Raw genomic sequence first — 57671 nt, forward strand, 5'->3', positions numbered from 1 at the left:
TCGAGCCGTTCTGGGAGTTTGTCGCAGGGCCGCTGAATGCGGGGAGCTTCGGGCCCAATCCGCTGGATAAAACCTTTGGCCCGCAGGTGGTGTTCGAAAAAGCACCGCCGGCGCAGAACACGTCGCCGTTTGCCGGGTTCCAGTTTTTTGGCGAAGTGCAGATCGATGGGCAGACGGCAGAATTGACGGTGATGCTGCGCGATCTGGATGGGGTTTCAGTGTTCGAGCAAAAGCTGCAACCGGTCTGATTTGGAAAGCAGCCAACACTAATTTGGAAAGCAGTCAAAACTGATTTGGAATGCAGTCAAAACTGTGGGAGGGGGCTTGCCCCCGATGGCGGTGGGTCAGTAACCCATGAATTGACTGATACACCGCCATCGGGGGCAAGCCCCCTCCCACATGGGTTCTTCAGTGTTTGCAGGATCTCAGTAGACATCCCGGCGATAGCGGCCCTGCTCGATCAAGCGCTCCACCGTCTCGCTGCCCAGCACCTCATGCAGCACCTGATCCACCCCCGCAGCCATCCCCTGCAAACTGCCACACACATAGATCGCCGCACCGTCCGCCAGCCATCGCCGCAACACGTCCGCCGATTCGCGCAGGCGATCCTGTACGTAGATCTTTTCCTCCTGGTCGCGGGAAAACGCCAGGTCCAGCAGCGCCAGGTCACCGCTGGCCAACCAGCCTTGCAGTTCGTCCTGGCACAGGTAGTCGTGGGCGATTGTGCGTTCGCCGAACAGCAGCCAATTGCGCTGCTGGCCATCGGCAATGCGCGCCTTGAGCAAGCTGCGCAAACCGGCCAGGCCAGTGCCGTTGCCCAGCAGGATCAACGGCGCAGGTGCGTCCGGCAGGTGGAAACCACTGTTGCGGCGCAAGCGCAGGGTGATGCTTGAGCCGAGGGCCGCGTGTTCGGTCAGCCAGCCCGAGCCCAGGCCGAGTGTGCCGTCTGGATGACGTTCCTGGCGCACGATCAACTCCAGCACGCCGTCGCTGGGAATCGAGGCGATCGAGTATTCGCGCATGCCCAGGGGCGCCAGCGCGTTCACCAGCGCCTGGGCATGCAAGCCCACCAGATGGGCGCGGTTGTCCGGCAGTTGGCGGGTGGCCAGGGCCTGGTCGAGGGTGTGGGCCAGGCCGTCGATCAGCACGCTTTCGCGGCTGGCCAAGCCCAGGCCCTCGAGGAACTGCGTAATGGCCCCGGTGCTGTTGCGCGGCAGGATTTCCACCAGGTCGCCGGCCGTCCAGCTTTGCCCTGACGGCGCGCTCAGCGCCAGCAGGTACACAGCCGAACCGACACTGCCAGGATTGAGCAAGGTGCGCTGGTTCAAGCTGCAGTTTTCATACTGTGCGCTCGGCCACGCCGCTGTCGGCGCATGCCCGGTGAGTTGGCCCAGCTGTTGTTGCCAGTGCAGCAGGGCGTCGGTGTCGCCGCTGTCGACTTCCACGGGGGCGAACAATGGGTTGCCGCCCTGGTGGGTCAGCCAGAAATGCAGGCGCCGGGCAAAGCCGCAGAAGTGCGTGTACTGGCGATCGCCGAGGGCCAGTACCGAGTAGTTCAAGCCCTTGAGGGACAGGTCCTGGCCGAGCACGCTGCGCTCGAAGCCTCGGGCGCTGTCGGGCGCTTCGCCGTCGCCGAAGGTGCTGACCACGAACAGCGCATTTTCTGACTGGCGCAGTTGGTCCTGGCTGACGCTGCCCAGCGGCTGCACGTTGACCGGCAAGCCGGCCGCCTGCAATTGCCCGGCGGTCTGCCAGGCCAGTTGTTCGGCAAAACCGCTCTGGCTGGCAAAGCCGATCAGCCACGCCGGCGCGTGACTGTGATTGGCGCTGAGGCTCTCGCGGGCATTGCGTACCTGACGCTTTTTACGGCGGCGGTCGAGGTACAGCAACCAGCCGGTGATGAAGAACAGCGGCATGAGCAGCGAGCTGACGGTGAGGATGATCCGCCCCACCAGGCCGAAGTAACTGCCGGTGTGCAGTGCATAAATGCTGGTCAGCAATTGAGCCTTGAGGCTTTTGCTGGCGTAGCGGTCGTGGGATTTCACCTCCCCGGTCGCAGGGTCCAGGTTGATCTGGTTCAGCGCGCGGTCGTGGGGCGAATCTTTCAGCAGGTAAAACACCGTGGCCGGCTGCCCGGCGACCGCTGGCATGCGGATGTTGTAGGCGCTCAAGCCTGGGCCGGCGCTGCTGTAGATGCTGCTCCAGATCGCCTCGTAGTTGGCCACCGGCGCCGGGCCTTGCGGCGGCGGGCCGCGTTTGCGCATCCGTTCGTTCTGCGGGGCGTCGGACAGCAGCTTGGTAAGACCCCGGTTGTACCATTCGTAGGACCAGGACAGGCCGGTCAGCGCCGCCAACAGATAGAACAACAGGCACCAGGTGCCGAACACCGAGTGCAGGTCCCAATTGAAACTGCGGCCCTTTTTGCGCCAGTCCAGGGTCAGCCACGCGCGCCAGCTCGCCACCTGGCGCGGCCAGCGCAGGTACAAGCCGGAGAGACAGAAGAACAGCAGAATCAGCGTGCAGGCCCCGGTGATTTGCCGGCCGGTGTCGCCCATCGCGAGGAAGCGGTGCAGTTGCAGGATAAACCCGAACACGTCCTGGCCGACGGCGTCGCCCATGTAGGCGCCGGTGTAGGGATCGAAGTACCGCATCTGGCCGCGCCGTTCACCCGGCGGTGGGGTGAAGAACACGCGCGCGGCGCTGCCGCTGTCGGTTTCCACCCAGAGCATCGACACGGTTTTGCCTTCGCTGGCTTCGAGCTTGCGCACCAGCTCGGCGGGCGGCAGTACCCCGGCCTCGCGTTTTTCCACGCTCAGTACGCTGGGGTTGAGCGCACGCAATAGTTCATCCTGGAACGACACCGCCGCCCCGGTAATCCCCATCAAGGCCAGCACCAGCCCGGCAGTGATGCCGAAGAACCAGTGCAACTGGAACAGGGTTTTCTTCAACACGTCGGACCGCCTCGCTCATCTGGGTATCTGTAGCACGGCGCGCATTATGCCGTGGGTTGTCGAGAAACTTTGTTGTTTAGCACGCAAAAGCCCCACGCATCCGATGCGTGGGGCTTTGGTTTCTGGTTGACCGCTTAGAAGTGGAAGCTGGTGGTCAACAGTGCGGTGCGCCCGGCCGCCTGGTTGGCGAAGTGGGTCGAGAAGGCCTTGTCGTAGTAGGTCTTGTCGGTCAGGTTCTGCACGTTCAGTTGCAGATCGACGTTCTTGGTCAGCTTGTAGCTGGCCATGGCGTCGTAGCGGGTGTAGGACGGTACATACACGGTGTTGCCGACATCGCCGTAGACCTCGTCGACATAGAACGCACCGCCGCCGATGGTCAGTTTCGAAGTGATGTCATAGGTGGTCCACAGGCTGAAGGAATTCTTCGGCGTATTGGGCATTTGGTTGCCCTCGTTGGAACCGGCGCTGACGACCCCGTTGCGCCCGTTGCGACCGGCTTTGACCAGTTCGCTGTCGAGGTAGCTGTAGCCGGCGAACACTTGCCATTGATCCGTGAGTTTGCCGCTGGCCGAGAGTTCGATGCCGTCGACTTGGGATTCACCGGCGTTCTGGTAGGTCAGGGCATCGACCAGAATGCGCGTGTTCTTCTTCTCGGTGCGGAACACGGCAGCCGTCAGCGAAAGGCGGTCGTGGAACAGATCCCACTTGGTACCCAGCTCGTAGTTGACGGTCTCTTCCGGTTGCAGGTCGCTGGTGGCGGCGCCGGCGGACAGGGGGTTGCCGTCGGAGCCTTCACCCACCAGGCCACCGGCCGGGGTTGCCGAGGTGGCGTAGGACGCATAGATGCTGGCGTTCTCCACAGGCTTCCAGACCAGGCCGCCCTGCCAGTTGAAGAATTGGCTGTCTTCCTTGATCTTGGTGCGCCCGGCAGCGGCGTTGGTGTTGGCCACGGTGTCGAAGGTGTCGTAGCGCAGGCCGACGTTCAGCAGCCATTTCGGGTCCAGTTCGATGGTGTCGAACACGTAGGCGCCGCGGCTGGTGGCTTTGGTGTTGGTGCCGTTGTAGTTGCGCGCGATGCTACCGGTCCAGGCGTCGTCTGGGTTCGGGTTGCTCAGCGAGGTGCATTGGCCGCCCAGGCTGCCTTTGGCCACGGTGCAGACCGGGTTGGCGTTGGGGCTGATGGTGTAGCTGCTGACACGGGTTTCTTCGCCGGTGAATTCGAGGCCGGTGGAGTAGGTGTTCTTGAAACCCAGCGCCTGGAAGCTGCCGAACAGGTCGGTCTGGTTGGTGGTGGTCTCGGTGGTCGACACGCGGCTGTTGGCGCGGCGCCACACGGTGCCGAACTTGTTGACGTTGAGTTTGCTGTCGTCCGGCTGCGTGAGGATATAGTCCTGGCCGGTGTTGCCATGGCGCAGGGTGTTTTTCAGCGTCATGTTGTCGTTCAGGTCATGTTCGACGGAGACCGTGCTGATATCGGCGCGGGTCTTGCGGAAGTCGCGGCTCTTGAGGCCGTAGAAGTTATTGCTGTCGCCGCCGTCGTTGGGTTTGTCGTGCACGTGGGCGGTGGCGGTCGCGGAGCCGTAGCCGTAGGGAATCCCCGAATCCGGCAGGTCGTCGCTTTCCATGTGGTAGTAGCTGACGTTGACGCGGGTCGGCGTGCCCAGGCCGAAGGTCAGCGACGGCGCCACGCCCCAGCGGTCGTAGTTCACTGCGTCGCGGCCGGCCACGTTCTGCTCGTGGCTCATCAGGTTCAGGCGGAACGCGGCGCTGTCGTCGAGGAATTGGCGGTTAACGTCGAGCACGTAGCGGCGGGTCTGGTCGGAACCGTAGGTGAAGCCGCCGTTGGTGAAGTCCCGCGCCTGGGGCGTCTTGCTCACCAGGTTGAGGCTGCCACCGGCCGAGCCACGCCCGCCGAACGAGGAGTTCGGGCCTTTGCTGACTTCGATCGATTCAATGTCGAAGATCTCACGGGTCTGGCCGCCGGTATCGCGCACGCCGTCCAGGTAGGTGTCGCCCTGGGCGTCAAACCCGCGGATGAACGGGCGGTCGCCCTGGGGGTTGCCGCCTTCGCCGGCGCCAAAGGTAATGCCGGGCACGGTGCGCAAAGCATCCTGCAGCGAGGTGGCAGCGGTGTCCTTGAGTACTTGCTGCGGCACCACGGTGACGGAGCGCGGCGTGTCCACCAGCGGCGCGGTGTATTTTTGCGAAGAGGCTTTCTCGACCTGATAGGAGGTGGCGTCCTGTTCTTCCCCGGTGATGCTGGTGGCGCCCAGGGAGATGCTGTTGCGCTGGCCTTTCTGTTCGGTGTCTTCGGCCGCTTGCGCCAGATGGGCGACGGAGCTGGCGCCGAGAGCAACGCCGATGGCCGAAGCCAGCAAGCGTGGTGAACTGGTAGGTGTTTTTAAGCAAGTGCGCGACATGACGTGTCCTTTCCCCAAGGATGTGAGGCCGCGGAATATAGATTGAACAAGACTTTGTATCAATTGCGATTCATTGCTATTCGTAGCGAATTTACATTCTTTACACTTTTCCCTTACGGTTTTTACGATCTCGTTCGTCTATGCGTTTTACAGATTGGATAAGAATCAATACCATTAACGTCTTTCCGCTCTCAGGTAGTGCCCATGTTGCTGCATATTCCCGGCCTGTTCTCTCGTGAGGAAGTGCAGCGCATCCGCCAAGCGCTGGAAGCCGCCGACTGGGCCGACGGTAAAATCACCGCCGGGTACCAGTCCGCCAAGGCCAAGCACAACCTGCAATTGCCCGAAGGCCACCCGCTGGCCAAGGAAATCGGTGCGGCGATGCTTGAGCGGTTGTGGCAAACCCCGCTGTTCATGTCGGCGGCGTTACCGCACAAAGTCTTCCCGCCGCTGCTTAACTGCTACACCGCCGGGGGCAGTTTCGATTTCCATATCGACAATGCCGTGCGCCAGCCCAAGGGCAGCCATGAGCGGGTGCGCACCGACCTGTCGTCGACCCTGTTCTTCAGCGACCCGGAGGAGTACGACGGCGGCGAACTGGAGATCCAGGACACCTTCGGCCTGCAACGGGTCAAACTGCCCGCCGGCGACATGGTGCTCTACCCCGGTTCCAGCCTGCACAAAGTCAACGCCGTGACCCGTGGCGCACGCTACGCCTCGTTTTTCTGGACCCAAAGCCTGGTGCGCGAAGACAGCCAGCGCACCTTGCTGTTCGAGATGGACGGTGCGATCCAGCAACTGAGCGCGGATGTCCCCGACCACCCGGCGTTGATCCAGCTCACCGGCACTTACCACAACCTGTTGCGTCGCTGGGTCGAGGTCTGAGCATGGGTTTTTTATTGCGCCGTGAAGAAGTGCTCAACGTCGAACAGTTGCAGCGCATGCTCGACGACTCACCGGTGCGCGCGGCCCAGGCGATCCTGATCGCGGCCAAGGAGGGCGTGGTCGAGGCCCAGGCCTTGCTCGGGCAGATCCTCTTGGAAGGGCGCGGCATCGAGCGCGATGAAGCGCTGGCACTGCGCTGGTTCCAGATCGCGGCGCAGGGCGGGCACTTGATGGCGCGCAATATGTTGGGGCGCTGCCGGGAGCATGGCTGGGGTTGCACCGCCGACGAAGCGGCGGCGGCGTGGGAATATCAGCTTGCGGCCGAAGCCGGGTTGGACTGGGCGCAGTACAACTACGCCAACCTGCTGGCCACCGGTCGCGGCGTCGCCGAGGATCAAGCACACGCGCTGAGGTGTTATCGCCAGGCGGCGGAGCAGGGCCATGCGAAGTCGATGAACCTGTTGGGACGCTATCTGGAAGAGGGGCAATTTTGCCCGAGGGATCTGGACGCTGCCGTAGCGTGGTATCGACGCTCAGCCGAAGCTGGTGATTTTCGTGGGCAGTTCAGTTATGCGGCGGTGCTGGCCGACAGCGGCCAGATCGAGGCGGCGCTGGCGTGGCTGCGCACGGCGCTGGCAGGCGGCAATTTGAAGTTTTTGCGGGTGGCACACAAGGCGTTGGCGGCGGCGAATGACCCGCGGATTCGGGCGATGGCCGATGCCTATGAGCAACGTGCTCTGACCTGTTTCTGAACTATAAAAAACCCATGACGAGTCATGGGTTTTTTGTTTTAGGGCCGTCTTATACGTAGTACGACTTCAACGGCGGAAAGCCATTGAATTCAACCGCGCTGTAGCTGGTGGTGTACGCACCGGTCGACAACCAGTACATCCGATCACCGATTGCCAGGTTCAGCGGCAGGCCGTACTTGTAGTTTTCGTACATGATGTCGGCGCTGTCGCAAGTAGGACCGGCGATCACCACTTCTTCCATCTCGCCTTTCTTCTCGGTCCAGATCGGGAACTTGATCGCTTCGTCCATGGTTTCGATCAGGCCGGAGAACTTGCCCACGTCCGTGTACACCCAACGCTCGACGGCGGTACGCGATTTACGTGCAACCAGTACCACTTCACTGACCAGGATGCCGGCGTTGGCGATCAGCGAACGGCCCGGTTCCAGGATGATTTCCGGCAGGTCGTCGCCGAAATCCTCCTTGAGGAAACGGATGATTTCTTCAGCGTAGGTTTCCAGGCTGTTGGTGCGGGTGATGTAGTTGGCCGGGAAGCCGCCGCCCATGTTGATCAGCTTGAGGTGGATGCCGTCTTCTTCCTTCAGGCGCTCGAAGATCACTTTGACCTTGGCAATCGCCGCGTCCCACACGCTGATGTCGCGCTGTTGCGAGCCGACGTGGAACGAGAGGCCATACGGCACCAGGCCCAGGTCACGCGCCAGGATCAGCAGGTCCATGGCCATGTCGGTCTGGCAGCCGAATTTACGCGACAAAGGCCAGTCAGCCGTGGTCGAGCCTTCGGTGAGGATACGCACATAGATTTTCGAGCCCGGTGCGGCTTTGGCAATGTTGCGCAGGTCGGCTTCGGAGTCGGTGGAGAACAGGCGCACCCCCTTATCATAGAAGTAGCGGATGTCCTTGGACTTCTTGATGGTGTTGCCGTAGCTGATACGGTCGGCGCTGACGCCGCGGTCCATCACTTTGTCGAGCTCGTAGATCGAGGCGATGTCGAAGCTCGAACCCTTGTCTTTCAACAGGTCGATGATCTCGACGGCCGGGTTGGCCTTGACCGCGTAATAGATGTTGGCAAATTCGAAACCGGCGCGCAGGTCATCGTAGGCCTGGCTGATCATCGCAGTGTCGATCACCACGAACGGGGTTTCTTGCTTGTCGGCGAACGCCTTCATTTTGTCAAAAGTGGCGCGCGCGAAATAGTCTTCGACGTTGATCGACATGCTGGGAACTCCTAAGGGCAAACTAAATTGATCAATGGGTGCAAATGAACGTCCTCCGTATCCCCACTTTGGTTCGCCTACTTCCCAAGGCATGTCGCCGAAAGCAAAAAGGCCATGGGAATAACCGCTTCCCTTGGCCTTGCTGTCTCGTCGTCAGTACTTGAGCCGGATGGATCGTTTCCAGCATGGACGTTCGGCGCGAACTTTAGGACTTGAGGGGCCATAGATCAACTAAAAATGTCGCGTTTTTGCACGCGTTCGTCGCGGGACCGCGTGCAGCTACTTATGTAACCGACAGGTGTGACGGATTGATGTTCCCCGCAGGCGGATAATTGAGGGTATTTCCCTGACACACCACAGGCCAAATGTGGGAGGGGGCTTGCCCCCGATGGCAGTGTGTCAGCCATGAATATATTGACTGATACACCGCCATCGGGGGCAAGCCCCCTCCCACAGTTTTACGCGTGTTGTGTCAGATCAGGCCAGCGCAGTCTCGGCAGGCGAAACGATACTGGTCTTGCCCCCACGCGACTTACCGGAGCTCAAGTACTCGGCAATCGACTCCTGCGTCACTTCACCCAAAAACACCCGCTCGGCATCCAGCACCGGCAACCACGAGCGGTTGAACTCGTACATGCGCGACAACAGGATGCGCAAGTGCTCGTCATACGCCGCCGTGGCGTTGAACTCGAGCAGGTATTGACCGCAAGTGCCGGTCTGACGGTGCAGGTCGCGACGTCGCACATAACCCAGCGCCTTGTTCTCGGCGCAGGTGACCACCACATAGCGGCGGTCGAGTTCGTCCATCAGCTCCAGGGCCTCGGCCACCGGGGTTTGCGGGCTGACCGACGGCGCGTTGTCCGCTGCATCTTCGGCTTTTACCAGCAGCAGACGCTTGAGGGTGCTGTCCTGGCCGACGAAGTTGCTGACGAACTCGTCCACCGGGTGCGCCAGCAGGGTGTCCGGGTGGTCGATCTGCAGCAGCTTGCCGGCGCGGAAGATGGCGATCTTGTCACCCAGCTTGATGGCTTCATCGATGTCATGGCTGACCATGATCACGGTCTTGTTCAGTGCGCGCTGCATCTCGAAAAATTCGTTCTGGATCATTTCGCGGTTGATCGGGTCGACCGCGCCGAACGGCTCATCCATCAGCAGCAACGGCGCATCCGCCGCCAGCGCACGGATCACGCCGATGCGCTGTTGCTGGCCACCGGACAGTTCGCGCGGATAGCGGTGCAGGTACTGCTTGGGTTCCAGCTTGATCATGCTCATCAACTCGCGGGCGCGGTCGTGGCATTTCTGCTTGTCCCAGCCCAGCAACTTGGGCACCACCACGATGTTTTCCTCGATGGTCATGTTCGGGAACAGGCCGATCTGCTGGATCACGTAGCCGATATTGCGACGCAGGGTCACTTCGTCGAGGTCGGTGGTGTCTTCGCCGTTGATCAGGATCTTGCCCGACGTAGGTTTGATCAGGCGGTTGATCATTTTCAGCGTGGTGCTCTTGCCGCAGCCCGAGGGCCCCAGGAATACGCAAATCTCGCCTTCATTGACGGTCAGGCTTACGTCGTTCACGGCGGAGACAGTTTTGCCGTTGCTTTGAAAAGTCTTGGTCAGGTGTTGAAGTTCGATCATTTGAGCAGTCCTTTTGGAGTCAGCGAGCGTTGCAGCCATTGCAGAAGCAGGTCGGCGAAGATGGCCAGGAGACTGACCAGTACGGCGCCGACGATCAGCATCGACATGTCGCTGCGGCTGATGGAAGCCAGAATAAGTACACCCAGGCCGCCGGCACCGATGGTGGCGGCGATGGTCATCACGCCGATGTTCATCACCACGGCGGTGCGCACCCCGGCGAGGATCACCGGCACGGCGATGGGCAGTTCGACCATGCGCAGGCGCTGGCCGAAGGTCATGCCGATGCCTTTGGCGGCTTCGCGAATACCCGGGTCCACGCCGGTCAGGGCCAGGTAGGTGTTACGCATGATCGGCAGCAGGGAGTAGAGGAACACGGCGGTGATCGCCGGCATTGGCCCCAGGCCCTGGCCGAATTTGGAGTAGAACGGCAGCAGTAGACCGAACAGCGCGATGGACGGCACGGTGAGCAGCACGGTGGCGCTGGCTTGCAGCGGGCCGGCCAAGCTCGGGAAACGGGTCATCAGCACGCCGAGGGGCACGCCGACGACAATCGCGAGGATCACGGCGATGCCGACCAGGGTGATGTGCTGCCAGGTCAGGTGCAGGACGAGTGCCCAATCAAGATGGGAAAAGGCGTTCAGAAATTCCATGTCTTCTCCTCTTAATTAGTTGATCGGATGTTGGCGCAGGAAATCTGCGGCCACGGCGGACGGGCTTTCATGGTCGACGTCGACCCGCGCGTTCAACTGGCGCATGGTTTCATCGTCGAACAGTGCGGCCAGCGGCTTGAGGTCTGCCGCCAGTTGTGGGTGTGCATCGAGGTACGCCTGGCGCACCACCGGCGCGGCGGTGTAGTCCGGGAAGTAATGTTTGTCGTCTTCGAGCAGCTTCAATTTGAAGGCGCTCAGGCGACCGTCGGTGGTGTAGACCAAACCGGCAAACACCTGGCCATTACGCAGCGCGGTATAGACCAGGCCGGCGTCCATCTGCCGGGTGTTTTTGCGGTTCAGGTTCATGTCGTACAGCTTGACCATGCCGTCCATACCGTCGGAACGGTTGGCGAATTCGGTGTCCAGGGCCACCAGGCGCGTGCCTTTGTTTGTTTGCGCCAGGGCTTGGGTCAGGTCGCTGATACTGTTGATCTGCGGAAATTCCTTGGCCACGTTCTCTGGCAGCGCCAACGCGTAGGTGTTGCTGAATTTAGACGGCGACAGCCAGGCAAGACCTCTTTTTGCATCGAGTTCTTTCACCCGTGCGTAGGACTGTTCGCTGCTGAGTTTCTCGTCCACATGGTTGTAATTCACCAGCGACACCCCGGTGTATTCCCAGAGCATATCCAGTTGCCCGCTTTCCTGGGCACTGCGCGCCAGATTGCTGCCCAGGCCGCCGGTTACGCGGGTGTCATAGCCCTTGGTGCGCAGGTACTGGGCAGTGATTTCGGCCAGCAAGGTCTGTTCGGTGAACACCCGGGCGCCGATGCGGATGACTGGTTTTTCTGCGGCTTGCGCAATACCTGCGAACAGCAGGACGCAGCTCAATATCAACGTCAGTTTTTTCATGTTGGTTCCTATGCCAAGCCTTAAGACGGACGCAACCCGCGTTCCAGCCAGAGGCGGCTGGCCATGGTCACCAGGCCGTCGAGCAGCAATGCCAGCAACGCGGTACATGCGGCACCGAGCAGCAGTTGCGGATGGTTGTTCAGGGCGATGCCGGGGAAGATCAGGCTGCCCAGGCTGTTGGCACCGATCAGGAACGCCAGCGGCGCGGTGCCGACGTTGATCGCCAGTGCCACGCGCACGCCGCCGATGATGATCGGCACGGCGTTCGGCAACTCGACGCGAAACAGCACCTGGCGCGGGGTCATGCCGATGCCGGTGGCGGCTTCTTTCAGCGAACCTTGGACGTTTTTCAGGCCTTCGTAGGTGTTGCGCACGATGGGCAGCAAGGAGGCGAGGAACAGCGCGAAGATCGCCGGGCCGCTGCCGATGCCGAGGACGCCGAGGGCGATGGCCAGTACGGCCAGGGGCGGGACGGTGTTGCCGATGTTGAAGATTTGCATGAAGCGTTCTGCGCGCCCGACCATGTTCGGTCGGCTGAGCAGGATACCGGCGGGGATGCCCACAATCAGGGCGGCCAGCATGGAGACTAGGACGAGAATCAGGTGAGCTTGCAGGTAAAACAACAAATCGTCGCGGTACAGTTCGATCGTGTTGATGCCGATCCAGTGGATCAGCAGGGCCAGGAGAGCGACGACAACCGCTCCTCCTATCAGCCCTTTGCCATAGCGAATAGCCACAGGCGGACTCCTTTTGTTCAGTCGGCGAACACATTTCTTCGTGGCATGCCATTTCTGGCTGTCAACGGATGTGGACGCGAAAAGCAGCTCGCCAATGCCGGTAAGACGGCATGAGGTCGAGCTATGAGCGCAGCCTCGTCAGGCTAACTTGCTGATTTTTCAGCCCCTGTTCCGAGTGCGGTAGCAGGGGAGTGGACGTCTCTACCTTTTAAAAGGTTCCATACTTGGCAGTATTTAGCCACCCCCAACCGGGTGAACGGTGGTCCGGCACCCTGGGTTTGCGCTATACTCGCCGCCCTTTTTTGACTCACCTGCCAGGCGATTTCCCATGACCCACCAGGCCGCCGAAGTCGCGAAACGCCGCACTTTCGCCATTATTTCCCACCCCGATGCCGGTAAAACCACCATCACCGAGAAGCTCCTGCTGATGGGCAAGGCAATCGCAGTGGCCGGCACGGTGAAATCCCGCAAATCCGACCGCCATGCCACCTCCGACTGGATGGAAATGGAAAAACAACGGGGTATTTCCATTACCACGTCGGTCATGCAGTTCCCATATCGCGATCACATGATCAACCTGCTCGACACCCCGGGCCACGAAGACTTCTCCGAAGACACCTACCGCACCCTGACCGCGGTGGACTCGGCCTTGATGGTCCTCGACGGCGGTAAGGGCGTCGAGCCACGTACCATTGCGCTGATGGACGTTTGCCGTCTGCGCGACACGCCGATCGTCAGCTTTATCAACAAACTCGACCGCGACATCCGCGACCCGATCGAGTTGTTGGATGAAATCGAAGCCGTCCTGAAGATCAAGGCCGCGCCGATCACTTGGCCGATCGGTTGCTACCGCGACTTCAAGGGGGTGTACCACCTGGCCGACGACTACATCATTGTCTACACCGCCGGCCACGGTCACGAACGCACCGATGTGAAAATCATCGAAAAGCTCGACTCCGACGAAGCCCGCGCCCACCTGGGCGATGAGTACGACCGTTTTGTCGACCAGTTGGAACTGGTGCAGGGCGCCTGCCACGAATTCAACCAGCAGGAATTCCTCGACGGCCAACTGACCCCGGTGTTCTTCGGTACCGCGTTGGGCAACTTCGGTGTCGACCACGTGCTCGACGCCGTGGTGGACTGGGCCCCGCGCCCGCTGGCCCGGGTCGCCAACGAGCGTACCGTGGAGCCGGTGGAAGAGAAATTCGCCGGCTTCGTGTTCAAGATCCAGGCGAACATGGACCCCAAACACCGCGACCGTATCGCCTTTATGCGCATCTGCTCCGGCAGATACGAAAAAGGCATGAAGATGCGCCACGTGCGCATCGGCAAGGACGTGCGCATCGGCGACGCCCTGACGTTCTTCTCCTCGGAGCGTGAACAGCTCGAAGAAGCCTACGCCGGCGACATCATCGGCCTGCACAACCACGGCACCATCCAGATTGGCGACACCTTCACCGAAGGCGAAACGCTGGGCTTCACCGGTATCCCGCACTTCGCCCCGGAACTGTTCCGCCGCGTGCGCCTGCGCGACCCGCTGAAATCCAAGCAACTGCGCCAAGGTTTGCAGCAACTGGCGGAAGAGGGCGCGACCCAGGTGTTCTTCCCCGAGCGCAGCAACGACATCATCCTCGGCGCCGTCGGTGTGCTGCAGTTCGATGTGGTCGCCAGCCGCTTGAAAGAGGAATACAAGGTCGAATGCTCCTACGAGCCAATCACCGTGTATTCGGCGCGTTGGATCGATTGCAGCGATAAGAAGAAGTTGGAAGAGTTCTCCAACAAAGCCGTGGAAAACCTGGCGATCGACGGCGGCGGTCACTTGACCTACCTGGCCCCGACCCGGGTCAATTTGGCGCTGATGGAAGAGCGCTGGCCGGATGTGAAATTCCGCGCGACCCGCGAGCACCATTAAGGTCTGAGCGGTGGACAAGAGGGCGAAGCTGTCATGGCTTCGCCCTTTTTCATGGGCGCGACAAAACAACCTGTGGGAGGGGCGGTGCGACGATTCGACTTGCTCCCGATAGCGGTGGATCAGCCACTCTCTGTGCTGGCTGATCCACCGCTATCGGGAGCAAGCTCCCTCCCACATTTTTTGATCTCCCCCGGTATGGGATTGGCGAGAACCCGGCATTGGGACTAGCGTCAACGCTGGCGGTACTAAACAGCCGTCGTGCGGGATTCACCTACTGACTGGAGGGGATCGACCATGAGTATTGTTCAACGCGTCGTGCTGTTGCTAAAGGTGCTGGTGCTGTTGTCATTGGGAATGTCGACGGCCTGGGCGCATAACCCCGTACAGAGCGGGGCGGCGGTGTTTGCGGTTCAGAGTGGGGAGGGCAAGGTCCTGCAGTTGGCCAAGTCCGAATCGGAGGCTGGCGATGAGGATCAGGGTGGCAGCAAGGGCGATGACGACTCCACCACCGACGAGCCGGGCGATGACAGCTCGGATGATGAAGGCGATAGCCAGACGTAGACCTGGCGAAAATAAAAACCCCCTCCTGCCAGGTTGATGCGCAACCTGACGGGAGGGGCTGTAGAACGCTGTGGCACCGCGCTCCATACGCGAGCGCGGTGCTCATTTCAGGCGACGAACTGCTCCGCATAGTGGCAAGCCACCTGGCGGTTATCCAACGGCCGCAACTGCGGCTCCTCGCTGCTGCAACGCTCGGTCGCATACGGGCAGCGCTTGTGGAAGGCGCAACCCGACGGTGGGTTCAGCGGGTTGGGCAACTCGCCGACGATCTTGATCTTCGGCTTGTTCGGGTCCGGGTGAATGGTCGGGGTCGCCGACAGCAGCGCCTGGGTGTACGGGTGCAAGGGGCGGGCGTAGATGTCGTCCTTGGGGCCGACTTCCACTGGGCGGCCGAGGTACATCACCATCACGTCGTCGGCAACGTGTTGCACCACCGCGAGGTTGTGGGAAATGAACACGTAGGCGGTGTTGAATTCCTGCTGCAAATCCATGAACAGGTTAAGCACCTGGGCCTGGATCGACACGTCCAGCGCCGAGGTCGGTTCATCCGCCACCAGCACTTTGGGTTGCAGCATCATGGCGCGGGCCAATGCGATCCGCTGGCGCTGGCCACCGGAGAACATGTGCGGGTAGCGCTGATAATGCTCAGGGCGCAGGCCCACCTGCTTCATCATCGCCTGGACCTTTTCGCGGCGCTCGGCGGCGGACAGGTTGGTGTTGATCAGCAACGGTTCGCCGAGTTGATCGCCGACTTTCTGCCGTGGGTTCAGCGAGGCATACGGGCTCTGGAATACCATCTGCACGTCTTTGCGCAATTGCTTGCGCTGCGCTTTGTTGGCGCCGGTGACTTCCTGGCCGGCGATTTTCAACGAGCCTGAAGACGGTTCTTCAATCAGCGTCAGCGCACGGGCCAGGGTGGATTTGCCGCAACCCGACTCGCCTACCACCGCGAGCGTCTTGCCGGCTTCCAGCTCAAAGGACACGCCGTTGAGGGCGCGCACGGTGGCGTGGCCCTTGAACAGGCCACGGGACACTTCGTAGTGACGGGTCAGGTCGCGGGCGGTAAGAACGACGGCCATTACGCCACCTCCTGGTTCAAGGGGTAGAAGCAGCGTGCAAGGCTGTTCGATTTAGGGTCCAGGCCCGGACGGGTCTGGCGGCAGCTGTCCTGCACGTAGGGGCAACGCGGCGACAACAGGCAACCTTGCGGGCGGTCATAACGGCCGGGCACGATGCCGGGCAGCGTGGCCAGGCGCGCGGCACCGAGGCTGTGCTCCGGGATCGCCTTGAGCAGCGCTTCGCTGTAGGGATGCGCCGGAATATCGAACAGTTGCGGCACCTGGCCGACTTCCACCGCTTGGCCGGCGTACATCACGCACACGCGCTGGGCGGTTTCTGCCACGACCGCGAGGTCGTGGGTGATCAGCACCAGGCCCATGTTCTGCTCTTTTTGCAGGGCCAGCAGCAGGTCCATGATCTGCGCCTGGATGGTCACGTCTAGCGCGGTGGTCGGTTCGTCGGCGATCAGCAACTTCGGTTCGCCGGCAATCGCCATGGCGATGGCCACACGCTGGCTCATACCGCCGGACAGTTGGTGCGGGTAGGCGTCCATCCGGCTGGCTGCGCCAGGGATCTCGACTTTTTCCAGCAGTTCGATGGCGCGCTTGCGCGCTTGCTTGCTGGACATCTTCAGGTGCAGGCGCAGCACTTCTTCGATCTGGAAACCCACGGTGTAGCTGGGGTTCAGTGCGGTCATCGGGTCCTGGAACACCATCGCCAGGTCTTTGCCGACGATTTGCCGACGCTGGCGGTTGCTCAGCTTGAGCATGTCTTTGCCGTCGAAGTTCAGGGCGTCGGCGGTGACGATGCCGGGGTGCTCGATCAGGCCCATCAGCGCCATCATGGTCACGGATTTACCCGAGCCCGACTCGCCCACGATCGCCAGCACTTCGCCTTTGTCGACGCTAATGTCGAGGCCGTCGACCACCGGCACGGCGGTCTTGTCGCCGAAGCGCACGTTGAGATTTTTGATTTCTAACAGTGACATGGGAAGCTCCTCAGGCGGCGTTCTTGAGTTTCGGGTCTAGCGCATCGCGCAGGCCGTCGCCCATCAAGTTGATTGCCAGCACGCTGAGCAAAATGGTCAGACCCGGCAGGCTCACGACCCACCAGGCGCGTTCGATGTAGTCACGGGCCGAAGCCAGCATGGTGCCCCACTCCGGCGTTGGCGGTTGCACGCCCAAGCCGAGGAAGCCGAGGGCTGCGGCATCGAGAATCGCCGAAGAGAAACTCAGGGTCGCCTGGACGATCAGCGGTGCCATGCAGTTGGGCAGCACGGTGATGAACATCAGGCGGGGCAGGCCGGCACCGGCCAGGCGGGCGGCGGTCACGTAGTCGCGGTTCAGTTCGCCCATCACCGCAGCGCGGGTCAAACGCACGTAGGACGGCAGCGACACGATGGCGATGGCGATCACGGTGTTGATCAGGCCAGGGCCGAGAATCGCGACAATGGCAACGGCCAGCAGCAGCGACGGCAGGGCCAGCATGATGTCCATCAGGCGCATGATGGTCGGGCCGAGCAGGCGCGGGAAGAACCCGGCGAACAGCCCGAGCAGGATGCCCGGAATCAGCGACATCACCACCGACGACAAGCCGATCAGCAGCGACAGGCGCGAGCCCTGGATCAGGCGCGAGAGCAAGTCACGGCCGAGTTCGTCGGTGCCGAGCAGGAACTGGATCTGCCCACCTTCCAGCCACGACGGCGGGGTCAGCAGGAAGTCACGGTATTGCTCGCTGGGGTTGTGCGGCGCCACCCAGGGGGCGAAGAGCGCGCAGAACACGATCAGCAGCATAAACAGCAGGCCGGCAACTGCGCCTTTGTTCTGGGAGAAGGCTTGCCAGAATTCTTTGTACGGGGACGGGTACAGCAGGCTTTGATCGACTGCTGACACTGGAGTGGGTGTGGTCATGGTCATGATCTCAGCGCTGGTGACGGATGCGTGGGTTGGCGAAGCCGTAGAGGATATCCACCACGAAGTTCACCACGATCACCAGGCAGGCGATCAGCAGAATGCCGTTTTGCACCACCGGGTAGTCCCGCGCGCCAATGGCTTCGATCAGCCATTTGCCGATGCCGGGCCACGAGAAGATGGTTTCGGTCAATACCGCACCGGCCAGCAAGGTGCCGACTTGCAGGCCGACCACGGTGAGGACCGGGATCAGCGCGTTACGCAGGCCGTGGACGAAGACGACGCGCGCCGGCGACAGGCCTTTGGCCTTGGCGGTGCGGATGTAGTCTTCGCGCAGTACTTCGAGCATCGACGAGCGGGTCATCCGCGCAATCACCGCCAGCGGGATGGTGCCGAGCACGATAGCCGGCAGGATCAGGTGGTGCAGGGCGTCCCAGAACGCATCCGGCTCGTTGGCCAGCAGGGTGTCGATCAGCATGAAACCGGTGCGTGGCTCGATGTCGTAGAGCAGGTCGATACGCCCGGAAACCGGGGTCCAGCCCAGGCTCACCGAGAAGAACATGATCAGGATCAGGCCCCACCAGAAGATCGGCATCGAATAGCCCGCGAGGGAGATGCCCATCACCCCGTGGTCGAACAGCGATCCTCGCTTCAAGGCCGCGATCACCCCCGCCAACAGGCCCAGGATACCGGCGAACAACAGGGCGGCCATGGACAGTTCCAGGGTCGCCGGGAAGAGTGCGGTGAACTCGGTCCACACGCTGGTGCGCGTGCGCAGGGATTCGCCAAGGTCGCCTTGGGCGAGCTTGCCGACATAATCCAGGTATTGCGCATACAGCGGCTTGTTAAGGCCAAGGCGTTCCATTGCCTGTGCGTGCATCTCGGGGTCGACGCGGCGCTCGCCCATCATGACTTCGACGGGGTCGCCGGGAATCATGCGAATCAACGCAAAAGTCAGCAACGTGATGCCGAAGAATGTGGGGATCAATAACCCCAATCGGCGGGCAATAAAACTAAACATCTTGTGGTGTACCTCAATCAGCCGGTTAGGCAGGTTCGGCACCGTCAACGTCGACGGTGTCGAGCGTTTTTCTTATTTACTTCACCTGGGTGGTGGCGAAGTTATTGTTACCTAGAGGGCTTTGGGTAAAGCCTTCTACGTTTTTGCGCATGGCGGTGAACAGTTTCGGGTAAGCCATGGGAAGCCATGGTTGATCCTTGCCGAAAACGTCCTGTGCCTGTTCATAGAGCGCAGCCCGTGCTGCCGGTTCCTCGATTGCGCGGGCCTTGTCGATCAAGGCTTGAAACTCCTCGTTACACCAGCGCGCGTAGTTTTCGCCGTTTTTGGCGGCATCGCAACTCAGGTTAGGCGTGAGGAAGTTATCCGGGTCGCCGTTATCACCTACCCAGCCTGCGGAAACCATGTCGTGTTCGCCGGCTTTGGCGCGCTTGAGCATCTCGCCCCATTCCATGACCTTGATGTTGACCTTCAGGCCAACCTGGGCCAGATCCGCCTGCATACGCTGGGCGCCCATCATTGGGTTGGGGTTGGTCGGGCCGCCGTTGGCGCGAGTGAATAGGGTGAATTCGGTGCCTTCCGGTACGCCGGCTTCCTTGAGCAGGGCGCGGGCCTTGTCCAGGTCGCGTGGCGGGTTTTTCAGTGTGTCGCTGAAGCCTAGCAGCGTTGGTGGATACGGGCCGGTGCCCACGACGGCGTTGCCTTCGCCAAACAGTGCTTTGGTATAGCCGGCCTTGTCGAACGCGATGTTGATCGCGTGACGTACCCGCGGGTCGCTCATGTACTTGTGGGTGGTGTTCAGGGCGGTGTAGCTGGTGGTCATCGCCGCCAGTTCATCGATCTTCAGGTTCGGGTCTTTCTTGATGCTTGGGATGTCATCCGGCTTTGGATACAGCGCGACCTGACACTCGTTGGCCTTGAGCTTCTGCAGGCGCACGTTGTTGTCGGTGGTGACCGCGAGGATCAGCGGGTCGGCCGGTGGCTTGCCGCGGAAGTAGTCCGGGTTGGCCTTGAAGCGCACCTGGGCGTCCTTGGCGTAGCGGGTGAAGATGAACGGGCCGGTGCCGATCGGCTTGGCGTTGAGGTCATCGGTCTTGCCGGACTTGAGCAACTGGTCGGCGTATTCGGCGGAGTGAATCGAGGAAAACGCCATGGCCAGGTCGGCCAGGAACGGTGCTTCACGGCGCGTCAGGGTAAAGACCACGGTGTGATCGTCGGTCTTCTCGACGCTCTTGAGCAGTTCCTTGAAGCCCATGCTTTCAAAGTACGGGTAGCCCACGTTGGACTTGGTGTGCCACGGGTGTTTCGGGTCCAGCTGGCGCTGGAAGCTCCAAAGCACGTCGTCGGCGTTCAGGTTGCGCGTGGGTTTGAAGTAGTCGGTGGTGTGGAACTTGATGTCGTCACGCAGGTGGAAGGTGTAGGTCAGGCCGTCGGCGCTGATTTGCGGGAGGTCTTTGGCCAGCGCCGGGACCACTTCGGTGGTGCCGGGCTTGAAGTCCACCAGGCGGTTGAACATAGTTTCGGCGGCGGCGTCGGCGGTGACGGCCGTGGTGTACAGGACCGGATCGAAACCTTCCGGACTGGCTTCGGTGCAGACCACCAGCGGTTTGGCCGAAATGCCAACCGCCACGCTCAACAGCGCAGCAGCAATGGCGGCTTGTAACGGGAGCATGTTCATTCGGAGCCCTCTGCAATCGATGGGACCAGACAAGCTTAGAGGGCGGGCTCGTCCTGAGCCCGCCGTCTACCTGGCGCTGATTAAAGAATGTTGAACGGGATGGTGGTGACCAGGCGGAACTCTCGGATGTTGCCGTCAGCCTGGTTGGCGCTGGCGCGGTGAGTCACATAGGTGCCACGAATGGTGGTGGCCTTCAGGGCACCGCTTTGGATGGCATAGGAAGTACCCACGCCGTATTCCTGGTGATGCTCGCCGTCTTGGGCCTGAATGCCGTTGTAAGCGAACTTGCTCACGCCGCCGTCGCCGGTGTAGTGAGTGCCGTCGATGCCCCAGCCGCGAGCCGAGTAGATGTTGAACTTCAAGCCAGGCACGCCGTATTCGGCCATGTTGAGGCCGTAGGCAACCTGGAAGGACTTCTCGTTCGGACCGTTGAAGTCAGAGGTCAGGGAGTTGGCCAGGTAGATACCGTTGGTTTCGTGCAGGTAGTCGAAGTACTCGTTGCCGTTCACTTCCTGGTACGAGAAGGTCAGGCTGTGCGCCTGGTGGGTCAGGCCGAGCGACAGCGAGTAGGTATCGTTGTCGATCTTGCCCATCAACTTTTTGCCTTCGTCGACGGTCTTGTAGTAGTTGAGACCTGTGGTCAGGGCCAGGGTTTGGCTGTCACCCAGTTCATGGGTAGCGCCGAAGTAGTACTGGTTCCAGAAGTCCTTGACGTTGGCGCCGAAGAAGCTGGTTTTCAGGCTTTTGAGTGGCTGCCAGTTCACACCGGCGGTGTAGACGTGGTCGGCTTCCTGCCTGCCATTGCCGTATTCGCTGCGGAATTTCGACAGGCTCTGTTCGGTACGTGGCGATACGCGATCGAAGTAGGCGCCCTGGAACGACAGGTTGCTGAACTCTTCGCTGTTGATTGCCACACCTTCGAAGCTCGAAGGCAGCGCACGGTTGCCAATGGTGTCGATGATGCCGCTGCTGAAGTTCTGGCGACCGGCGGTCAAGGTGGTGTTCGACACGCGGAACTTGGCGTTGGCCAGGCCCAGTTTGCTCCACTGGCCTACGGCGTCGCCGTCGGAGTCAGCCAGGGTGCGGTTGGAGCCGCCCTTGATGTCACGCTTGCTGCGGTCCAGGGCCACTACGTTGTAGGCCGCGACTTCGGTTGCCACGCCCACGGTGCCTTGGGTGAAGCCCGACGAATAGTTGAGGATGGTGCCTTGCAGCCAGTTCGTGCGGTTCGCGTCGGTGCGCTCCTGGCCGTGCTTCTCGTAGGTAAAGCGCTCGCCGCGGAATTTTTTCTCGCTGGAGAACCAGTTACGCGTGGTACCGCCCAGGCTCGATCCTTCGATAAAGCCCTTGGCCTCGCTTTGGGCGCTGGCGCCGGCCAGTGTGGTAGGAACGAAGTCCTGGCTCTGGGTTTCCGCATAGGCGGTCGCCGTGATGCTGCTGATGGCCAGGGCCAGAAGCGCTTTGCTGCTCAGTTTCATGGATGAAGCTCCTTTGGTTCTCTTTTTTTTATGCCGGTCTTTTAGGTGAACCGACTATTGGTGTGTAACTCGTTCAAGCATTTGCAAACGTTTGCCGTAGGAAATTTCCCAATAGAAGGCTGCACGTTTGCCGAAGAGTGTTATCCACTCTCCGCAATCCGGTTATTTTCTTATGGGGTGATACTGACGTCCGAGAACACGTTGCGGCCGAAGGGGCTCACTTTGAAACCTTCGACTTTGGCGCTTAACGGCTGGTTGACCGTCGAGTGGGCGACGGGCGTGATCGGCACCTGCGCTTTGAGCAGTTGCTGTGCCTGTTTGTACAGAACAGTCCGTTGTTCGCGGTCGGTGACGACCTTGGCTTGCTTGATCAGCTTGTCGTATGCCGGGTCACACCACATGGAGTAGTTGTTCCCGCCAATGGCGTCGCAGCTGTAAAGGGTGCCCAACCAGTTGTCCGGGTCGCCGTTGTCGCCGGTCCAGCCGATCAGGCTGATGTCGTGCTCACCGTTCTTGGTGCGCTTGATGTACTCGCCCCACTCGTAGCTGACGATCTTGACCTTGAGACCGATCTTGGCCCAGTCGTTCTGCAGCATCTCGGCCATCAGCTTGGCATTGGGGTTGTACGGCCGTTGCACCGGCATCGCCCACAGGGTGATCTCGGTACCTTCCTTCACGCCGGCGGCCTTGAGCAGCTCCTTGGCTTTCTCCGGGTTGTAGGCGGCGTCTTTGATGCTGTCGTCATAAGACCACTGGGTCGGTGGCATGGCGTTGACCGCCAGTTGCCCCGCGCCCTGGTACACGGCGTTCAGGATGCTCTGCTTGTTCACCGCCATGTCCAGCGCCTGGCGCACTTCGAGCTGGTCGAATGGTTTATGGCGCACGTTGTAGGCGATGTAGCCAAGGTTGAAGCCTGGCTTGGTCAACAGTTGCAGGTTCGGGTCGGCCTTGAGGGCGTCGACATCCGCCGGGCGCGGATGCAGGGTGATCTGGCATTCGCCGGCCTTGAGCTTTTGCACCCGCACCGAAGCGTCGGTGTTGATGGCAAAGATCAGTTGGTCGAGCTTGACCCGGCTCGGGTCCCAGTACTGCTTGTTGCCTGTGTAGCGGATCTGCGAGTCTTTCTGGTAGCGCTGGAAGACGAACGGGCCGGTGCCGATCGGCTTCTGGTTGATATCGCTGGGCTTGCCTTGCTTGAGCAACTGCTCGGCGTACTCGGCCGACAGAATCGAGGCAAAGCTCATGGCGATGTTTTGCACGAACGCCGCGTCGACCGTGTTCAGGGTCATCACCACGGTGTACGGGCCGGTTTTCTCGACCTTGGCGATGTTCTTGTTCAGGCTCATCCCGTTGAAGTATGGAAACTCGGTGGGGTAGGCCTTGCGAAACGGATGTTCGGGGTCAAGCATGCGGTTGAAGGTGAACAACACGTCGTCGGCGTTGAAGTCACGCGTGGGGTTGAACTCTTTATTGCTGTGGAATTTCACCCCTTCACGCAGGTGGAAGGTGTAGGTCAGGCCATCTGGCGAAATATCCCACTTGGTGGCTAGCCCCGGTACGACGTTGGTCGCGCCCCTTTCAAACTCAACCAAGCGGTTATACAGCGGCTCGGCGGCATCGTTGTCGGTGGCGGTGGTGTACTGCGCGGTGTCAAAGCCTGCCGGGCTGCCTTCCGAACAGAACACCAGGCTCTTTTTCTCGGCGGCGTGGCCCATCGTGGCTACAGCCAGCAGGCTGGTGCCAAAAATTGCGGATAGAACGGTGGTATGGCGCATGACGATCCCGATCCTTGTTTGTAGTTGTCATCAGCGAGCAATCACCCCGGCATACGGCCAGGGGGACATCACTGATCCCACACACAGCAAGTGCCCATCAGATTGGAGCCTCTGCTGTCCTACGACGTTAGGGGTCGAGGACTTCGCAGTAAATGCGCAAAATCTGACTGACCTTGTAGGCAACGGAGCCGCGAATCGAAGTTCATTGCCGTAGGACGGCAGCGAGCGCGAATGTGGTCTGTTTCCTACTGGTCTGGCGGATGCAATAGCGGCGACGTTATCAAGCGTCGCCGCTATCGGTCCTTACTTGCCGCTTACGCCCACGCCGTAGAAGGAGTTCAGACCAAACGGGCTGATCTTGAAGTCCTGTACGGTGTTGCGCATGGGTTGATACACCGTCGAGTGCGCGATAGGTGTCATCGGGACTGCATCTTTGAGGATATGTTGCGCCTGCTTATACAGCTCGGTGCGTTTGGCGACATCCGATGTGGCCTTGGCTTCTTTCACGATGCCGTCGAATTTCTTGTCGCACCACTTGGAGAAGTTGTTACCCGACAGCGAGTCGCAGCCGAACAGCACGTTCAGCCAGTTGTCCGGGTCCCCATTGTCGCCGCTCCAGCCAATGATCATGGCCTGGTTCTCGCCGCCTTTGGAACGCTTGATGTACTCGCCCCATTCGTAACTGACGATGTTGACCTTCAGGCCGATCTGTTTCCAGTCGTTCTGCAGCATCTCGGCCATCAGCTTGGCGTTTGGGTTGTACGGACGTTGTACCGGCATGGCCCACAGGGTGATCTCGGTGCCGTCCTTGATCCCGGCTTCCTTGAGCAGTTCCTTGGCTTTGGCCACGTCGTGCGGGGCATCTTTGATGGTGGTGTCGTAGGACCACTGGGTCGGCGGCATGGCGTTGACCGCCAATTGGCCAGCGCCCTGGTACACGGAGTCGATGATCTGCTGCTTGTTCACCGCCATGTCCAACGCCTGGCGTACGCGCAGATCGGACAGTGGGTTAGGCGCGGTCTGGCCCTTGAGCACCGGCATGACGTTGTAGGCGATGTAGCCCAGGTTGAAACCGGCCTGGTGCGGCAGTTTCAAGTCCTTGTCGTCGCCCAGTGCCTTGAGGTCGGCCGGACGCGGAAACAGGGTGATCTGGCATTCGTTTTTCTTGAGCTTCTGGATACGTACCGACGGGTCGGTGGTGATGGCGAAGATCAGGTTGTCGATCTTCACGTCTTCAGGTTTCCAGTAGTCCTTGTTGCCGGTGTAGCGAATGTTCGAGTCTTTCTGGTAGCTCTTGAACACGAACGGGCCGGTGCCGACTGGCTTCTGGTTGATGTCCTGTGGCGTACCGTTTTTCAGCAGTTGGGCGGCGTATTCGGCCGACTGGATCGACGCGAAGCTCATCGCCAGGTTCTGGATGAAGGCGGCGTCCACGGTGCCAAGGGTGAACTTGACCGTGTGGGCATCGACTTTCTCGATGTTCTTGATGTTGGTGTCCATCCCCATGTCCGTGAAGTACGGGAACTCGGTGGGGTATGCCTTACGGAATGGATCGTCTTTGTTGATCATCCGGTTGAAGGTGAACAGTACGTCGTCAGCCGAGAATTCACGAGTGGGCTTGAAGTACGGGGTGGTGTGGAACTTGACGCCTTCACGCAGGTGGAAGGTGTACGTCAGGCCATCCGGGGACACGTCCCAGCGGGTGGCCAGGCCAGGAACAACGGCGGTGCCGCCACGTTCGAACTGGCTTAGGCGGTTGAACATGGTTTCGGCCGAAGCATCGAAGTCTGTTCCGGTGGTGTACTGGCCTGGATCAAAACCGGCCGGGCTCCCTTCGGAGCAGAACACCAGGTTAGTCGCCGCTTGGGCGAAAGGCGCTGCGGCCATAAGGCCAGCGCTAACAAGTAACGGAATGACTGCGTGTTTAAGCATGTTGGCCTCATGATTTGTTGTCATTTTTGGTAGTGAGGGCGACCTCGTGAGTCGACCTGCGGATACTTATGCAGGGGCCATACCCATTGCAAGATGCTGAACGGTTGCAAGGGTGAAAGAGTGGTACGAACGTACAAGAATGTCGCAAATATGAAACTTACGACACAAATGCGTACATTTTGAGGGTTTTTTCGGGGCGGAAGAGGCACCAAAAAGGCCCAACTGAGACGTCTGGCGCACTCAGTTGGGGCGTTGCTGTTACTTATCTAGACTCACGCCGTAGAACGGGGTCAGGCCAAAGGGGCTGATCTTGAAGTCCTGCACTTCCTTTCGAAGCGGCTGGAAAACCGTCGAGTTCGCAATAGGCGTTATAGGTACTTGTTCTTTAAGTATTTTCTGCGCCTGCTGATACCACTTGATACGCTGCTCGCGGTCGCTGCTGACCTTGGCCTGTTGCACCAGTTTGTCGTAGGCGGGGTTACACCATTTGGCGTAGTTGCTGCCCTTCACTGCGGCACAACTGTAGAGCACGCCGAGCCAGTTATCCGGGTCGCCGTTATCGCCGGTCCAGCCGTAGATCATCGCATCGTGCTCGCCATTCTTGGCGCGCTTGATGTACTCGCCCCACTCATAGCTGACGATGTTGGCGTTGATGCCGATCTTTGCCCAATCCTGCTGGATCATTTGTGCCGACATTCGCGCATTCGGATTGGAGGCGCGCTGTACGGTCATCGCCCACAGGTTGATGGTAGTACCGGGTGCAACTCCTGCTTCTTTTAGTAGCGCCCGCGCCTTGGTCGGGTCAAAGGGGGCATCCTTGATCGTCGGGTCATAAGACCACTGCGCGGGAGGCAATGCGTTCTGCGCCAATTGGCCGGCGCTCTGGTACACGGCCTTGATGATCGCGGGTTTATCGATGGCCATGTCCAAGGCCTGGCGCACCTTGAGTTGATCCAGCGGCGGATGCGTCACGTTGTAGGCCAGAAAGCCGAGGTTGAACCCCGCTTGTTGCAGCACACGCAGGTTGGGGTCTTGTTTCATCACCTCGATATCGGCGGGGCGCGGGTAGCCGCTGACCTGGCATTCGCCGGCCTTGAGTTTCTGCAAGCGCGACGCGGCGTCCGGGGTGATCGCGAACACCAGGTTGTCGAGCTTCACATCCTCGGGTTTCCAATACTGTTTATTGGCGACATAGCGAATCTGCGAGTCCTTTTGGTAGCGCTTGAATACAAACGGCCCGGTGCCCACCGGTTTCTGGTTAATCTCTTCGGCCCGGCCTTCCTTTAATAGTTGGGCTGCGTATTCGGCGGATTGCACCGAGGCGAAGCTCATTGCCAGGTTCTGTACGAACGAGGCATCGACGTTGTTCAGGCTGAAACGCACGGTGTGCTCGTCCAGTTTGTCGACGCTTTTGATCGTGGTGTTCAAACCCATGTCGGTGAAGTAGGGCGACTCGGATGGATAGGCCTTGCGAAACGGGCTTTGGGCATCCAGCAGGCGGTTGAAGGTGAACAACACGTCATCCGCGTTGAAGTCGCGGGAGGGCGTGAAGAAATCGGTGGTGTGGAACTTGACGCCGTCACGCAGGTGGAAGGTGTACGCCAGGCCGTCCTTGGAGACCTCCCAACTGGTCGCCAGGCCGGGCTGGACCTCGGTGCCGCCGCGCTTGAACTGGGTCAAGCGGTTGAACACGGTTTCGGCAGAGGCATCAAAATCGGTGCCGCTGGTGTACTGGCTGGGGTCGAAACCGGCGGGGCTGGCTTCAGAGCAGTAGACCAGGGTGCTGGTGGCCTGGGCCATCGGCATAAAGGCCAACAGGCCGGCGGCGAGGAGCAGTGGTTTGAAGGTGATTCTGTCCATGGAGACCCCTGAGATGGCTGGCATATAACACTGCCCAAACGAAAAAACGGCGGTCACCGAGGTTACCGCCGTTCAGGGGGGAGCAGATAGTGGATGGGTGCTTATCAGTTCAGCGTCGGTGTGATTTCTATACGTGTAGGCGCCGAGGGTTCTATGACATAACCGTCGCTGCCAATTTCATTGCTGGCTCGTATCGTTATCGTCCTTGAGGCTTTTGCATGGATGTCAGTAATAGGTTCGAGTTCACCATCCTGTTCGTCTAGTTTGGTAACGATGAAATCGGATTTTGCGGTGACGGTGGTGACACCTTCTGCCGGGTCATAGTGGATGTAGTAATGTGGATCACGTCCGCTACCAAAGACGGTGCCTTTGAATCGAGAACTCTGAAATTCATCCGGGGCAGCGCCTAGCAGCCATTGATTGGCAACTTCAGACACTCGTGCTCTTAGTGCGGGATCAGGAATGACTCTTTCAAGGGCCTCGACATTTTTTTGTATGGCTTCATTGAGTTCGTCGGTTGAGAATTTCTTGCCTGCTTCCTGCTGCTGCTTGGCGATGTCAATTTCCAGTGCGATGCCATCCGGTGTTTGTATTGTGAACTTGCTGCGATTGATATCTTTAATGAACTGCTCACTGTAATCGCTTGTGCCTAACGTCGAAGCGCTGGCTTTTGGGGGCAGTGTGGCCTTGGCTGGGTTCTCTTCGGTTGTCCAGGAGATTTGCGGTAGGGTGTTACCTTCATCGTTCACGACAATGCCGTAGGTATAACCGTGTTCATTAAGATTGAAGTATTTGTCCAGTATGTCGGCCCCCTTCATTTTCGAGCCATCCAGTTCCAGGAACTGGTCTGAAATCATTGGCGAGAGCTTGGCTTCGGTACTTGGCGTCGGCGAAACCGAGCGTTGCCATGGCCATTTCATGCCGCCATCAGCCGGCGCTCTTACCCATTCGCCGTCACGGCCAGGATGGACGCGCATCACCGCCCTGCCGGTCGCAGGGCTGATAATCGACGTTGCGCTATCCCCCATCCGGTAACGGCTTTCGATCTCGAATACCTTGCTGCTGCCGGTTTCATCGGTATGACGGACAAAGTTCCAGCGCTTGCCCTCGCTGTCCGTGACTCGATAAACACCCAGCGCATCGGGCGTGGTATTGGCGATGAATTGCTCGCCATTAGGCACGGCATGCTCGCTCATTTTCACGAGGCCGGATGAAGGCGTCCGGAAGCGGTTGGCCGTAAAAGGCGCTGTATTCAGGATGGGAGGGATGCCTGATCCACCCGTCTGCGGTGTATGGATTGGGTTTTCATCAATGGGCGGGACCGGTGCCCCTGGCGTCGGGAGTTTTTCTTGCGGCAGTTCAAACGGATCTTTCGCCGCCCCGCTGGCGCCCGCCGAAAACAGCGTGTTAAGTGTGCCGTCGAAGGTTTTCCAGGCGCCATCTTTACGTTCTGCCTGGGTATCGCCCGACCCGGCTTTTTCAGCGCCCAGCGCGATTTCCGTAAGGCCGGTACCGACTGCGGCAGCGGCGAGCGGCCAGCCAAGGGGCGCCAGTTTGGCAAAGAGTTGCGCGCCCACCGAAATGTCATGAAGCCAGGTATCCCGGTTGACCTCTTTGTTGGATTTGATTGCCGTATCGGCGTCGCTGGTCATGCGCGCTTTCGCCTCGTCCTTGAGGTGCGTAAAGACGTCGTTCTCGATTTTAATATCACCGCGGTCGATGGTTTTGCCTTCCCAGCTCTCCCAGTCGCCACTGGCGAGATGGGCCAGTGAAGAGTCCACGCCGTACTTGCCGAAAGCACCGCCGTCCTGGCGGTTATAGGCGGAAAAGTGTGAGGCCAGGGCTGCGCGTTTTTGCGGGTCCTTGGCTTGATCGACCACCCAGTCGTCCATTTTCTTCAGCGAGTCGAAGCGTAAAAACGCCGGGGTGGCGCCCGCAATCCAGAGTATTTGCCTGCCGTCTCGACGGTTGTTTTCGTAGTTGTATTGGCCGTCATCCATATCGGCAAATCGAATGATGTTGCTGGGATAACCGTTTATATCGAAGGCATGTGCCCGAAGTTTGCCTTTTGCCGGTGCCTCCGCGCGCAGTTGGTCAACGGTGATGGGGGTGTTTTCATCAACGGCAACATTAGAGACCGCCCCCATCACCAACTTATAGTCATCACGGCTGAATTTATGTTCGTCGGCCAACAGCGCCTGTTCGGTCGGGGACTTGGCCTCAAAGGCCTTCAACTGCTGGCGGGCCTGATTGACGAATTCGCCTTTTGCCACCGCACGAAAATCGCTTTCGTGCGTGTTCCAGAACTCGTCGATTTTTTTCGTGGCGATACCTTGGAAGTTGGCACTCCATACGCCACGCATGAAGACGGAAGGGGAGAAGGGGAATTCGTTGTGCGCGCCGTAGCCGTTTTTCTTGCTCTGCCCTGGACCTTCGGTATAGATGCCGCCGTTGCTATCCAGCTCGCCGGGGTCCCAGTCATGTTCGGAGAAGTTATTCAGTACCGCCTCCGTCAGGGTTTTCGAGTTGTGAGGCTCCTCACCGGGGTGCTCCCAACCTGACCGCGCGCGTGCTTCCGTCACGCCGCCGTGAAAGCGATGCAGGTACAGTTTGTCGGCGTCCAACGGTTCCAGTTTGGCCAGTTGGTCCTTGGGTAAATGCTCCCGGAGGATGTTCTGCGCCAGTTGTTTGGCCTGCGCGCGCAGGTTTGGCATCGCTTGCGCCACGCCTGTTGCCAGCTTGGTGTAGGCCAGTTTTTGAGGCGCCTGGGTATAAAACTGCCCGGCAGCGGCGCGCTGTGTTTCAAGCGCGCCTATGGATTGCTTTTCGTTTGGCGGGGCGTCGAAGGTTTTCTGGCGATTTAACTGGAGCACGCGCTGCTGGCTCTGGCCGACGTTGGCGGTATTGGGTTCGCCATAAAACGTCGCGATCGTCTTCATTGACGCGCCGATAGACCCTGCGCCGAAGCTCAGGTTCAGGGATTGTTTTGGGGCAGGCGCAATGACGCTGGCGGCGTCGAGCAAAGGCCCGGCGACTTGTCTCCAGCCCGAGGTGTCGTTGAGCGAAAACTGCTTTTCAACCCCGTAGACCTTGGCTGACATGGCACCGGTGGATGGAACGATTTTCACCGTGGCAGGATCGATTTTCTGTTCGCGTAACCAGTTTTGCACCACCGGGCCTTCGAACACGTTGCGATAGTGCCCCAGCCATTGCCCCAGGACTGTCTGGGGCGGCACCGCAATCAGCCCGGCCGGGAGGCCATCGATTTTTTTCTGCCATTCGCGGGTGAAACCTTCCACCAGTGCGGCGTCACCTGGTGCGGCAGGGTGGGCAGTGGCCTCATGGCGCTTGTAAATATCTGCGACTGTGCGTTGCTGCTCTGATAGCGCCTGTTCCCCGCGTATGGAGGGGGAGCGGTAGGTGTCGGTTGGCGCGGGCGCGGCAAAGGCATGGGGCCGTTCAAGCGTGTCTGTCGTGGCCTTTGTCAGGTCTGGCAAACCATAGAAATGCGCGACTTTGCCCAGCTCGAACGTATCGCGCAGGGCATCGTTATAGTGAACGGGGTCCGCGCCGCCACTGGCGATGACCTTGCTCGCTGACAATATGGGGCCTGCAACCGTTGACCAGCCGGAGTTATCGGTCAGGCTGAGCGTGCGGCGCTGGCCGTGAATGGCGGCCGAAATTGCACCACTGTCGGGAAGAATGACGATGCTTGCGGGCGCAATGCCTTTGCTCTTTATCCAGCTTTGAAAGTCGGGGTTGCTTAGCGCGATGGCCAATTGGGTTCGCCACTGTCCCAGTGTGGAGTTTGGCGGGATTTGAATCGGGGCGGCGTATTCGCCTCTTGTGCTGTTGAGCGCACTGAGGAAGTTTTGCACCAATTGGCTATCGCCAGGCGCGCGCGGGGTAGAGGGCGTGGCGGAGTCGGATGAAGTATCCGAGGCGGCTGACGGGCTGGGGGTGAAGGTTTGGGTCGACGCTGGGTTTACGACGGAAAGTGTCATCGTTGGAGTTCTCGGTAGTGATGTGGATACACGCCCGCAGATCACTCCTTGTTTATCTGAGGGTACTGATGTGTGCCGAAAATCGAGAAAACGATTCCACGCTAGATGTCAGCGGGGGTTACTGCTGATTGCCATTCACAAAAAAACGGCGCGAGCCTTAGGTCGCGCCGTTTTTTGGGTTCGTGGGAGGGTTATTGAAGCACTTCGATGACCCCCTCCGCCGACATACTGACCTGGCTGGTGCCGGCTTCCACTTCCGGCGTCGGCGCCGAGTCCATCTCTGCGGCTTTCATCATCATGGCGCCGCGCGCGTAAGGCTGTGGATAACCATTGGTGTTGAAGTTCAGGTTGACGATCTTGTAACCCTTGCCGCCCAACGCATCGGTGGCCAGTTGCGCACGCGCCTTGAACGCGTTGACGGCGTCTTTGAGCAGTGCATCCTCGCTGGCCTTGCGGGTCGGGTTGGCGATGGCGAAGTCCATGCTGTTCATCTTCAGGTGGGTCAGCATTTCGCCAGTGAGCTTGGACAAGGCGGCAAAGTCCGAGCTTTCCATGCGCAGTTCGGCACGTTCGCGCCAGCCGGTGATTTTCTGGTTCTTGTTGTCGTAGATCGGGTAGCTGTTGCGGCTACCCTGGCGCAGGGTCACGCCTTTGACTTCGCGAGCCTGGGCCAGGGCCTTGTTCATGGTGGTGGTGATTTCCGCGGCGAGCTTGCCCGGGTCGGTGTTTTGGGATTCGGTGTAGAGGGTGACGATCATCTGGTCGCGGGCTACTTCCTGGCTGACCTCGGCCCGCAGGGAAATCTGGTTGTAATGCAGTTCATCGGCGGCGACGGCCGGAAGGCTGGCCAGGACCCCGGCGCTGAGGGTGAGAACGGCAGCATTGCGAATGAAACGGGACATGGAAACTCCTTGGGATGTTCGTGTCGATATGACTGTAGACGGTGGTGTCGGGTTCTTCGGGTTTACACATTCGCTACACATTGTCGTGGCGCCGACGAACGGTAATTTACCGCGCCTGCGTCAAAGAGCCACACACGCCGTGCCAGCGTGTCTGCTTCGTTTATACTCCTGCCGATCCGCCTGCAGCGCTCACCGGGAGAGCTCATGCTCGCCGTCGTAAAACTGACTTCCGCCACCCGCCAGAACCTCTGGCGCCTGACGTTCATTCGCACCCTGGTGCTGGCCGCGCAGGCCGGTTCGGTCGGGCTTGCCTATTGGTTCGACCTGCTGGCGCTGCCATGGCTGCAACTGAGCGTGACCCTGGGCTTTTCCACCGTGCTGTGTGTGTTTACCGCCATCCGGTTGCGCACCACCTGGCCGGTGACCGAGCTGGAGTACGCCCTGCAGTTGGCCTGCGACCTGTTTATCCACAGTGTGTTGCTGTATTTCTCCGGCGGTTCCACCAATCCGTTTGTTTCGTATTACCTGGTGCCCCTGACCATCGCGGCCGTGACCTTGCCGTGGCGCTACTCGGTGGTGCTTTCCGGCATCGCCCTGACCCTGTACACCTTGCTGCTGGCGCAGTTCTACCCGTTGCAGACGTTCCCCATCGCCCGGGAAAACCTGCAGATCTACGGGATGTGGTTGAGCTTCGCGCTGTCCGCTGCCGTCATCACCTTTTTTGCCGCCCGCATGGCCGAAGAACTGCGCCGTCAGGAAGAGTTGCGTGCCATTCGCCGCGAAGAGGGCCTGCGCGACCAGCAACTGCTGGCCGTCGCCACCCAGGCTGCCGGTGCGGCTCATGAGTTGGGCACGCCCCTGGCGACCATGAGCGTACTGCTCAACGAAATGACCCAGGACCATCACGACCCGGCGCTGCAAGAAGATCTCGGCGTGCTGCGCGAACAGGTCAAGCAGTGCAAGCAAACCTTGCAGCAACTGGTGCGTGCCGCCGAAGCCAATCGCCGCCTGGCGGTGGAGATGCAGGACGTGACCCAGTGGCTCGACGAAGCCTTGAACCGCTGGCACTTGATGCGCCCCGAAGCCAGTTACCGTTTCCACCTGCTGGGGCAGGACAGCGTGCCGCGCTTGGCGCCGCCGCCGGACTTGACCCAGGCCCTGCTCAACCTGCTGAACAATGCCGCCGATGCCTGCCCCGAAGGCCTCGAAGTGCAGTTGGACTGGAATACCGAAGACCTGACCATCAGCATTCGTGACCACGGCGCCGGCGTGCCGCTGGCCATCGCCGAGCAGATCGGCAAACCGTTCTTTACCACCAAGGGCAAAGGTTTCGGCCTCGGCCTGTTTTTGAGCAAGGCCAGCGTGACCCGCGCGGGCGGCTCAGTGAAGCTCTATAGTCATGAGGAAGGCGGCACGCTCACCGAGCTGCGCCTACCCCGTGTCGCACGAGGAGATATCGATGAGTGACGAGATCCAAGTCGAAGGCGAAGAACTGCCGCATCTGTTGCTGGTAGATGATGACGCTACCTTTACCCGCGTCATGGCGCGTGCCATGAGCCGTCGCGGTTTCCGCGTCAGCACGGCAGGTTCCGCAGAAGAAGGCCTGAGCATCGCCCAGGCCGACTTGCCGGACTACGCCGCGCTCGACTTGAAAATGGACGGCGACTCCGGCCTGGTGCTGCTGCCCAAGCTGCTCGAACTCGATCCGGAAATGCGCGTGGTAATCCTCACCGGTTATTCCAGCATCGCCACCGCCGTCGAAGCCATCAAGCGCGGCGCCTGCAACTACCTGTGCAAACCGGCGGACGCCGACGACGTGCTGGCGGCCTTGCTCTCCGAGCACGCCGACCTCGACACCCTGGTGCCGGAAAACCCAATGTCGGTGGACCGCCTGCAGTGGGAACACATCCAGCGTGTGCTGACCGAGCACGAAGGCAATATCTCGGCCACCGCCCGTGCCCTGGGCATGCACCGTCGTACCCTGCAGCGTAAGTTGCAGAAGCGCCCGGTACGGCGCTGAACGCCGGCTGAACAATCTGCTTCAGGCCGCACGGCGCCTTGAACCGATCGTCTATGATCGGTTCAAACGCCTGTTACATTTTCTTACAGAGCCTGAACGATGAATCAGAACGCTGAGTACTCCGCGGTCAATGACGCGGTGCGTGGGCACTTTTTTCGCCGAACCTGGGCGATGATCACGCCCTATTGGCGCAGTGAAGAGAAGGGCAAGGCCTGGTTGTTGTTGGTGGCGGTGATTGGTTTGTCACTGTTCAGCGTCGCGATCTCCGTGTGGATCAACCACTGGTACAAGGATTTCTACAACGCCCTGGAACATAAGGACACGGCGGCTTTCTGGCAACTGATTGGCTATTTTGGCGGTATCGCTGCGGTGGCCATCCTCGGTGCGGTTTACCGTTTGTACCTAACCCAGATGCTGACCATCCGCTGGCGTGCCTGGCTGACCGAAAAACACTTTGCGCGTTGGCTCAGCGACAAAAACTACTACCAGCTGGAGCAGGGCGATTACACCGATAACCCGGACCAGCGGATTTCCGAAGACCTCAATAGCTTCACCTCCAGCACCTTGAACTTGGGGGTGGGGCTGCTGCGCAACGTAGTCAGCCTGGTGTCGTTTTCCATCATCCTGTGGGGCGTGTCGGGCAGTATCGAAGTGTTTGGCTTCACCATCCCCGGCTATATGTTCTGGTGTGCTTTGCTTTATGCCGCCGTGGGCAGTTGGCTGACGCACTTGATCGGCCGTCGCTTGATTGGGCTGAACAACCAGCAGCAACGCTTTGAAGCGGACTTGCGTTTTTCCATGGTGCGGGTGCGCGAGAACGCCGAGAGCATCGCCTTGTACAACGGCGAGCCGAATGAAAATCGACGTTTGAGCCAACGCTTCGGCCGGGTCTGGCATAACTTCTGGGACATCATGAAAGTGTCCAAGCGCCTGACCTTCTTCACTGCCGGCTACGGCCAGATCGCAATCATCTTTCCGTTTATCGTCGCCGCGCCGCGCTACTTCGCCGGCAAGATCGAGTTGGGCGAGCTGATGCAAATCAACTCGGCGTTCGGCAACGTCCAGGACAACTTCAGCTGGTTTATCAGCGCGTACACGGAGCTGGCCAGTTGGCGCGCCACCAGTGATCGTCTGCTGAGTTTCCAGCAGGCCATGAGCGATAACGAGCAGCGCCCTGCGGCCATCGACGTGCGCCCGGAAGGCGAGCGCCTGGTGGTAGAGAAGCTCGGCATGGATCTGGCCGATGGTCGCCACTTGCTCGCCGACGCCGACATGATCGTCGAGCCAGGCCAGCGCCTGATGCTCAGCGGGCGTTCCGGCAGCGGTAAAAGTACGTTGCTGCGTGCCATGGGCCAACTGTGGCCGGCGGGCCACGGCAGCATTCGCCTGCCAGCGGCGCGCTACCTGTTCCTGCCGCAGAAGCCGTATCTGCCGATTGGCACGTTGAAGGCCGCGTTGAGTTATCCACAGGACGACGGCGTGTATCCGGACGAACGTTATGCACAGGTCCTGCAAACCTGCCGCTTGCCGCACCTGGTCGCTCGTCTGGAGGAAGCCAACCACTGGCAGCGCATGCTCTCGCCCGGCGAGCAGCAGCGCCTGGCCTTTGCTCGTGCATTGTTGTTCGCTCCGCAGTGGCTGTACATGGACGAAGCGACCTCTGCAATGGATGAAGAGGATGAGGCGACGTTGTACCAGGCGTTGATCGATGAACTGCCGGGGCTGAGCATCGTCAGCGTTGGCCATCGCAGCAGCCTCAAGCGCTTCCATGGGCGGCATGTGCGGATCGACAGTGGGTTGTTGCAGGAACAGCCCGTCTCCTGAGGCCCAACTCGGTCAGTGTGGGAGGGAGCTTGCTCGCGATAGCAGTGTGTCAGTCAGCCCATGTATCAACTGATCCGCCGCTATCGGGAGCAAGCGCCCTCCCACAATGGCATCCCCGCTGGTCTGGAGATTGAGGCCCAACAAAAAGCCCGGCTGATCATCGATCAGCCGGGCTTTTTTTACAGCGCCTGAAAAGACTTACTTCTTCAAGCCGTAATGCTCATCCAGCATGCCTGGGGCGTTTGGCGTTTTTGGCGCGTAGTCCCGTGGCGGCTCCTGGTTTTCCCGTGGCGGGGTCAGGCGATCCCGTGGGGTCTGCGGTGCATCGGAATGCAGCGCGGCCAGCAGGCGCTGACGGGTGATGTCGTCGAGCGCCAGGCGGTTGGCGCCATCGGCGAGGTGATCCTGTACTTCCTGGTAGCTCTGTGTGAGCTTCTTGACCAGGGTCGCGGTGCTGTTGAAGTGGGTAACAACTTCGTTCTGATAACTGTCAAAACGTTCCTGAATGTCATCCAACTGACGCTGCGTGCGGTTAGGCGCGGCATTCGGCAGCAAGCGAGCAACCAGGAATCCAATGGCGACACCGGCAACCAGGGCAAGAGTCGGCAACAACCAAACTAAGAGCGAGTGTTCCACGAGTCCTTCCTCTATAAACGGCTTTGCTTTACGTTAACGGCTCGGACCTGCGCTGTATACCGCGATTAAGCTCGCAATGATGCCATGCACAGACTTTTAGCTAGACGAGTCGACCCTTTGAGAGGTCACGGAGTTCATTCCTTGCTCATGCGTGAAACCCCTGTTTTGATCGATGGCCCGGTAGGTCAATTGGAAGCCCTGTATCTCGATAACCCCGAACCACGTGGCCTGGCGCTGATCTGCCATCCGAATCCGGTGCAGGGTGGGACGATGCTCAATAAAGTCGTTTCGACCCTGCAACGCACCGCGCGCGATGCCGGTTTGATCACGTTGCGTTTCAATTACCGTGGCGTCGGTGCCAGCGCTGGCACCCATGACATGGCCAGCGGTGAAGTGGACGATGCCGAAGCGGCCGCCACCTGGCTGCGCAAAAAACACCCCGACCTGCCCATCACCTTGCTCGGTTTTTCCTTTGGTGGCTATGTCGCCGCCAGCCTCGGTGGCCGTCTGGAAGCCAAGGGCGAAAAGCTCGCGCACCTGTTCATGGTCGCCGCTGCGGTGATGCGCCTGGGCGATAGCGATGTGCTGCCCCAGAACTGCCCGCTGACCCTGATCCAGCCGGAAACCGACGAAGTCGTCGACCCGCAACGGGTCTATGACTGGTCCGCCGCCCTGAAACGCCCCCATGAGCTGCTGAAAGTGGCAGAATGCGGACACTTTTTTCATGGCAAGCTGACCGATCTGAAGGATCTGGTACTGCCGCGCCTCTCGAATTGATAGCAGTCTGATAAGCGATTACCCATGACGACTCGTACCCGTATCCTCACCGGCATCACCACCACCGGCACGCCGCACCTGGGCAACTACGCCGGGGCGATCCGCCCGGCGATCCTTGCCAGTCAGGACGCCAATGCCGACTCCTTCTACTTCCTGGCCGACTACCACGCCCTGATCAAATGCGATGACCCGCAGCGCATCCAGCGCTCGCGTATGGAAATCGCCGCGACCTGGCTGGCCGGTGGCCTGGATGTGAACCGGGTGACGTTCTATCGCCAGTCCGACATCCCCGAGATCCCCGAGCTGACCTGGCTGCTGACCTGCGTCGCCGCCAAGGGCCTGCTCAACCGCGCCCACGCCTACAAAGCGTCGGTGGACAAGAACGTGGAAAACGGCGAAGACCCGGATGCGGGCATCACCATGGGCCTGTACAGCTACCCGGTGCTGATGGCAGCGGACATTTTGATGTTCAACGCGCACAAGGTGCCGGTCGGCCGCGACCAGATCCAGCACGTGGAAATGGCCCGCGACATCGGCCAGCGGTTCAACCACCTGTTCGGCAACGGTAAAGAGTTCTTCACCATGCCCGAGGCGTTGATCGAAGAAAGCGTCGCCACCTTGCCGGGCCTGGACGGTCGCAAGATGTCGAAGAGCTACGACAACACCATCCCGTTGTTCAGCAGCGCCAAGGACATGAAAGACGCGATCTCGCGGATCGTCACCGACTCCCGCGCGCCCGGTGAAGCCAAGGACCCGGACAATTCGCACCTGTTCACCCTGTACCAGGCGTTTGCCAGCAAGGCCCAGGAGCAGGAGTTTCGCGCCGAGTTGTTGCAAGGCCTGGGCTGGGGCGAGGCGAAGAACCGTCTGTTCCAACTGCTGGACGGTCAACTGGGTGAATCCCGCGAGCGCTATCACCAATTGATGTCGCGCCCGGCGGACATGGAAGACCTGCTGCTGATCGGTGCCCAAAAAGCCCGCGCCGTGGCCGCGCCGTTCCTCGCCGAACTGCGTGAGGCAGTGGGCCTGCGTTCGTTCGTCAACCAGGCCGCAGCGCCGGTCAGCACCAAGAAAAAGGCCGCCAAAGCTGCACGCTTCGTGAGCTTTCGTGAAGACGACGGCAGCTTCCGCTTCCGCCTGCTGGCGGCCGATGGCGAGCAACTGCTGTTGTCGCGCAATTTTGCCGACGGCAAAGCGGCTGGCGCAGTGACCAAGCAATTGCAAAGTGGCGCTGCGCTGGACGTGCGCACTGAAGCCCTGAGCTTCAGTGTATGGCTGGACGCCGCCGCAGTGGCCGACAGCGCTACGTTCGCCGATGCCGCGTCGCGCGATGCCGCCATCGAAGCCCTGCGCGTCGCATTGACCCCCCTCGAGGATTAACCCGACCAAGGGTTGATTGCCATTATCCGGGGCCGTCGTTACAGTGACGGCCCGTTTTTGTTGCCTTGCTAACGAAATTATGACGCCCCTAGAACGATATCAAGCTGATCTGAAACGCCCTGAATTCTTCCACGATGCGGCCCAGGAAACGGCGGTGCGTCATTTGCAACGCCTGTACGAAGACCTGGTCGCGGCCTCGCAGAGCAAACCCGGGGTGTTCAGCAAGTTGTTTGGCAAGAAAGGCTACACGCCGGTCAAGGGCCTGTACTTCTGGGGCGGCGTCGGTCGCGGCAAGACCTACCTGGTGGACACCTTCTTCGAAGCGTTGCCGTTCAGGGAAAAGGTCCGCACGCACTTCCACCGCTTCATGAAGCGCGTCCACGAAGAGATGAAAACCCTGCCGGGCGAGAAAAACCCGCTGACCATCATCGCCAAGCGGTTCTCCGCAGAAGCGCGGGTGATCTGTTTCGATGAGTTCTTCGTCTCCGACATCACCGACGCCATGATCCTCGGCACCTTGATGGAAGAGTTGTTCAAGAACGGCGTGACCCTGGTCGCTACCTCGAACATCGTGCCCGATGGCCTGTACAAGGATGGCCTGCAACGCGCGCGTTTCCTGCCGGCCATTGCGCTGATCAAGCAGAACACCGAGATCGTCAACGTCGACAGTGGCGTCGATTACCGCCTGCGGCACCTGGAGCAAGCGGAGTTGTTCCACTTCCCGCTCAACGATGCGGCGCAAGAAAGCCTGCGCAAAAGCTTCCGCGCCCTCACGCCGGAATGCACCCAGGCGGTGGAAAACGACAAGTTGATCATCGAAAACCGCGAAATCATCGCCTTGCGCACCTGCGATGACGTGGCGTGGTTCGACTTCCGTGAACTGTGCGACGGCCCGCGCAGCCAGAACGACTACATCGAACTGGGCAAGATCTTCCACGCCGTGATCCTCAGTGGCGTGGAGCAGATGAGCGTCAGCACCGACGACATCGCGCGCCGCTTTATCAACATGGTCGACGAGTTCTATGACCGCAACGTCAAGTTGATCATCTCGGCGGAAGTCGAGCTCAAGGACCTCTACACCGGCGGTCGCTTGAACTTTGAATTCCAGCGCACCCTGAGCCGCTTGCTGGAAATGCAATCCCACGAGTTCCTGTCGCGGGCGCACAAGCCTTAAGCACGACGCAGCTCCAATGTGGGAGGGAGCAAGCTCCCTCCCACATTTGGTCCTTGTACGGCCCTGATTACGCGGCTTGCTGGAACTGCTGGCGATACTGGTTCGGTGACAGCTCGGTGTGCTGCCTGAACAACCGCGCAAAGAAGCTCGCATCGTCGTAACCCACCTCATAACTGATGGTCTTGATGCTCTTGCGGCTGCCCGAAAGCAGTCCTTTTGCCGTCTCGATCCGCAGCCGTTGCAGGTAATGCAGCGGTTTGTCGCCGGTGGCGGTCTGGAAGCGGCGCATGAAGTTGCGGATGCTCATGCCGTGTTCCCGGGCGACGTCCTCGAAGCGGAACTTGTCGGCGAAATGTTCTTCGAGCCAGTGCTGGATTTGCAGGATGATCACGTCCTGGTGCAGCTTCTGCCCACCGAAACCGATCCGTCCCGGCGAGTAGCTACGCTGCACTTCGTAAAGAATGTCGCGGGCCACGGCCTGGGCGATATTGGCGCCGCAGAAGCGTTCGATCAAATAAATGTAGAGGTCGCAGGCGGAGGTGGTACCGCCGGCGCAGTACAGGTTGTCGGCGTCGGTGAGGTGCTTGTCCTGGTTAAGTTGGACCTTGGGGAAGCGCTCGCTGAAGGCATTGAAGAAACGCCAGTAGGTCGTCGCCTCCTTCCCATCGAGCAGCCCGGCTTCGGCCAGCCAGAACACCCCGTTGGCTACGCCGCAGACTACGGCGCCGCGGGCGTGCTGTTCACGCAGCCACGGCAGCACTTGCGGGTAACGCGTACACAGGGCGTCGAAGTCATCCCAGAAAGCCGGTAGCACGATGATGTCGGCGTCTTCCAGCCCGCCGTCCATCGGCATGATCACATCACTGAAGCTGTGTGCCGATTGCCCGTCGGGGCTGACCAGGCGGGTTTCGAACGCGGGGGTCAGGCCCAGGCCTTGTTGTTTGCCGTAACGCAGGCTGGCGAGGTGGAAGAAATCCTTGGCTTGCATGAGGGTGGAAGCGAATACCCGATCAATGGCCAAAATGCTGACGCGCCGCAGGGGCGTGGAGATTTGGTTAGACATAATTTCATTTATTCTTATAGGGGAAAGTGGTCACCAGACGGCTGGATCGTCTTATTTTTTGTCGCATGTGTCCAGTGTCCCGTGACGTCGTCGGGGCATAGGCTCTGTGGTTCGTCTTTGTCCGACAATCCACGCAGGTGACCCATGATCCCCAGAACCTTGTTCAGTTCGGAACACGAGCTCTTCCGCCAGAGCGTGCGCACCTTCCTTGAAAAAGACGCCGCGCCGTTCCACGCGCAATGGGAGAAGCAGGGCTATATCGACCGCACGCTGTGGAACAAGGCCGGCGAGGCGGGGATGTTGTGCTCCCATCTGCCGGAGGAGTACGGCGGCCTGGGTGCGGACTTTCTTTACAGCGCAGTGGTGATCGAAGAAATCAGCCGTCTGGGGCTGACCGGCATCGGTTTCTCCCTGCATTCGGATATTGTCGCGCCGTACATCCTGCATTACGGCAGTGAGGCGTTGAAGCACAAATACCTGCCCAGATTGATCTCCGGCGAGATGGTCACGGCCATCGCAATGACCGAGCCGGGTGCCGGGTCCGATCTGCAAGGGGTCAAGACCAGCGCAGTGCTGGACGGCGATGAGTATGTGATCAACGGCTCCAAGACCTTCATCACCAACGGCTTTCTCGCCGATCTGGTGATCGTGGTCGCCAAGACCGACCCCAAGGCCGGCGCCAAGGGCACCAGCCTGTTCCTGGTGGAGGCCGCCACGCCGGGCTTCGATAAGGGCAAGCGCCTGGAGAAAGTCGGCATGAAGGCCCAGGACACCTCTGAGCTGTTCTTCCAGGATGTCCGTGTACCCAAGGAAAACTTGCTGGGCCAGGCGGGCATGGGCTTTGCCTATTTGATGCAGGAGTTGCCCCAGGAGCGCTTGACCGTGGCGATTGGCGCGCTGTCGTCAGCCGAAGCAGCGCTGCAATGGACGCTCGACTACACCCGTGAGCGGAGGGCGTTCGGCAAGGCGATTGCCGATTTCCAGAACACCCGCTTCAAATTGGCGGAGATGGCCACCGAGATCCAGATCGGCCGCGTGTTCGTCGATAAGTGCCTGGCATTGCACCTTGAGGGCAAGCTCGACGTGCCCACCGCCGCGATGGCCAAGTACTGGGCCACGGACCTGCAATGCAAGGTGCTCGACGAGTGCGTGCAATTGCATGGCGGCTACGGCTTCATGTGGGAATACCCGATCGCCCGCGCCTGGGCGGATGCGCGGGTGCAGCGGATTTATGCGGGGACCAACGAGATCATGAAGGAGATTATTGCGCGGGCGCTCTGATTTCGGTGGTGTGGCTGAGGGCCTCATCGGGGGCAAGCCCCCTCCCACAGTTGACCGAGTTCCCATATGAGAATGCGGTCGAATGTGGGAGGGGCTTGCCCCCGATGGCGGCCTAAAGGTCAATCAAGGCGCCGGATTCGGATGATCCTTCTGAATCGCCTCAATCCCCTCCAGCACCTCTTTCGACAGTTTCAGGTCTGCGCTGGCAAGGTTGCTGTCCAGTTGCTCAAGCGTCGTCGCACCAATGATGTTGCTGGTCACGAACGGCTGCTGCGTAACGAACGCCAACGCCATCTGCGCCGGGTCCAGGCCGTGTGCGCGGGCCAGTGCCACATAGCGGCTGCACGCCGCTTCCGACTGCGGGTTGAAGTAGCGGCTGAAGCGGCTGTATTCCGTCAGGCGGGCTTTTGCCGGGCGTGCGCCGCCTTCGTATTTGCCGCTGAGCATGCCGAACGCCAAGGGCGAATAAGCCAGCAAGCCGCACTGTTCGCGAATCGCGATTTCCGCCAGGCCCACTTCAAAGCTGCGGTTGAGCAGGTTGTAGGGGTTCTGGATCGACACTGCGCGGGTCCAGCCACGGGCTTCGGCCAGGGCGAGGAATTTCATGGTGCCCCAGGGTGTTTCATTGGACAGGCCGATGTGGCGGATCTTGCCGGCCTTCACTTGCGCGTCCAGCGCTTCGAGGGTTTCCTCCAGCGGCGTCAGGTCGTCTTCGTCCTTGTGCGTGTAGCCCAACTGGCCGAAGAAGTTGGTGCTGCGCTCCGGCCAATGCAACTGGTAGAGGTCGATCCAGTCGGTCTGCAGGCGCTTGAGGCTGGCATCCAGGGCGTCGACGATGTGCTTGCGGTTGTGGCGCGGGTGGCCGCCGCGGATGTAGTCGATGGTGTTGCCGGGGCCGGCGATCTTGCTGGCGAGAATCCAGTCGGCCCGGTCGCCGTGGCTTTTGAAGTAATTACCGATGTAACGCTCGGTGGTGGCGTAGGTATCGGCCTTGGGCGGCACCGGGTACATTTCCGCCGTGTCGAGGAAGTTGATCCCTGCGGCCTTGGCCCGTTCGATCTGTGCGAAGGCCTCTGCCTCGCTGTTCTGCTCGCCCCAGGTCATGGTGCCCAAGGCTATCGCGCTTACGTTCAGATCGGTACGGCCCAGCTGTCGATAATCCATCGGGTGCTCCTTTGGGGAAAACAATCATAAAAGCAGGTTGAAATTTTTTTCGCAATCTGCATAATTGCCCACCTCTTTCTGCAGTGGAAGTGATGCGCCGCCTGCCGAAGAATCTTGCCGTTGAACGGACGCGCCGACCCGAGCCCCCGATAGCGTCTGTATCCGGCTGCCTTTGACTTGTCAAAGTACGCACTATTCAGTAAGATCCGCCGTCTAATTTACAGGGCGGCCCCTGAGGCTATTAAAGAATGACAACTTTTACTGCAAAACCGGAAACAGTTCAGCGCGACTGGTTTGTCGTCGACGCCGCTGGTCAGACTCTGGGTCGTCTGGCCACTGAAGTCGCCAGCCGTCTGCGTGGCAAGCACAAGCCTGAATACACCCCTCACGTTGACACCGGTGACTACATCGTGATCATCAACGCTGAGCAGGTACGTGTTACCGGCAACAAAGCGCAAGACAAAATGTACTACCGTCACTCCGGTTTCCCAGGCGGCATCAAGTCTTCTAATTTCGAAGGTCTGATCGCCAAGAAGCCTGAGGCCCCGATTGAAATCGCGGTTAAAGGCATGCTGCCGAAGGGCCCACTGGGTCGCGATATGTTTCGCAAGCTGAAAGTCTATGCGGGCGCTGCTCACCCTCATGCTGCTCAGCAGCCCCAAGAACTGAAGTTTTAACGGAATAGTTCATTATGTCGGCGACTCAAAATTACGGCACTGGCCGTCGCAAAACCGCAACCGCACGCGTTTTCCTGCGTCCGGGCACTGGTAACATCTCGATCAACAACCGCACTCTGGAAAATTTCTTCGGCCGCGAAACTGCCCGCATGGTAGTTCGTCAGCCGCTGGAACTGACCGAGACCGGTGAAAAGTTCGACATCTACGTCACCGTTATCGGTGGCGGTGTAAGTGGTCAAGCTGGCGCAATCCGCCACGGTATCACTCGCGCTCTGATGCAGTACGACGAAACCCTGCGTGGCGCTCTGCGCAAAGCTGGTTTCGTGACTCGTGATGCCCGTGAAGTTGAACGTAAGAAAGTCGGTCTGCGTAAAGCGCGTAAGCGTCCGCAGTACTCGAAGCGTTAATTCGCTTTACGTTCCACAAAAACGCCCAGCCTCCTCACGGAGCTGGGCGTTTTTTATTGCCTGCGATTTATGTATAAATTTCGGCGTGACAACTTGCCACAGCCGTAGACCCCCTATACTACAAGGCTTGGAGCTGGAGCTCCGGGTAATTCCCTTGTCAGAGGTGGGGCTTTTCATTACCATTCGGCAAAATTTTTATAAGTTCAGATTTAATACTTAGTAGACGCCTGATTTAACAGGCCAAAAAGCTGATGGGAGAGGACTGAATGAGCAATGACGGCGTGAATGCAGGCCGGCGTCGCTTCTTGGTAGCAGCCACATCCGTGGTGGGTGCTGCAGGAGCGGTGGGGGCTGCGGTCCCGTTCGTGGGGTCATGGTTTCCCAGTGCCAAGGCGAAAGCCGCAGGTGCACCGGTGAAAGTGAATATTGGCAAGATCGAGCCAGGCCAGCAGATGATTGCTGAGTGGCGCGGTCAGCCGGTCTTCATTGTTCGTCGAACGGAGGAAATCCTGGGAAATCTGAAAAAGATCGAAGGCCAGTTGTCTGACCCAAAATCTGAGTTTTCCGACCAACCCGCCTACGCCAAAAACGAAGCACGTTCGATCAAGCCAGAGATTCTGCTGCTGGTCGGTCTGTGTACCCACCTGGGATGCTCACCTACTTTCCGCCCTGAAGTGGCGCCAGTCGACCTGGGCAAGGATTGGGTCGGCGGTTATTTCTGCCCCTGCCACGGTTCGCACTACGACCTGGCCGGCCGCGTCTACAAATCGCAACCTGCTCCACTGAACCTGCCCGTGCCTCCGCATAACTACGAATCTGACGACATCATTGTCATTGGCCTCGACAAGGAGAACGCGTGATGAGTAAGTTCATGGATTGGGTCGATGCGCGCTTCCCCGCCACCAAAATGTGGGAAGACCATCTCAGCAAGTATTACGCGCCAAAAAACTTCAACTTCTTCTACTTCTTCGGCTCCCTGGCACTGCTGGTGCTGGTCAATCAGATCGTCACCGGCGTCTGGCTGACCATGAGCTACACCCCGTCGGCGGAGGAGGCGTTTGCTTCCGTCGAATACATCATGCGTGACGTCGAGTACGGCTCGATCCTGCGCCTGCTGCACTCCACCGGCGCCTCGGCGTTCTTCATCGTGGTCTACCTGCATATGTTCCGTGGTTTGCTCTACGGTTCGTACCAGAAGCCGCGTGAGCTGGTGTGGGTGTTCGGCATGCTGATCTACCTGGCGCTGATGGCTGAAGCCTTCATGGGCTACCTGCTGCCGTGGGGCCAGATGTCGTACTGGGGCGCCCAGGTGATCATCTCGCTGTTCGGCGCGATCCCGGTGATCGGCAACGACCTGACCCAATGGATTCGTGGTGACTACCTGATCTCGGGCATCACCCTGAACCGCTTCTTCGCCTTGCACGTGGTGGCCTTGCCGATCGTGATTCTCGGTTTGGTGGTGCTGCACATCCTGGCGCTGCACGAAGTGGGTTCGAACAACCCTGATGGTGTGGACATCAAGAAGCACAAGGACGAGAACGGCATCCCGCTGGATGGCATTCCGTTCCACCCGTACTACACCGTAAAAGATATTGTCGGTGTCGTCGTGTTCTTGTTCGTGTTCTGCTCGATCGTGTTCTTTTTCCCGGAGATGGGTGGTTATTTCCTGGAGAAACCTAACTTCGAACAGGCCAACGCCTTCAAGACGCCTGTGCATATTGCCCCGGTCTGGTACTTCACACCGTTCTACGCGATCTTGCGGGCGATCCCCGACAAGCTCATGGGCGTGATCGCCATGGGCGCGGCCATCGCAGTGCTGTTCGTGCTGCCGTGGCTCGACCGAAGCCCGGTCAAGTCCATGCGCTACAAGGGCTGGTTGAGCAAGATCTGGCTGTGGGTGTTCTGCATTGCGTTCGTTATCCTGGGTGTACTGGGTGTACTGGCGCCGACTCCTGAGCGCACGTTGCTGTCGCAGGTCTGCACCTTCCTGTACTTCGCCTACTTCATTCTGATGCCGTTCTACACCCGGCTTGAGAAGACCAAACCGGTTCCGGAAAGGGTGACTGGCTGATGAAAAAATTATTCGTTGCATTGATGCTTGCGGCGCTGCCGCTACTGTCCTTCGCTGCCGAGCAAGGCCCCGAGTTGGAAAAAGTCGCTATCGACGTGTCTGACAAAGCGGCCATGCAGGACGGCGCTCGCACGTTCGCCAACTATTGCATGGGGTGCCACAGCGCCAAGTTCCAGCGATACGAGCGCGTGGCCGATGACTTGGGCATTCCGCACGAGGTGATGCTCAATAAGCTGGTGTTCACCGGCGCCAAGATTGGCGACCACATGAACATCGGCATGCAGCCGGCGGACGCCAAGGCCTGGTTCGGCGCTCCGCCGCCCGACCTGACCCTGGTGGCGCGGGTTCGCGGCACCGATTGGCTCTACGGCTACCTGAAATCCTTCTATGAAGACCCTGCACGTCCATGGGGCGTGAACAACGTGGTGTTCCCGAACGTCGCTATGCCTAACGTTCTGGTCGGCCTGCAGGGTCGCCAAGTGATAGGATGCAAGCAGGTTCAGGTAGTAGATGGCGGCAAGAAGCAATTTGACCCGTTGACCGGCACGCCGCTGACACATGAAGCGTGCGATCAACTGACCATCGTGCCCAAGTCCGGCGCGCTGAACGAAGAGCAGTTCGACGAGAAGGTCAAGAATCTCGTGACCTTCCTGGCCTACTCGGCCAACCCGGTCAAACTGCAGCACCAGCGCATTGGTACGTATGTCTTGCTGTACCTGGCTTTCTTCTTCGTATTCGCTTATCTGCTCAAGCGCGAATACTGGAAGGATGTGCATTGATCCAACCGTAAGCAATTGCTGTTAATCTTGCGCGCCCAGCGGCATCTCTAAACCGTAGCGACCTGGTCATCAGGTACTACCGAGATGCTCTCTGGGCGCGCTCGTTTTTGAGCTTCCGATAATTTCAACAAGCGAGGAGGACCGCCATGGGCGTGACCAATCGGTTGGCCTGTTACTCCGACCCCGCCGACCACTATTCCCACCGAGTACGCATCGTGCTCGCAGAGAAGGGTGTCAGCGCCGAGATCATCAGTGTGGAGGTGGGTCGTCACCCGCCGAAACTGATCGAAGTGAACCCTTACGGCAGCTTGCCCACCCTGGTCGATCGTGACCTGGCGTTGTGGGAGTCAACCGTGGTGATGGAATATCTGGATGAGCGTTACCCGCATCCGCCTTTGCTGCCGGTATACCCGGTGGCGCGTGCCAACAGCCGCCTGCTGATCCATCGGATTCAGCGCGACTGGTGCGGGCTGGTGGATTTGATTCTGGATTCGCGCAGCAAAGAGGCGGCCCGTGTCGTGGCGCGCAAGGAATTGCGCGAGAGCCTGACGGGTGTTTCGCCACTGTTCGCCGACAAGCCTTTTTTCCTCAGCGAGGAACAAAGCCTGGTGGATTGCTGCCTATTGCCCATACTCTGGCGCTTGCCGATTATGGGCATTGAACTGCCGCGGCCGGCCAAGCCGCTGCTTGATTACATGGAGCGCCAGTTTGCGCGTGAGGCTTTCCAGACGAGTCTGTCTGGTGTCGAACGCGATATGCGCTAAGGCTTAAGGAGCCGTTGATGAACTCCAGTCGACCCTACCTGGTTCGCGCGCTCTATGAGTGGATTGTGGACAACGATTGCACCCCGCACATGCTGGTCAATTCCGAGTTTCCTGCGGTTCAGGTTCCGCAGGGTTTTGCCAGTGACGGGCAGATTGTGCTGAACGTATCGCCGAGTGCGGTGCGCCACCTGCACATGGACAACGAAGCCGTCAGCTTCGAAGGGCGTTTCGGCGGTGTGCCGCATACGCTGTACGTGCCGATTGGCGCCATCCTCGGGATTTACGCCCGGGAAAATGGTCAAGGCATGGTGTTCGATCTGGAGTCGCCTTTCGAGGATGACGACGCGATCGAAGGGGAAGACGACGATGAAGTGCCGCCACCGGATACCGAGCCACCGCGTCCAAGCGGCCGGCCCAGTCTGAAAGTGGTGAAGTAAGCGGCTGTTGCCTTCGGGCGAGCCTGAAAAATGCCTCGGCGGTTGCCGGGGCATTTTTTTGCCTGGTCGTTGTAGATGAAAGACATGCCGGGGACGGTGATCGTACAACCGCCATGGGCTATGATGCGTCTTCAGTTCACCAAGAAAGATGACCCAACATGGAAAGCACCAACACCGCCCCGCGTTTTCCCCGCAAGCGCCGCAGCCTTGCCCAGGAATTGGTCACGGTGTTGTCCGAGCAGATCCGCGACGGCCAACTCAAGCGTGGCGACAAATTGCCCACCGAATCGGCGATCATGGAGGCCCATGGCGTCAGCCGCACGGTGGTGCGTGAAGCCATCTCGCGCTTGCAGGCGGCGGGACAGGTGGAAACCCGCCACGGTATCGGCACCTTTGTGTTGGACACGCCAAGCCCCAGCGGCTTCCGCATTGACCCGGCCACCGTCGTGACCCTGCGTGATGTGTTGGCGATCCTGGAACTGCGTATCAGCCTGGAAGTGGAGTCTGCGGGCCTGGCCGCGTTGCGCCGCAGCGACGAACAATTGGCCGGCATGCGTGCCGCCCTCGACGCCTTGAATGAAAGCGCCGCCCATGCCGGCGATGCGGTAGCGTCGGACTTCCAGTTCCACCTGCAGATTGCCCTGTCCACCGGCAACCGCTACTTCACCGACATCATGACTCACCTGGGCACTAGCATCATTCCGCGTACCCGCCTGAACTCGGCGCGCCTGGCCCAGGATGACCAGCAGCACTACATGAAGCGCTTGAGCCGCGAACACGAAGAAATCTATGAAGCAATCGCGCGTCAGGATTCGGACGCGGCGCGGGCGGCGATGCGCTTGCATTTGACGAACAGTCGGGAGCGGCTGCGCCATGCCCATGAAGCGGCAGAACGGGCCGAGTGATCAAACCGCCGGTGGGCGAATGTCGGTAGGCGGCGCTGTGGTCAAGGCATCAAGCACGATCACGTTCTGCTCGATTTGTGCCGCCATGAAGATGTACTTAGCCGTTACCAGAACCCACGGGTCTGCCTGGCTCTGCGTCTGCGGATGACGGGAATGAAACGCCTCAAGAGCCAAGGTCTTGGCCCTTGAGGACAGTCATGCAGTCACGACAAACGGTACGCCTCAAGCAGGTGTATTGGGCGTGTAGTCCTTGAGCAGCAAGTACGTACTCCACCCCCACCAATCAGCGGTCCAATGCTTGTCGTTCAAGTCATTCACGTCCTTGCGCCGCAGCACCTGGTCTCCCTGCATCTTGAACAACGGCGAAAAGTTATTCGCCGGGTTCTGCGCCGCATTCAGATCCGGCACATACAGCGGCGCCTTGAAGTGGGCCGGGGAGGGCGCGACGCCGCTGATAAACGCGTCGAAGATCTCATCGGCCGACGCCTGCACGGCGCGTTGGACCTGGGCCCGGTTGGCCGCGTCGTCGGCATCGAAGTAGCGTTTATCCCCGTAGGCATGCCACTCGTCACCGACGGCATTGCGTACCTTGAGCCCGAACTTGCTGTCTTCATCGTGCATGAAGCGGCTGACCAGTGAGCCCAAATCCCCGGGCGTCACCACGGCGGCCAGTTGTTTGCGCGGCACTCGCAGGTGGCCGGCGGAAAACAGGTCGGTCAGGAAGTGATCGGCAAAACTGTTCATTGCATAGGCCAGTTCCAGCGCCTGGTCGGTGCCGCTCTGATGGGCGATGACCGCTTGTTGCAGCGCTGCCGTATGCCCGGCCAGGTAGGCCGACAGCGCCCATTCGCCGAAGTGGTCGGCGTTGTCCGCCGCCAGCTTCAAGTAACGCCCCAGGGGAAACAGCGCCGAAACCACACTGCCACCGCCGGTGATGCGGTTCCACTCCTCGGACAACGTATCACCGAGCGCAGCGTAGGCGTCGTGGGGTGATTTGCCGTCCTTGATCGCCTGGTTGACCGCGTTGATCTCCTTTTGCATCACCGCCAGGATCTTCGGTGCTTCCTCCCGTGACGCCGGCAGCACCGCCAGCGAGTTGAATGCGGCGCTAAAGCGTTGCACGCGCTCGGCAGGGGAGGTGCCATCACTGATGGGTTGGCCGGGAATGCCATAGAAGTCACCGCCCAGGGCGATCACTTGACCATAGGTCAGCGCCAGGCCGTTGGGCAGGTGCAGTTCGACGTGTCGGGCGGCAATCGCCGGGGCGTCCTTGGCGAAGCGCAACAGCGTGTCGTCACCGATGGCGGTGTGTTCAGCGCCTTCGAAACGCAGGGTGGGTAGGTTTTTTTCGGGTGCTGCGAGTTCAAGACCGGACATGTTAGCTCCTTGCTATGTCGTGGGGACCTTCCTTTTTACTGTATGTATATACAGTTATTTGGGCATAGAGGAAAAAAATCCTACGTCAACACGCGCTGTCTCAACAGGCGGTTCGATGAACGTCGATGAATTGCAGTTGACGAAATATTTTATAGTTGTACGATGACGTATGACATAACCAGAACCAACAATAACCTTTCGATAGAAAGTCTTTGCCAGGGTGTTCGAATAATGAATCCACAAGAACTGAAGTCCATCCTCTCCCACGGTCTGCTGTCTTTCCCCGTGACCGATTTCAACGCACAAGGTGATTTCCATCAGGCCGGCTATATCAAGCGTCTGGAGTGGCTAGCCCCCTACGGCGCCACTGCACTGTTCGCTGCCGGCGGCACCGGTGAGTTTTTCTCCCTGGCCGCCAGCGAATATTCCCAGGTTGTGAAGACGGCAGTGGATACCTGCGCCACCAGCGTGCCGATCCTCGCCGGTGTGGGTGGTTCGACCCGTCAGGCCATCGAATACGCTCAGGAAGCCGAGCGCCTCGGAGCCAAAGGCTTGCTGCTGCTGCCGCATTACCTGACCGAAGCCAGCCAGGACGGGGTTGCCGCCCACGTGGAAGCGGTGTGCAAGTCGGTCAAGATCGGCGTGGTGGTCTACAACCGCAACGTCTGCCGCCTGACTGCGCCACTGCTGGAGCGCCTAGCCGAACGTTGCCCGAACCTGATCGGCTACAAGGACGGCCTGGGTGACATCGAATTGATGGTGTCGATCCGCCGTCGTCTGGGCGACCGTTTCAGCTACCTGGGTGGCTTGCCGACTGCAGAGATTTACGCCGCTGCCTACAAGGCGCTGGGCGTGCCGGTGTACTCCTCGGCGGTGTTCAACTTCATCCCGAAAACCGCGATGGACTTCTATCACGCCATCGCCCGCGACGATCACGCCACTGTCGGCAAGATCATCGATGACTTCTTCCTGCCGTACCTGGACATCCGTAACCGCAAGGCCGGCTATGCGGTGAGCATCGTCAAGGCAGGCGCCAAAATCGTCGGCTACGACGCAGGCCCGGTACGCACGCCACTGACCGAGCTGCTGCCGGAAGAATACGAAGCCCTGGCCGCGCTGATCGACAAGCAAGGTCCGCAATAACTTATCTATAAGGCCGCTGAGCAATCAGCGGCCTTTTGCGTCAGGAGAAGATTCGTGTCCCAAGCCAAACGTTTTGAGAACTACATCAACGGCCAATGGGTGGCCGGCGCTGATTATTGCGTCAACCTCAACCCGTCGGAGTTGTCCGATGTCGTCGGCGAATATGCCAAGGCGGATGTCGCCCAGGTCAACGCCGCCATCGATGCTGCCCGTGCTGCGTTCCCGGCCTGGTCCACTTCCGGAATCCAGGCCCGCCATGACGCGTTGGATAAAGTCGGCAGCGAAATCCTCGCCCGCCGCGAAGAACTTGGCACGCTGCTGGCTCGGGAAGAGGGCAAGACCCTGCCTGAAGCCATTGGCGAAGTGACCCGCGCCGGGAATATTTTCAAGTTCTTCGCCGGCGAGTGCCTGCGCCTGTCCGGCGACTACGTGCCGTCGGTGCGGCCGGGCGTCAATGTTGAAGTCACCCGCGAAGCCCTTGGCGTGGTCGGCTTGATCACCCCGTGGAACTTCCCGATCGCCATCCCCGCGTGGAAAATCGCTCCGGCCCTGGCCTACGGCAACTGCGTGGTGATCAAGCCGGCGGAGCTGGTGCCGGGCTGCGCCTGGGCCCTGGCGGAAATCATCTCCCGCGCCGGTTTCCCCGCTGGTGTGTTCAACCTGGTGATGGGCAGCGGGCGTGTGGTCGGCGAGGTGTTGGTCAACAGCCCGAAAGTCGACGGCATCAGCTTCACCGGCTCGGTCGGTGTGGGGCGTCAGATCGCGGTCAGTTGTGTGTCGCGCCAAGCCAAGGTGCAGTTGGAAATGGGCGGCAAAAACCCGCAGATCATTCTCGATGACGCCGACCTCAAGCAGGCCGTCGAGTTATCGGTACAGAGCGCGTTCTATTCCACCGGCCAACGTTGCACCGCCTCCAGCCGCTTGATCGTGACGGCCGGCATTCATGACCAGTTCGTCGCGGCCATGGCCGAGCGCATGAAGTCGATCAAGGTCGGCCATGCCTTGAAAAGCGGCACCGACATCGGCCCGGTCGTCTCCCAGGCCCAGTTGGACCAGGACTTGAAATACATCGACATCGGCCAGAGCGAAGGTGCGCGGTTGGTGAGCGGTGGCGGCCTGGTGACCTGCGACACCGAGGGCTATTACCTGGCGCCGACGCTGTTTGCCGACAGCGAAGCCGCCATGCGCATCAGCCGTGAAGAGATCTTCGGCCCAGTGGCCAACGTAGTGCGCGTGGCGGACTACGAGGCGGCGCTGGCCATGGCCAACGACACCGAGTTCGGTTTGTCGGCGGGGATTGCCACCACCTCGCTCAAATACGCCAACCACTTCAAGCGCCACTCCCAGGCCGGGATGGTGATGGTCAACCTGCCGACGGCTGGCGTGGACTATCACGTTCCGTTCGGCGGCCGTAAGGGCTCATCCTATGGTTCGCGTGAGCAAGGTCGCTATGCGCAAGAGTTCTACACCGTGGTGAAAACCAGCTACATCGGCTCGTAACACGCAGCACCCAGTGGTCACCGGCTTGTGTAGGCGCCGGTGACCACTGGACAAAACACGCATTACCCGCAAAAAAAATAATTAGTGGGAGTACTTCTATATGCAAGCGACCAAGCCGACCCATGTCCGCTATTTGATCCTGCTCATGCTGTTCCTGGTGACTACGATCAATTACGCCGACCGGGCCACCATCGCGATAGCGGGTTCCAGCCTGCAAAAAGACCTCGGCATCGACGCGGTCACCCTCGGTTACATCTTCTCTGCATTCGGTTGGGCCTACGTGGCCGGGCAAATTCCCGGCGGCTGGCTGCTCGATCGGTTCGGCTCGAAAAAAGTCTATGCCCTGAGCATCTTCACCTGGTCACTGTTCACCGTGCTGCAAGGCTACGTCGGTGAGTTCGGTATCTCCACGGCGGTCGTGGCGCTGTTTATGCTGCGCTTTATGGTCGGCCTGGCCGAAGCGCCGTCCTTCCCGGGCAATGCACGGATTGTGGCCGCCTGGTTCCCCACCGCCGAACGTGGTACGGCCTCGGCGATTTTCAACTCGGCGCAGTACTTCGCCACGGTGCTGTTCGCGCCGCTGATGGGCTGGATCGTCTACAGCTTCGGCTGGCAGCACGTGTTTATCGTGATGGGCGTGATCGGCGTTGTTTTCTCACTGGTCTGGCTGAAAGTTATCCACAGCCCGCGCCAGCACCCGATGATCAACGAAGCCGAGTTCAATCACATCGCGGCCAATGGTGCGTTGGTCGATATGGATCAGGACAAGGGCAAGGGTAAGAAAACCGACGGTCCGAAGTGGGATTACATCCGTCAGTTGCTGACTAACCGCATGATGCTCGGCGTGTACCTGGGCCAGTACTGCATCAACGGCATCACGTACTTCTTCCTGACCTGGTTCCCGGTGTATCTGGTGCAGGACCGTGGCATGACCATTCTCAAGGCCGGTTTCGTTGCCTCATTGCCGGCGATCTGCGGGTTTATCGGCGGTGTATTGGGCGGGGTGATCTCCGACTACCTGCTGCGCAAAGGCCATTCCCTGACCTTCGCCCGCAAGGCGCCGATTATTGGCGGCCTGCTGATCTCCAGCAGCATCGTGGCCTGCAACTACGTGGATATCGAGTGGATGGTGGTGGGCTTCATGGCCTTGGCCTTCTTCGGCAAGGGTGTTGGCGCACTGGGCTGGGCGGTGGTGTCTGACACGTCGCCGAAACAAATCGCTGGCCTCAGTGGCGGCCTGTTCAACACCTTCGGTAACCTGGCGTCGATCACCACGCCGATTGTCATCGGCTACATCATCAGTACCACTGGTTCGTTCAAATGGGCCCTGGTGTTTGTCGGCGCGAATGCGCTGGTGGCGGTGTTCAGTTACCTGGTGATTGTCGGCCCGATCAAACGCGTGGTGCTCAAAGAGCCGCCAAGCCAAGGGCCCGAGTTGACCCACCTTACCCAAGCGCATTCCTGAAGGGGCCGAGTGATGCAGTTGATTGAACATGCCGACTCGCCGCGCTCGATTCGTTTGCACGAGCGCGACAACGTGGTGATCGTGGTCAATGACCAGGGTGTACCGGCCGGGACCGAATTCCCGGACGGCCTGGTGACCGTGGATTTCATTCCACAAAGCCACAAAGTGACCCTCGAAGATATCCCCGTAGGCGGCCGGATTATTCGCTACGGCCAAACCATCGGCTACGCCTTGGCGCCGATCCCACGCGGCAGTTGGGTGCAGGAAGATCAACTGCGCATGCCCACCGCGCCGCCGTTGGACAGCTTGCCGCTGTCTACCGAGGTGCCTGAGGCCCAGGCACCGCTGGAAGGGTTTACCTTCGAGGGCTATCGCAATGCCGACGGTACGGTCGGCACGCGCAATATCCTCGGCATCACCACCACGGTGCAGTGCGTCACCGGTGTGCTGGACCATGCGGTCAAGCGCATCAAGGACGAATTGCTGCCCAAGTACCCGCATGTCGATGACGTGGTGGCGCTGACCCACAGCTACGGTTGTGGGGTGGCGATCACTGCGACGGATGCGTATATCCCGATCCGCACCGTGCGCAACCTGGCGCGCAACCCGAACCTGGGCGGCGAAGCCCTGGTGATCAGCCTGGGCTGCGAGAAATTGCAGGCCGGGCAGGTGATGCACGATAACGACAGCTCCGTCGACCTGAGCGAGCCGTGGCTGTATCGGCTGCAGGATTCCAGCCACGGGTTTGGCGAGATGATCGAGCAGATCATGGCGCTGGCCGAGGCGCGCCTGAAGAAACTCGACCAGCGCCGCCGGGAAACCGTGCCGGCGTCCGAGCTGATCCTGGGCATGCAGTGCGGCGGCAGTGATGCGTTTTCCGGCATCACCGCCAACCCGGCGCTGGGTTTCGCCTCGGACTTGTTGCTGCGGGCGGGGGCGACGGTGATGTTTTCCGAAGTCACTGAGGTGCGTGATGCCATCTACCTGCTGACTGCTCGCGCACAGACCAGGGACGTGGCCGAAGCATTGGTCAGAGAGATGGACTGGTACGACCGTTATCTGGCCAAGGGCGAGGCGGATCGCAGTGCCAACACGACGCCGGGGAACAAGAAGGGCGGGTTGTCGAATATTGTCGAGAAGTCCCTGGGCTCCATCGTCAAGTCTGGCAGCAGCGCGATCAATGGGGTGCTCGGCCCGGGTGAGCGCTTCAAGGGCAAAGGCCTGATCTTTTGCGCCACGCCCGCCAGCGACTTCGTGTGCGGCACCTTGCAACTGGCGGCGGGGATGAACCTGCATGTGTTCACCACCGGGCGCGGCACGCCTTACGGGCTGGCGATGGCGCCGGTGGTGAAGGTCTCGACCCGCACGGAGCTGGCGCAGCGCTGGCCGGACCTGATCGATATCGACGCCGGGCGCATAGCCACCGGGCGCGCGACCATCGAGGAGTTGGGGTGGGAGTTGTTCCACTTCTACCTGGATGTGGCCAGCGGCAGGAAGCAGACGTGGGCGGAGCAGCACAAGCTGTATAACGACATTACGTTGTTCAACCCGGCGCCGATTACTTGAGACCGAGTCGCCTTCATCGGGGGCAAGTCGAACCGTCGCACCGCCCCTCCCACACTGAGTCTGCGTCAGACATATAATGGATGAACACCGCAGACCCTATGTGGGAGGGGCGGTGCGACGGTTCGACTTGCCCCCGATAGCGGTCTATCAGGCGCCGCTGGGCCGTATGGCTTATCATTAGCCCCCTAACGACGCTCACCAAGGTTCTCCCCGGCATGCTGGCTATCTTCCTCTCCACCCTCACCATCACCGCGCCGGTGTTTGCCATGTTGTTCCTCGGCGTGTTGCTCAAGCGCATCAACTGGATCAACGACAACTTCATCCACACCGCGTCGTCGCTGGTGTTCAACGTCACCATGCCGGCGCTGCTGTTTCTCGGCATCCTGCATGCCGACCTGCATTCGGCGCTCAAGCCAGGTTTGCTGATCTACTTCGCCGTCGCCACGCTGTTGAGTTTTGCCCTGGCCTGGGGCTGGGCGATTTTCCGCTGCAAGCGTGAAGACCGGGGCATCTACACCCAGGGCGCTTTTCGCGGTAACAACGGGGTGATCGGCCTGGCGCTGGCGGCCAGTATGTACGGTGATTACGGCATCTCCCTCGGCGCGATCCTCGCGGCGTTGGTGATCCTGTTCTACAACACGCTGTCGACCATTGTGCTGGCGGTGTACAGCCCGGTGATCAAATCCGACCCGTGGAGCATCTGCAAAAGTGTCCTGGCCAACCCGCTGATCATCAGCGTGATCGCGGCCGCGCCGTTCGCCTATTTCCAGATCGGCTTGCCGGGCTGGCTGGAAAAATCCGCGCAGTACCTGGCCGACATGACTTTACCGTTGGCGCTGATCTGCATCGGCGGCACCTTGTCGCTGGCGGCGTTGCGCAAGAGCGGCAACATGGCGTTGAGTGCGAGCTTGATGAAGATGATCTGGCTGCCGCTGGTCGCCACTCTGGGGGCGTGGTTGCTGGGGTTTCGTGGGCCGGAACTGGGGATTCTGTTCCTGTACTTCGGCGCACCGACCGCAG

At 60.0% G+C, this 57671-nt stretch carries 49 protein-coding genes (2 of these 49 cut by a window edge); 26 read left to right on the top strand and 23 right to left on the bottom strand.

Annotated elements, in window-relative coordinates; all coding sequences use genetic code 11:
• Positions 1-248: the end of an alkaline phosphatase D family protein gene (locus ACS5Q8_RS04135; RefSeq protein WP_465159859.1), read on the top strand. The gene continues 1294 nt to the left of window position 1, outside the view; the window shows 248 of its 1542 coding nt (coding positions 1295-1542); its start codon lies off the left edge, out of view; its stop codon occupies positions 246-248.
• 177 nt (positions 249-425) lie between these two features.
• Here ACS5Q8_RS04135 and ACS5Q8_RS04140 read toward each other — a convergent pair whose 3' ends face one another.
• The gene (locus ACS5Q8_RS04140; RefSeq protein ID WP_465159860.1) at positions 426-2951 is read right to left on the bottom strand and encodes a PepSY domain-containing protein; all 2526 of its coding nucleotides are present in this window, start codon (positions 2949-2951) and stop codon (positions 426-428) included.
• Between the two features lie 134 nt (positions 2952-3085).
• Positions 3086-5371 (bottom strand): TonB-dependent receptor, encoded by a 2286-nt coding sequence (locus ACS5Q8_RS04145; protein ID WP_276196493.1) that lies wholly within the window; start codon positions 5369-5371, stop codon positions 3086-3088.
• Between the two features lie 204 nt (positions 5372-5575).
• On the opposite strand from ACS5Q8_RS04145, the gene ACS5Q8_RS04150 reads away from it, so the two are divergent.
• The gene (locus tag ACS5Q8_RS04150; RefSeq protein WP_276196494.1) at positions 5576-6256 is read left to right on the top strand and encodes a Fe2+-dependent dioxygenase; all 681 of its coding nucleotides are present in this window, start codon (positions 5576-5578) and stop codon (positions 6254-6256) included.
• 2 nt (positions 6257-6258) lie between these two features.
• Entirely contained in the window at positions 6259-7008 is a 750-nt protein-coding gene (locus ACS5Q8_RS04155; RefSeq protein ID WP_465159861.1) for a tetratricopeptide repeat protein, read from the top strand.
• Between the two features lie 49 nt (positions 7009-7057).
• Here the strand turns inward: ACS5Q8_RS04155 and ACS5Q8_RS04160 are convergent, their stop codons facing one another.
• From ACS5Q8_RS04160 to ACS5Q8_RS04180, 5 genes are all read right to left on the bottom strand, one after another.
• Positions 7058-8221, bottom strand: a complete 1164-nt coding sequence (locus ACS5Q8_RS04160; protein WP_276196496.1) for a type III PLP-dependent enzyme — start codon at positions 8219-8221, stop codon at positions 7058-7060.
• A 477-nt stretch (positions 8222-8698) separates the two neighbouring features.
• Complete coding sequence (locus ACS5Q8_RS04165; protein WP_443693293.1) at positions 8699-9856, bottom strand: osmoprotectant ABC transporter ATP-binding protein OsmV; 1158 nt, start codon at positions 9854-9856, stop codon at positions 8699-8701.
• Positions 9853-10506: an ABC transporter permease gene (locus ACS5Q8_RS04170; protein WP_463856021.1), complete on the bottom strand. Its 654-nt coding sequence runs from the start codon at positions 10504-10506 to the stop codon at positions 9853-9855. Before ACS5Q8_RS04170 ends, ACS5Q8_RS04165 begins: the two co-directional genes overlap by 4 nt.
• Positions 10507-10521: 15 nt before the next feature.
• A complete protein-coding gene (locus ACS5Q8_RS04175) occupies positions 10522-11415 on the bottom strand; it encodes a glycine betaine ABC transporter substrate-binding protein (RefSeq protein ID WP_463897674.1) in 894 nt (297 codons plus the stop codon).
• Between the two features lie 20 nt (positions 11416-11435).
• Positions 11436-12152, bottom strand: coding sequence for an ABC transporter permease (locus ACS5Q8_RS04180; protein WP_247395521.1), 717 nt, complete (start codon positions 12150-12152; stop codon positions 11436-11438).
• 328 nt (positions 12153-12480) lie between these two features.
• Between ACS5Q8_RS04180 and ACS5Q8_RS04185 the strand changes: the two genes are divergently transcribed.
• Together ACS5Q8_RS04185 and ACS5Q8_RS04190 are read left to right on the top strand one after the other, a co-directional pair.
• A complete protein-coding gene (locus ACS5Q8_RS04185; protein ID WP_247395520.1) occupies positions 12481-14064 on the top strand; it encodes a peptide chain release factor 3 in 1584 nt (527 codons plus the stop codon).
• A gap of 294 nt (positions 14065-14358) precedes the next feature.
• Complete coding sequence (locus ACS5Q8_RS04190; protein ID WP_276196498.1) at positions 14359-14625, top strand: hypothetical protein; 267 nt, start codon at positions 14359-14361, stop codon at positions 14623-14625.
• Positions 14626-14732: 107 nt separating this feature from the next.
• Here the strand turns inward: ACS5Q8_RS04190 and ACS5Q8_RS04195 are convergent, their stop codons facing one another.
• The 11 genes from ACS5Q8_RS04195 to ACS5Q8_RS04245 form a co-directional block, all read right to left on the bottom strand.
• On the bottom strand, positions 14733-15704 hold the full coding sequence (locus ACS5Q8_RS04195; RefSeq protein ID WP_247395518.1) for a peptide ABC transporter ATP-binding protein: 972 nt from the start codon (positions 15702-15704) through the stop codon (positions 14733-14735).
• On the bottom strand, positions 15704-16672 hold the full coding sequence (locus ACS5Q8_RS04200) for an ABC transporter ATP-binding protein (protein WP_102617145.1): 969 nt from the start codon (positions 16670-16672) through the stop codon (positions 15704-15706). The genes ACS5Q8_RS04195 and ACS5Q8_RS04200 overlap by 1 nt, the downstream gene beginning before the upstream one ends.
• Before the next feature lie 10 nt (positions 16673-16682).
• Positions 16683-17594 (bottom strand): ABC transporter permease subunit, encoded by a 912-nt coding sequence (locus tag ACS5Q8_RS04205; protein ID WP_247395517.1) that lies wholly within the window; start codon positions 17592-17594, stop codon positions 16683-16685.
• 10 nt (positions 17595-17604) lie between these two features.
• Positions 17605-18615, bottom strand: coding sequence for an ABC transporter permease subunit (locus ACS5Q8_RS04210; protein ID WP_247395514.1), 1011 nt, complete (start codon positions 18613-18615; stop codon positions 17605-17607).
• A gap of 76 nt (positions 18616-18691) precedes the next feature.
• Positions 18692-20290 carry an ABC transporter substrate-binding protein gene (locus ACS5Q8_RS04215; protein WP_465159863.1) on the bottom strand — a complete coding sequence of 533 codons (1599 nt, stop codon included), beginning with the start codon at positions 20288-20290 and terminating at the stop codon, positions 18692-18694.
• 80 nt (positions 20291-20370) lie between these two features.
• Complete coding sequence (locus tag ACS5Q8_RS04220; RefSeq protein WP_276196500.1) at positions 20371-21768, bottom strand: OprD family porin; 1398 nt, start codon at positions 21766-21768, stop codon at positions 20371-20373.
• 170 nt (positions 21769-21938) lie between these two features.
• A complete protein-coding gene (locus ACS5Q8_RS04225) occupies positions 21939-23483 on the bottom strand; it encodes an ABC transporter substrate-binding protein (protein ID WP_465160350.1) in 1545 nt (514 codons plus the stop codon).
• 363 nt (positions 23484-23846) lie between these two features.
• Positions 23847-25475, bottom strand: coding sequence for an ABC transporter substrate-binding protein (locus ACS5Q8_RS04230; RefSeq protein WP_276196502.1), 1629 nt, complete (start codon positions 25473-25475; stop codon positions 23847-23849).
• Positions 25476-25733: 258 nt separating this feature from the next.
• Complete coding sequence (locus ACS5Q8_RS04235) at positions 25734-27335, bottom strand: ABC transporter substrate-binding protein (RefSeq protein ID WP_465159864.1); 1602 nt, start codon at positions 27333-27335, stop codon at positions 25734-25736.
• Positions 27336-27439: 104 nt separating this feature from the next.
• Complete coding sequence (locus tag ACS5Q8_RS04240) at positions 27440-31339, bottom strand: dermonecrotic toxin domain-containing protein (RefSeq protein ID WP_443693302.1); 3900 nt, start codon at positions 31337-31339, stop codon at positions 27440-27442.
• Between the two features lie 191 nt (positions 31340-31530).
• Complete coding sequence (locus ACS5Q8_RS04245; protein ID WP_276196505.1) at positions 31531-32241, bottom strand: SIMPL domain-containing protein; 711 nt, start codon at positions 32239-32241, stop codon at positions 31531-31533.
• 204 nt (positions 32242-32445) lie between these two features.
• Between ACS5Q8_RS04245 and ACS5Q8_RS04250 the strand changes: the two genes are divergently transcribed.
• The 4 genes from ACS5Q8_RS04250 (at position 32446) to ACS5Q8_RS04265 (ending at position 36277) form a co-directional block, all read left to right on the top strand.
• The gene (locus tag ACS5Q8_RS04250) at positions 32446-33708 is read left to right on the top strand and encodes an ATP-binding protein (RefSeq protein WP_443693303.1); all 1263 of its coding nucleotides are present in this window, start codon (positions 32446-32448) and stop codon (positions 33706-33708) included.
• Positions 33701-34261: a response regulator transcription factor gene (locus ACS5Q8_RS04255; RefSeq protein WP_004372278.1), complete on the top strand. Its 561-nt coding sequence runs from the start codon at positions 33701-33703 to the stop codon at positions 34259-34261. Before ACS5Q8_RS04250 ends, ACS5Q8_RS04255 begins: the two co-directional genes overlap by 8 nt.
• Before the next feature lie 99 nt (positions 34262-34360).
• Positions 34361-36085, top strand: a complete 1725-nt coding sequence (locus ACS5Q8_RS04260) for an ABC transporter ATP-binding protein/permease (protein WP_465159865.1) — start codon at positions 34361-34363, stop codon at positions 36083-36085.
• 60 nt (positions 36086-36145) lie between these two features.
• Positions 36146-36277: a hypothetical protein gene (locus tag ACS5Q8_RS04265; RefSeq protein WP_276196507.1), complete on the top strand. Its 132-nt coding sequence runs from the start codon at positions 36146-36148 to the stop codon at positions 36275-36277.
• Positions 36278-36283: 6 nt separating this feature from the next.
• On the opposite strand, the gene ACS5Q8_RS04270 is transcribed toward ACS5Q8_RS04265, so the two are convergent.
• Positions 36284-36721, bottom strand: coding sequence for a Z-ring associated ZapG family protein (locus tag ACS5Q8_RS04270; protein ID WP_247395497.1), 438 nt, complete (start codon positions 36719-36721; stop codon positions 36284-36286).
• Between the two features lie 147 nt (positions 36722-36868).
• On the opposite strand from ACS5Q8_RS04270, the gene ACS5Q8_RS04275 reads away from it, so the two are divergent.
• The 3 genes from ACS5Q8_RS04275 (at position 36869) to zapE (ending at position 40052) form a co-directional block, all read left to right on the top strand.
• A complete protein-coding gene (locus ACS5Q8_RS04275) occupies positions 36869-37498 on the top strand; it encodes an alpha/beta hydrolase (RefSeq protein WP_443700492.1) in 630 nt (209 codons plus the stop codon).
• Between the two features lie 24 nt (positions 37499-37522).
• On the top strand, positions 37523-38878 hold the full coding sequence (locus tag ACS5Q8_RS04280; protein ID WP_276196508.1) for a tryptophan--tRNA ligase: 1356 nt from the start codon (positions 37523-37525) through the stop codon (positions 38876-38878).
• Between the two features lie 79 nt (positions 38879-38957).
• The gene (zapE, locus tag ACS5Q8_RS04285; protein WP_247395495.1) at positions 38958-40052 is read left to right on the top strand and encodes a cell division protein ZapE; all 1095 of its coding nucleotides are present in this window, start codon (positions 38958-38960) and stop codon (positions 40050-40052) included.
• A gap of 67 nt (positions 40053-40119) precedes the next feature.
• Here zapE and ACS5Q8_RS04290 read toward each other — a convergent pair whose 3' ends face one another.
• Positions 40120-41040 (bottom strand): GlxA family transcriptional regulator, encoded by a 921-nt coding sequence (locus ACS5Q8_RS04290; protein WP_247395536.1) that lies wholly within the window; start codon positions 41038-41040, stop codon positions 40120-40122.
• 219 nt (positions 41041-41259) lie between these two features.
• Here ACS5Q8_RS04290 and ACS5Q8_RS04295 point away from each other — a divergent pair, with 219 nt between their 5' ends.
• Positions 41260-42396 (top strand): acyl-CoA dehydrogenase family protein, encoded by a 1137-nt coding sequence (locus ACS5Q8_RS04295; RefSeq protein WP_247395494.1) that lies wholly within the window; start codon positions 41260-41262, stop codon positions 42394-42396.
• 123 nt (positions 42397-42519) lie between these two features.
• Here ACS5Q8_RS04295 and ACS5Q8_RS04300 read toward each other — a convergent pair whose 3' ends face one another.
• A complete protein-coding gene (locus tag ACS5Q8_RS04300) occupies positions 42520-43560 on the bottom strand; it encodes an NADP(H)-dependent aldo-keto reductase (protein WP_276196509.1) in 1041 nt (346 codons plus the stop codon).
• Positions 43561-43808: 248 nt separating this feature from the next.
• Between ACS5Q8_RS04300 and rplM the strand changes: the two genes are divergently transcribed.
• The 8 genes from rplM to ACS5Q8_RS04340 all read left to right on the top strand — a co-directional run bounded on the left by rplM (position 43809) and on the right by ACS5Q8_RS04340 (position 49600).
• Complete coding sequence (gene rplM, locus ACS5Q8_RS04305; protein ID WP_010568039.1) at positions 43809-44237, top strand: 50S ribosomal protein L13; 429 nt, start codon at positions 43809-43811, stop codon at positions 44235-44237.
• 14 nt (positions 44238-44251) lie between these two features.
• The gene (gene rpsI, locus ACS5Q8_RS04310) at positions 44252-44644 is read left to right on the top strand and encodes a 30S ribosomal protein S9 (RefSeq protein WP_276196510.1); all 393 of its coding nucleotides are present in this window, start codon (positions 44252-44254) and stop codon (positions 44642-44644) included.
• A 266-nt stretch (positions 44645-44910) separates the two neighbouring features.
• A complete protein-coding gene (gene petA, locus ACS5Q8_RS04315) occupies positions 44911-45504 on the top strand; it encodes a ubiquinol-cytochrome c reductase iron-sulfur subunit (RefSeq protein WP_247395492.1) in 594 nt (197 codons plus the stop codon).
• Positions 45504-46715: a cytochrome b gene (locus ACS5Q8_RS04320; protein ID WP_017845421.1), complete on the top strand. Its 1212-nt coding sequence runs from the start codon at positions 45504-45506 to the stop codon at positions 46713-46715. Before petA ends, ACS5Q8_RS04320 begins: the two co-directional genes overlap by 1 nt.
• Positions 46715-47494: a cytochrome c1 gene (locus tag ACS5Q8_RS04325; RefSeq protein WP_276196511.1), complete on the top strand. Its 780-nt coding sequence runs from the start codon at positions 46715-46717 to the stop codon at positions 47492-47494. The genes ACS5Q8_RS04320 and ACS5Q8_RS04325 overlap by 1 nt, the downstream gene beginning before the upstream one ends.
• A gap of 146 nt (positions 47495-47640) precedes the next feature.
• Positions 47641-48258 (top strand): glutathione S-transferase N-terminal domain-containing protein, encoded by a 618-nt coding sequence (locus ACS5Q8_RS04330; protein ID WP_276196512.1) that lies wholly within the window; start codon positions 47641-47643, stop codon positions 48256-48258.
• 17 nt (positions 48259-48275) lie between these two features.
• Positions 48276-48695 carry a ClpXP protease specificity-enhancing factor gene (locus tag ACS5Q8_RS04335; protein ID WP_247395489.1) on the top strand — a complete coding sequence of 140 codons (420 nt, stop codon included), beginning with the start codon at positions 48276-48278 and terminating at the stop codon, positions 48693-48695.
• A 158-nt stretch (positions 48696-48853) separates the two neighbouring features.
• Complete coding sequence (locus ACS5Q8_RS04340) at positions 48854-49600, top strand: FadR/GntR family transcriptional regulator (protein ID WP_276196513.1); 747 nt, start codon at positions 48854-48856, stop codon at positions 49598-49600.
• Here the strand turns inward: ACS5Q8_RS04340 and ACS5Q8_RS04345 are convergent, their stop codons facing one another.
• Both ACS5Q8_RS04345 and ACS5Q8_RS04350 read right to left on the bottom strand, forming a co-directional pair.
• Positions 49601-49774 carry a hypothetical protein gene (locus ACS5Q8_RS04345; protein WP_276196514.1) on the bottom strand — a complete coding sequence of 58 codons (174 nt, stop codon included), beginning with the start codon at positions 49772-49774 and terminating at the stop codon, positions 49601-49603.
• Between the two features lie 48 nt (positions 49775-49822).
• Positions 49823-50977: a phospholipase gene (locus ACS5Q8_RS04350; RefSeq protein ID WP_465159866.1), complete on the bottom strand. Its 1155-nt coding sequence runs from the start codon at positions 50975-50977 to the stop codon at positions 49823-49825.
• Positions 50978-51208: 231 nt separating this feature from the next.
• On the opposite strand from ACS5Q8_RS04350, the gene kdgD reads away from it, so the two are divergent.
• The 5 genes from kdgD to ACS5Q8_RS04375 all read left to right on the top strand — a co-directional run.
• Positions 51209-52120 (top strand): 5-dehydro-4-deoxyglucarate dehydratase, encoded by a 912-nt coding sequence (gene kdgD / locus ACS5Q8_RS04355; protein WP_276196516.1) that lies wholly within the window; start codon positions 51209-51211, stop codon positions 52118-52120.
• A 54-nt stretch (positions 52121-52174) separates the two neighbouring features.
• Positions 52175-53620, top strand: coding sequence for an aldehyde dehydrogenase family protein (locus tag ACS5Q8_RS04360; protein WP_276196517.1), 1446 nt, complete (start codon positions 52175-52177; stop codon positions 53618-53620).
• Between the two features lie 100 nt (positions 53621-53720).
• On the top strand, positions 53721-55085 hold the full coding sequence (locus tag ACS5Q8_RS04365; protein ID WP_276196518.1) for an MFS transporter: 1365 nt from the start codon (positions 53721-53723) through the stop codon (positions 55083-55085).
• A gap of 12 nt (positions 55086-55097) precedes the next feature.
• Positions 55098-56651, top strand: coding sequence for a galactarate dehydratase (gene garD, locus ACS5Q8_RS04370; RefSeq protein ID WP_426100715.1), 1554 nt, complete (start codon positions 55098-55100; stop codon positions 56649-56651).
• Positions 56652-56866: 215 nt separating this feature from the next.
• On the top strand, positions 56867-57671 hold the 5' portion of the coding sequence (locus tag ACS5Q8_RS04375) for an AEC family transporter (RefSeq protein WP_247395481.1). It continues 137 nt past the right edge of the window; only the first 805 of its 942 coding nucleotides appear in the window; it begins with the start codon at positions 56867-56869; its stop codon lies off the right edge, out of view.

Source organism: Pseudomonas sp. PAMC25584, assembly GCF_058135675.1.

What these genes read in the sequence shown, in the direction of transcription:
- ACS5Q8_RS04145 (WP_276196493.1), bottom strand. Translation starts at nt 5,371, where the DNA reads ATGTCGCGCACTTGCTTAAAAACACCTACCAGTTCACCACGCTTGCTG.
- ACS5Q8_RS04150 (WP_276196494.1), top strand. Translation starts at nt 5,576, where the DNA reads ATGTTGCTGCATATTCCCGGCCTGTTCTCTCGTGAGGAAGTGCAGCGC.
- ACS5Q8_RS04155 (WP_465159861.1), top strand. Translation starts at nt 6,259, where the DNA reads ATGGGTTTTTTATTGCGCCGTGAAGAAGTGCTCAACGTCGAACAGTTG.
- ACS5Q8_RS04160 (WP_276196496.1), bottom strand. Translation starts at nt 8,221, where the DNA reads ATGTCGATCAACGTCGAAGACTATTTCGCGCGCGCCACTTTTGACAAA.
- ACS5Q8_RS04165 (WP_443693293.1), bottom strand. Translation starts at nt 9,856, where the DNA reads ATGATCGAACTTCAACACCTGACCAAGACTTTTCAAAGCAACGGCAAA.
- ACS5Q8_RS04170 (WP_463856021.1), bottom strand. Translation starts at nt 10,506, where the DNA reads ATGGAATTTCTGAACGCCTTTTCCCATCTTGATTGGGCACTCGTCCTG.
- ACS5Q8_RS04175 (WP_463897674.1), bottom strand. Translation starts at nt 11,415, where the DNA reads ATGAAAAAACTGACGTTGATATTGAGCTGCGTCCTGCTGTTCGCAGGT.
- ACS5Q8_RS04185 (WP_247395520.1), top strand. Translation starts at nt 12,481, where the DNA reads ATGACCCACCAGGCCGCCGAAGTCGCGAAACGCCGCACTTTCGCCATT.
- ACS5Q8_RS04190 (WP_276196498.1), top strand. Translation starts at nt 14,359, where the DNA reads ATGAGTATTGTTCAACGCGTCGTGCTGTTGCTAAAGGTGCTGGTGCTG.
- ACS5Q8_RS04195 (WP_247395518.1), bottom strand. Translation starts at nt 15,704, where the DNA reads ATGGCCGTCGTTCTTACCGCCCGCGACCTGACCCGTCACTACGAAGTG.
- ACS5Q8_RS04200 (WP_102617145.1), bottom strand. Translation starts at nt 16,672, where the DNA reads ATGTCACTGTTAGAAATCAAAAATCTCAACGTGCGCTTCGGCGACAAG.
- ACS5Q8_RS04205 (WP_247395517.1), bottom strand. Translation starts at nt 17,594, where the DNA reads ATGACCACACCCACTCCAGTGTCAGCAGTCGATCAAAGCCTGCTGTAC.
- ACS5Q8_RS04210 (WP_247395514.1), bottom strand. Translation starts at nt 18,615, where the DNA reads ATGTTTAGTTTTATTGCCCGCCGATTGGGGTTATTGATCCCCACATTC.
- ACS5Q8_RS04215 (WP_465159863.1), bottom strand. Translation starts at nt 20,290, where the DNA reads ATGAACATGCTCCCGTTACAAGCCGCCATTGCTGCTGCGCTGTTGAGC.
- ACS5Q8_RS04220 (WP_276196500.1), bottom strand. Translation starts at nt 21,768, where the DNA reads ATGAAACTGAGCAGCAAAGCGCTTCTGGCCCTGGCCATCAGCAGCATC.
- ACS5Q8_RS04225 (WP_465160350.1), bottom strand. Translation starts at nt 23,483, where the DNA reads ATGGGCCACGCCGCCGAGAAAAAGAGCCTGGTGTTCTGTTCGGAAGGC.
- ACS5Q8_RS04230 (WP_276196502.1), bottom strand. Translation starts at nt 25,475, where the DNA reads ATGCTTAAACACGCAGTCATTCCGTTACTTGTTAGCGCTGGCCTTATG.
- ACS5Q8_RS04235 (WP_465159864.1), bottom strand. Translation starts at nt 27,335, where the DNA reads ATGGACAGAATCACCTTCAAACCACTGCTCCTCGCCGCCGGCCTGTTG.
- ACS5Q8_RS04240 (WP_443693302.1), bottom strand. Translation starts at nt 31,339, where the DNA reads ATGACACTTTCCGTCGTAAACCCAGCGTCGACCCAAACCTTCACCCCC.
- ACS5Q8_RS04245 (WP_276196505.1), bottom strand. Translation starts at nt 32,241, where the DNA reads ATGTCCCGTTTCATTCGCAATGCTGCCGTTCTCACCCTCAGCGCCGGG.
- ACS5Q8_RS04250 (WP_443693303.1), top strand. Translation starts at nt 32,446, where the DNA reads ATGCTCGCCGTCGTAAAACTGACTTCCGCCACCCGCCAGAACCTCTGG.
- ACS5Q8_RS04255 (WP_004372278.1), top strand. Translation starts at nt 33,701, where the DNA reads ATGAGTGACGAGATCCAAGTCGAAGGCGAAGAACTGCCGCATCTGTTG.
- ACS5Q8_RS04260 (WP_465159865.1), top strand. Translation starts at nt 34,361, where the DNA reads ATGAATCAGAACGCTGAGTACTCCGCGGTCAATGACGCGGTGCGTGGG.
- ACS5Q8_RS04265 (WP_276196507.1), top strand. Translation starts at nt 36,146, where the DNA reads ATGTATCAACTGATCCGCCGCTATCGGGAGCAAGCGCCCTCCCACAAT.
- ACS5Q8_RS04275 (WP_443700492.1), top strand. Translation starts at nt 36,869, where the DNA reads ATGCGTGAAACCCCTGTTTTGATCGATGGCCCGGTAGGTCAATTGGAA.
- ACS5Q8_RS04280 (WP_276196508.1), top strand. Translation starts at nt 37,523, where the DNA reads ATGACGACTCGTACCCGTATCCTCACCGGCATCACCACCACCGGCACG.
- zapE (WP_247395495.1), top strand. Translation starts at nt 38,958, where the DNA reads ATGACGCCCCTAGAACGATATCAAGCTGATCTGAAACGCCCTGAATTC.
- ACS5Q8_RS04290 (WP_247395536.1), bottom strand. Translation starts at nt 41,040, where the DNA reads ATGCAAGCCAAGGATTTCTTCCACCTCGCCAGCCTGCGTTACGGCAAA.
- ACS5Q8_RS04295 (WP_247395494.1), top strand. Translation starts at nt 41,260, where the DNA reads ATGATCCCCAGAACCTTGTTCAGTTCGGAACACGAGCTCTTCCGCCAG.
- ACS5Q8_RS04300 (WP_276196509.1), bottom strand. Translation starts at nt 43,560, where the DNA reads ATGGATTATCGACAGCTGGGCCGTACCGATCTGAACGTAAGCGCGATA.
- rplM (WP_010568039.1), top strand. Translation starts at nt 43,809, where the DNA reads ATGACAACTTTTACTGCAAAACCGGAAACAGTTCAGCGCGACTGGTTT.
- rpsI (WP_276196510.1), top strand. Translation starts at nt 44,252, where the DNA reads ATGTCGGCGACTCAAAATTACGGCACTGGCCGTCGCAAAACCGCAACC.
- petA (WP_247395492.1), top strand. Translation starts at nt 44,911, where the DNA reads ATGAGCAATGACGGCGTGAATGCAGGCCGGCGTCGCTTCTTGGTAGCA.
- ACS5Q8_RS04320 (WP_017845421.1), top strand. Translation starts at nt 45,504, where the DNA reads ATGAGTAAGTTCATGGATTGGGTCGATGCGCGCTTCCCCGCCACCAAA.
- ACS5Q8_RS04325 (WP_276196511.1), top strand. Translation starts at nt 46,715, where the DNA reads ATGAAAAAATTATTCGTTGCATTGATGCTTGCGGCGCTGCCGCTACTG.
- ACS5Q8_RS04330 (WP_276196512.1), top strand. Translation starts at nt 47,641, where the DNA reads ATGGGCGTGACCAATCGGTTGGCCTGTTACTCCGACCCCGCCGACCAC.
- ACS5Q8_RS04335 (WP_247395489.1), top strand. Translation starts at nt 48,276, where the DNA reads ATGAACTCCAGTCGACCCTACCTGGTTCGCGCGCTCTATGAGTGGATT.
- ACS5Q8_RS04340 (WP_276196513.1), top strand. Translation starts at nt 48,854, where the DNA reads ATGGAAAGCACCAACACCGCCCCGCGTTTTCCCCGCAAGCGCCGCAGC.
- ACS5Q8_RS04350 (WP_465159866.1), bottom strand. Translation starts at nt 50,977, where the DNA reads ATGTCCGGTCTTGAACTCGCAGCACCCGAAAAAAACCTACCCACCCTG.
- kdgD (WP_276196516.1), top strand. Translation starts at nt 51,209, where the DNA reads ATGAATCCACAAGAACTGAAGTCCATCCTCTCCCACGGTCTGCTGTCT.
- ACS5Q8_RS04365 (WP_276196518.1), top strand. Translation starts at nt 53,721, where the DNA reads ATGCAAGCGACCAAGCCGACCCATGTCCGCTATTTGATCCTGCTCATG.
- garD (WP_426100715.1), top strand. Translation starts at nt 55,098, where the DNA reads ATGCAGTTGATTGAACATGCCGACTCGCCGCGCTCGATTCGTTTGCAC.